The 55,408-nt window shown below is 73.4% G+C and carries 58 protein-coding genes (1 of these 58 cut by a window edge); 35 read left to right on the forward strand and 23 right to left on the reverse strand.

The annotated features are described in order from the left end of the window. Both ACSMHG_RS08490 and ACSMHG_RS08495 read left to right on the forward strand, forming a co-directional pair. Positions 1-415 (forward strand): enoyl-CoA hydratase/isomerase family protein (locus tag ACSMHG_RS08490; RefSeq protein WP_435743669.1); only part of this gene is annotated, 415 nt, incomplete at its 5' end. Positions 416-423: 8 nt separating this feature from the next. Beyond that, complete coding sequence (locus tag ACSMHG_RS08495; protein WP_435743895.1) at positions 424-2,298, forward strand: ABC transporter ATP-binding protein; 1,875 nt, start codon at positions 424-426, stop codon at positions 2,296-2,298. A 31-nt stretch (positions 2,299-2,329) separates the two neighbouring features. Here the strand turns inward: ACSMHG_RS08495 and ACSMHG_RS08500 are convergent, their stop codons facing one another. Further along, positions 2,330-3,124 (reverse strand): SURF1 family cytochrome oxidase biogenesis protein, encoded by a 795-nt coding sequence (locus ACSMHG_RS08500; RefSeq protein ID WP_435743671.1) that lies wholly within the window; start codon positions 3,122-3,124, stop codon positions 2,330-2,332. A 118-nt stretch (positions 3,125-3,242) separates the two neighbouring features. Here ACSMHG_RS08500 and moaA point away from each other — a divergent pair, with 118 nt between their 5' ends. Then, a complete protein-coding gene (gene moaA, locus ACSMHG_RS08505; protein ID WP_435743673.1) occupies positions 3,243-4,241 on the forward strand; it encodes a GTP 3',8-cyclase MoaA in 999 nt (332 codons plus the stop codon). Here moaA and ACSMHG_RS08510 read toward each other — a convergent pair. Further along, positions 4,238-4,462, reverse strand: coding sequence for an acetone carboxylase (locus ACSMHG_RS08510; protein ID WP_435743675.1), 225 nt, complete (start codon positions 4,460-4,462; stop codon positions 4,238-4,240). The genes moaA and ACSMHG_RS08510 overlap by 4 nt on opposite strands. A gap of 7 nt (positions 4,463-4,469) precedes the next feature. Then, positions 4,470-4,814 carry a DUF3099 domain-containing protein gene (locus ACSMHG_RS08515; protein WP_435743677.1) on the reverse strand — a complete coding sequence of 115 codons (345 nt, stop codon included), beginning with the start codon at positions 4,812-4,814 and terminating at the stop codon, positions 4,470-4,472. A gap of 58 nt (positions 4,815-4,872) precedes the next feature. Here ACSMHG_RS08515 and ACSMHG_RS08520 point away from each other — a divergent pair, with 58 nt between their 5' ends. The 5 genes from ACSMHG_RS08520 to ACSMHG_RS08540 all read left to right on the forward strand — a co-directional run bounded on the left by ACSMHG_RS08520 (position 4,873) and on the right by ACSMHG_RS08540 (position 8,362). Continuing rightward, positions 4,873-5,085: a dodecin gene (locus tag ACSMHG_RS08520; RefSeq protein ID WP_435743679.1), complete on the forward strand. Its 213-nt coding sequence runs from the start codon at positions 4,873-4,875 to the stop codon at positions 5,083-5,085. Positions 5,086-5,158: 73 nt separating this feature from the next. Continuing rightward, positions 5,159-5,896: a 3-oxoacyl-ACP reductase FabG gene (gene fabG, locus ACSMHG_RS08525; protein ID WP_435743681.1), complete on the forward strand. Its 738-nt coding sequence runs from the start codon at positions 5,159-5,161 to the stop codon at positions 5,894-5,896. A gap of 2 nt (positions 5,897-5,898) precedes the next feature. Further along, positions 5,899-6,684 carry an enoyl-ACP reductase FabI gene (gene fabI / locus ACSMHG_RS08530; protein WP_435743683.1) on the forward strand — a complete coding sequence of 262 codons (786 nt, stop codon included), beginning with the start codon at positions 5,899-5,901 and terminating at the stop codon, positions 6,682-6,684. A gap of 30 nt (positions 6,685-6,714) precedes the next feature. After that, positions 6,715-7,239, forward strand: a complete 525-nt coding sequence (locus ACSMHG_RS08535) for a SixA phosphatase family protein (protein WP_435743685.1) — start codon at positions 6,715-6,717, stop codon at positions 7,237-7,239. Positions 7,240-7,402: 163 nt separating this feature from the next. Further along, on the forward strand, positions 7,403-8,362 hold the full coding sequence (locus tag ACSMHG_RS08540; RefSeq protein WP_435743687.1) for a hypothetical protein: 960 nt from the start codon (positions 7,403-7,405) through the stop codon (positions 8,360-8,362). Between the two features lie 116 nt (positions 8,363-8,478). Here ACSMHG_RS08540 and serB read toward each other — a convergent pair whose 3' ends face one another. Together serB and ACSMHG_RS08550 are read right to left on the reverse strand one after the other, a co-directional pair. Further along, positions 8,479-9,693, reverse strand: a complete 1,215-nt coding sequence (gene serB, locus ACSMHG_RS08545; RefSeq protein ID WP_435743689.1) for a phosphoserine phosphatase SerB — start codon at positions 9,691-9,693, stop codon at positions 8,479-8,481. 50 nt (positions 9,694-9,743) lie between these two features. Next, positions 9,744-10,484: an Rv1486c family protein gene (locus ACSMHG_RS08550; protein WP_435743691.1), complete on the reverse strand. Its 741-nt coding sequence runs from the start codon at positions 10,482-10,484 to the stop codon at positions 9,744-9,746. Positions 10,485-10,544: 60 nt separating this feature from the next. Between ACSMHG_RS08550 and ACSMHG_RS08555 the strand changes: the two genes are divergently transcribed. From ACSMHG_RS08555 to ACSMHG_RS08570, 4 genes are read left to right on the forward strand one after another with little or no spacing between them, the layout of a single operon-like run. Beyond that, positions 10,545-11,339, forward strand: coding sequence for an ABC transporter ATP-binding protein (locus ACSMHG_RS08555; protein WP_435743693.1), 795 nt, complete (start codon positions 10,545-10,547; stop codon positions 11,337-11,339). Between the two features lie 25 nt (positions 11,340-11,364). Then, a complete protein-coding gene (locus tag ACSMHG_RS08560) occupies positions 11,365-11,826 on the forward strand; it encodes an NfeD family protein (protein WP_435743695.1) in 462 nt (153 codons plus the stop codon). Between the two features lie 8 nt (positions 11,827-11,834). Then, positions 11,835-12,980 carry an SPFH domain-containing protein gene (locus ACSMHG_RS08565; RefSeq protein ID WP_435743697.1) on the forward strand — a complete coding sequence of 382 codons (1,146 nt, stop codon included), beginning with the start codon at positions 11,835-11,837 and terminating at the stop codon, positions 12,978-12,980. Beyond that, a complete protein-coding gene (locus ACSMHG_RS08570; protein WP_435743699.1) occupies positions 12,981-13,748 on the forward strand; it encodes a sulfite exporter TauE/SafE family protein in 768 nt (255 codons plus the stop codon). It begins immediately after the preceding gene. Between the two features lie 15 nt (positions 13,749-13,763). Here ACSMHG_RS08570 and ACSMHG_RS08575 read toward each other — a convergent pair whose 3' ends face one another. The 3 genes from ACSMHG_RS08575 to ACSMHG_RS08585 are packed head-to-tail and all read right to left on the reverse strand — an operon-like array spanning position 13,764 to position 15,917. Next, positions 13,764-14,138, reverse strand: coding sequence for a hypothetical protein (locus ACSMHG_RS08575; RefSeq protein WP_435743701.1), 375 nt, complete (start codon positions 14,136-14,138; stop codon positions 13,764-13,766). A 43-nt stretch (positions 14,139-14,181) separates the two neighbouring features. Continuing rightward, the gene (locus ACSMHG_RS08580) at positions 14,182-15,141 is read right to left on the reverse strand and encodes an alpha/beta hydrolase (RefSeq protein ID WP_435743703.1); all 960 of its coding nucleotides are present in this window, start codon (positions 15,139-15,141) and stop codon (positions 14,182-14,184) included. After that, positions 15,138-15,917, reverse strand: coding sequence for a glycerophosphodiester phosphodiesterase (locus ACSMHG_RS08585; protein WP_435743705.1), 780 nt, complete (start codon positions 15,915-15,917; stop codon positions 15,138-15,140). The genes ACSMHG_RS08580 and ACSMHG_RS08585 overlap by 4 nt, the downstream gene beginning before the upstream one ends. A 57-nt stretch (positions 15,918-15,974) precedes the next feature. Here ACSMHG_RS08585 and ACSMHG_RS08590 point away from each other — a divergent pair, with 57 nt between their 5' ends. Continuing rightward, the gene (locus tag ACSMHG_RS08590; protein ID WP_435743707.1) at positions 15,975-16,634 is read left to right on the forward strand and encodes a nitroreductase family protein; all 660 of its coding nucleotides are present in this window, start codon (positions 15,975-15,977) and stop codon (positions 16,632-16,634) included. A 4-nt stretch (positions 16,635-16,638) separates the two neighbouring features. Here ACSMHG_RS08590 and ACSMHG_RS08595 read toward each other — a convergent pair whose 3' ends face one another. Genes ACSMHG_RS08595 through eat form a run of 5 tightly spaced genes read right to left on the reverse strand, consistent with a single transcriptional unit; the run spans position 16,639 to position 22,362 of the window. Continuing rightward, positions 16,639-17,379: a gamma-glutamyl-gamma-aminobutyrate hydrolase family protein gene (locus tag ACSMHG_RS08595; RefSeq protein ID WP_435743709.1), complete on the reverse strand. Its 741-nt coding sequence runs from the start codon at positions 17,377-17,379 to the stop codon at positions 16,639-16,641. A gap of 22 nt (positions 17,380-17,401) precedes the next feature. Beyond that, the gene (locus tag ACSMHG_RS08600; protein WP_435743711.1) at positions 17,402-18,181 is read right to left on the reverse strand and encodes a 3-oxoacyl-ACP reductase; all 780 of its coding nucleotides are present in this window, start codon (positions 18,179-18,181) and stop codon (positions 17,402-17,404) included. 9 nt (positions 18,182-18,190) lie between these two features. Further along, positions 18,191-19,561 (reverse strand): aldehyde dehydrogenase family protein, encoded by a 1,371-nt coding sequence (locus tag ACSMHG_RS08605; RefSeq protein ID WP_435743713.1) that lies wholly within the window; start codon positions 19,559-19,561, stop codon positions 18,191-18,193. Next, entirely contained in the window at positions 19,562-20,953 is a 1,392-nt protein-coding gene (locus ACSMHG_RS08610; RefSeq protein ID WP_435743715.1) for a glutamine synthetase family protein, read from the reverse strand. After that, complete coding sequence (gene eat / locus ACSMHG_RS08615; RefSeq protein ID WP_435743717.1) at positions 20,950-22,362, reverse strand: ethanolamine permease; 1,413 nt, start codon at positions 22,360-22,362, stop codon at positions 20,950-20,952. Before eat ends, ACSMHG_RS08610 begins: the two co-directional genes overlap by 4 nt. A gap of 145 nt (positions 22,363-22,507) precedes the next feature. Here eat and ACSMHG_RS08620 point away from each other — a divergent pair, with 145 nt between their 5' ends. The 4 genes from ACSMHG_RS08620 (at position 22,508) to ACSMHG_RS08635 (ending at position 26,999) form a co-directional block, all read left to right on the forward strand. After that, positions 22,508-23,578: a PP2C family protein-serine/threonine phosphatase gene (locus ACSMHG_RS08620; protein ID WP_435743719.1), complete on the forward strand. Its 1,071-nt coding sequence runs from the start codon at positions 22,508-22,510 to the stop codon at positions 23,576-23,578. Positions 23,579-23,665: 87 nt separating this feature from the next. Next, positions 23,666-25,186: an alkaline phosphatase D family protein gene (locus ACSMHG_RS08625; protein WP_435743721.1), complete on the forward strand. Its 1,521-nt coding sequence runs from the start codon at positions 23,666-23,668 to the stop codon at positions 25,184-25,186. A gap of 104 nt (positions 25,187-25,290) precedes the next feature. Further along, entirely contained in the window at positions 25,291-26,376 is a 1,086-nt protein-coding gene (locus tag ACSMHG_RS08630) for an LLM class flavin-dependent oxidoreductase (protein ID WP_435743723.1), read from the forward strand. Next, complete coding sequence (locus ACSMHG_RS08635) at positions 26,373-26,999, forward strand: FMN reductase (protein ID WP_435743725.1); 627 nt, start codon at positions 26,373-26,375, stop codon at positions 26,997-26,999. Before ACSMHG_RS08630 ends, ACSMHG_RS08635 begins: the two co-directional genes overlap by 4 nt. A gap of 22 nt (positions 27,000-27,021) precedes the next feature. On the opposite strand, the gene ACSMHG_RS08640 is transcribed toward ACSMHG_RS08635, so the two are convergent. Next, positions 27,022-27,549, reverse strand: a complete 528-nt coding sequence (locus ACSMHG_RS08640) for a YbhB/YbcL family Raf kinase inhibitor-like protein (protein ID WP_435743727.1) — start codon at positions 27,547-27,549, stop codon at positions 27,022-27,024. A 106-nt stretch (positions 27,550-27,655) separates the two neighbouring features. Between ACSMHG_RS08640 and cobA the strand changes: the two genes are divergently transcribed. Continuing rightward, positions 27,656-28,900, forward strand: a complete 1,245-nt coding sequence (gene cobA / locus ACSMHG_RS08645) for a uroporphyrinogen-III C-methyltransferase (RefSeq protein WP_435743729.1) — start codon at positions 27,656-27,658, stop codon at positions 28,898-28,900. Beyond that, positions 28,900-29,703 (forward strand): TrmH family RNA methyltransferase, encoded by an 804-nt coding sequence (locus tag ACSMHG_RS08650; protein WP_435743731.1) that lies wholly within the window; start codon positions 28,900-28,902, stop codon positions 29,701-29,703. The genes cobA and ACSMHG_RS08650 overlap by 1 nt, the downstream gene beginning before the upstream one ends. A gap of 114 nt (positions 29,704-29,817) precedes the next feature. Here the strand turns inward: ACSMHG_RS08650 and ACSMHG_RS08655 are convergent, their stop codons facing one another. Further along, entirely contained in the window at positions 29,818-30,384 is a 567-nt protein-coding gene (locus ACSMHG_RS08655) for a hemerythrin domain-containing protein (RefSeq protein ID WP_435743733.1), read from the reverse strand. A 263-nt stretch (positions 30,385-30,647) separates the two neighbouring features. Here ACSMHG_RS08655 and ACSMHG_RS08660 point away from each other — a divergent pair, with 263 nt between their 5' ends. From ACSMHG_RS08660 to ACSMHG_RS08685, 6 genes are read left to right on the forward strand one after another with little or no spacing between them, the layout of a single operon-like run. Continuing rightward, positions 30,648-31,706 (forward strand): NAD-dependent epimerase/dehydratase family protein, encoded by a 1,059-nt coding sequence (locus ACSMHG_RS08660; RefSeq protein ID WP_435743735.1) that lies wholly within the window; start codon positions 30,648-30,650, stop codon positions 31,704-31,706. A gap of 11 nt (positions 31,707-31,717) precedes the next feature. Next, entirely contained in the window at positions 31,718-32,560 is an 843-nt protein-coding gene (locus tag ACSMHG_RS08665) for a UbiA family prenyltransferase (protein ID WP_435743737.1), read from the forward strand. Further along, on the forward strand, positions 32,557-33,720 hold the full coding sequence (locus ACSMHG_RS08670) for an NAD(P)/FAD-dependent oxidoreductase (protein WP_435743739.1): 1,164 nt from the start codon (positions 32,557-32,559) through the stop codon (positions 33,718-33,720). The genes ACSMHG_RS08665 and ACSMHG_RS08670 overlap by 4 nt, the downstream gene beginning before the upstream one ends. Beyond that, positions 33,717-34,835, forward strand: coding sequence for a type III polyketide synthase (locus ACSMHG_RS08675; protein ID WP_435743741.1), 1,119 nt, complete (start codon positions 33,717-33,719; stop codon positions 34,833-34,835). The genes ACSMHG_RS08670 and ACSMHG_RS08675 overlap by 4 nt, the downstream gene beginning before the upstream one ends. Beyond that, positions 34,832-35,365, forward strand: coding sequence for an isoprenylcysteine carboxyl methyltransferase family protein (locus ACSMHG_RS08680; protein ID WP_435743743.1), 534 nt, complete (start codon positions 34,832-34,834; stop codon positions 35,363-35,365). The genes ACSMHG_RS08675 and ACSMHG_RS08680 overlap by 4 nt, the downstream gene beginning before the upstream one ends. Positions 35,366-35,375: 10 nt before the next feature. Beyond that, positions 35,376-36,431: an NAD(P)/FAD-dependent oxidoreductase gene (locus ACSMHG_RS08685; protein WP_435743745.1), complete on the forward strand. Its 1,056-nt coding sequence runs from the start codon at positions 35,376-35,378 to the stop codon at positions 36,429-36,431. On the opposite strand, the gene def is transcribed toward ACSMHG_RS08685, so the two are convergent. Beyond that, a complete protein-coding gene (gene def, locus ACSMHG_RS08690) occupies positions 36,398-37,012 on the reverse strand; it encodes a peptide deformylase (RefSeq protein ID WP_435743747.1) in 615 nt (204 codons plus the stop codon). The two genes, ACSMHG_RS08685 and def, sit on opposite strands and share 34 nt — an antisense overlap. A 78-nt stretch (positions 37,013-37,090) precedes the next feature. Between def and ACSMHG_RS08695 the strand changes: the two genes are divergently transcribed. Both ACSMHG_RS08695 and ACSMHG_RS08700 read left to right on the forward strand, forming a co-directional pair. Then, positions 37,091-38,455, forward strand: coding sequence for an acyl-CoA dehydrogenase family protein (locus ACSMHG_RS08695; protein ID WP_435743749.1), 1,365 nt, complete (start codon positions 37,091-37,093; stop codon positions 38,453-38,455). After that, a complete protein-coding gene (locus ACSMHG_RS08700; RefSeq protein WP_435743751.1) occupies positions 38,455-39,669 on the forward strand; it encodes an acyl-CoA dehydrogenase family protein in 1,215 nt (404 codons plus the stop codon). The genes ACSMHG_RS08695 and ACSMHG_RS08700 overlap by 1 nt, the downstream gene beginning before the upstream one ends. 82 nt (positions 39,670-39,751) lie before the next feature. On the opposite strand, the gene ACSMHG_RS08705 is transcribed toward ACSMHG_RS08700, so the two are convergent. Then, positions 39,752-40,657: a hypothetical protein gene (locus ACSMHG_RS08705; protein ID WP_435743753.1), complete on the reverse strand. Its 906-nt coding sequence runs from the start codon at positions 40,655-40,657 to the stop codon at positions 39,752-39,754. A 156-nt stretch (positions 40,658-40,813) separates the two neighbouring features. Beyond that, entirely contained in the window at positions 40,814-41,101 is a 288-nt protein-coding gene (locus tag ACSMHG_RS08710; RefSeq protein WP_435743755.1) for a YiaA/YiaB family inner membrane protein, read from the reverse strand. A 95-nt stretch (positions 41,102-41,196) separates the two neighbouring features. On the opposite strand from ACSMHG_RS08710, the gene ACSMHG_RS08715 reads away from it, so the two are divergent. Together ACSMHG_RS08715 and ACSMHG_RS08720 are read left to right on the forward strand one after the other, a co-directional pair. Beyond that, positions 41,197-41,319, forward strand: a complete 123-nt coding sequence (locus ACSMHG_RS08715; protein WP_435743757.1) for a hypothetical protein — start codon at positions 41,197-41,199, stop codon at positions 41,317-41,319. Next, complete coding sequence (locus ACSMHG_RS08720; protein ID WP_435743759.1) at positions 41,316-42,629, forward strand: DUF2252 domain-containing protein; 1,314 nt, start codon at positions 41,316-41,318, stop codon at positions 42,627-42,629. Before ACSMHG_RS08715 ends, ACSMHG_RS08720 begins: the two co-directional genes overlap by 4 nt. On the opposite strand, the gene ACSMHG_RS08725 is transcribed toward ACSMHG_RS08720, so the two are convergent. Further along, complete coding sequence (locus tag ACSMHG_RS08725) at positions 42,626-43,237, reverse strand: TetR/AcrR family transcriptional regulator (RefSeq protein ID WP_435743761.1); 612 nt, start codon at positions 43,235-43,237, stop codon at positions 42,626-42,628. The genes ACSMHG_RS08720 and ACSMHG_RS08725 overlap by 4 nt on opposite strands. 64 nt (positions 43,238-43,301) lie before the next feature. Between ACSMHG_RS08725 and ACSMHG_RS08730 the strand changes: the two genes are divergently transcribed. Continuing rightward, positions 43,302-44,525 carry an MFS transporter gene (locus tag ACSMHG_RS08730; RefSeq protein ID WP_435743763.1) on the forward strand — a complete coding sequence of 408 codons (1,224 nt, stop codon included), beginning with the start codon at positions 43,302-43,304 and terminating at the stop codon, positions 44,523-44,525. Here ACSMHG_RS08730 and galK read toward each other — a convergent pair. Then, positions 44,467-45,636 (reverse strand): galactokinase, encoded by a 1,170-nt coding sequence (galK, locus tag ACSMHG_RS08735; protein ID WP_435743765.1) that lies wholly within the window; start codon positions 45,634-45,636, stop codon positions 44,467-44,469. The genes ACSMHG_RS08730 and galK overlap by 59 nt on opposite strands. Positions 45,637-45,677: 41 nt before the next feature. On the opposite strand from galK, the gene ACSMHG_RS08740 reads away from it, so the two are divergent. Continuing rightward, positions 45,678-47,114, forward strand: a complete 1,437-nt coding sequence (locus ACSMHG_RS08740; RefSeq protein ID WP_435743767.1) for a GuaB1 family IMP dehydrogenase-related protein — start codon at positions 45,678-45,680, stop codon at positions 47,112-47,114. A 6-nt stretch (positions 47,115-47,120) separates the two neighbouring features. Here the strand turns inward: ACSMHG_RS08740 and ACSMHG_RS08745 are convergent, their stop codons facing one another. From ACSMHG_RS08745 to ACSMHG_RS08755, 3 genes are all read right to left on the reverse strand, one after another. After that, positions 47,121-48,935 carry a BCCT family transporter gene (locus ACSMHG_RS08745; RefSeq protein ID WP_435743769.1) on the reverse strand — a complete coding sequence of 605 codons (1,815 nt, stop codon included), beginning with the start codon at positions 48,933-48,935 and terminating at the stop codon, positions 47,121-47,123. An 80-nt stretch (positions 48,936-49,015) separates the two neighbouring features. Beyond that, positions 49,016-49,603, reverse strand: a complete 588-nt coding sequence (locus ACSMHG_RS08750; protein WP_435743771.1) for a LysR family substrate-binding domain-containing protein — start codon at positions 49,601-49,603, stop codon at positions 49,016-49,018. Positions 49,604-49,629: 26 nt separating this feature from the next. Beyond that, positions 49,630-50,178, reverse strand: coding sequence for a type 1 glutamine amidotransferase domain-containing protein (locus ACSMHG_RS08755; protein WP_435743773.1), 549 nt, complete (start codon positions 50,176-50,178; stop codon positions 49,630-49,632). Positions 50,179-50,374: 196 nt separating this feature from the next. Between ACSMHG_RS08755 and ACSMHG_RS08760 the strand changes: the two genes are divergently transcribed. The 4 genes from ACSMHG_RS08760 to ACSMHG_RS08775 all read left to right on the forward strand — a co-directional run. Continuing rightward, a complete protein-coding gene (locus ACSMHG_RS08760) occupies positions 50,375-50,782 on the forward strand; it encodes an ATP-binding protein (protein WP_435743775.1) in 408 nt (135 codons plus the stop codon). Positions 50,783-51,007: 225 nt separating this feature from the next. Further along, entirely contained in the window at positions 51,008-51,874 is an 867-nt protein-coding gene (locus ACSMHG_RS08765) for a pyruvate, water dikinase regulatory protein (protein ID WP_435743777.1), read from the forward strand. Next, positions 51,871-54,324, forward strand: coding sequence for a phosphoenolpyruvate synthase (ppsA, locus tag ACSMHG_RS08770; protein WP_435743779.1), 2,454 nt, complete (start codon positions 51,871-51,873; stop codon positions 54,322-54,324). Before ACSMHG_RS08765 ends, ppsA begins: the two co-directional genes overlap by 4 nt. A 79-nt stretch (positions 54,325-54,403) precedes the next feature. Further along, positions 54,404-55,408: the 5' portion of a hypothetical protein gene (locus ACSMHG_RS08775; protein ID WP_435743781.1), read on the forward strand. It continues 30 nt past the right edge of the window; the window shows 1,005 of its 1,035 coding nt (coding positions 1-1,005); the start codon lies at positions 54,404-54,406; its stop codon lies beyond the right edge, outside the window.

The raw sequence follows: 55,408 nt of genomic DNA on the forward strand, positions 1-55,408 counted from the left end.
CGCCGGCTTCCAGCTCGCGCTCGCCTGCGACCTGCGCGTCGTCTCGACCGACGCCCAGCTGTGCATGAAGGAGTCGGCCCTGGGCCTGGTCCCGGACCTCACGGGAACAAAGCCCCTCGTGGAGTGCGTTGGCTACGCCAGGGCACTGGAGATCTGCGCGACCGCGCGGATGGTCGGCGCCGACGAGGCCGTGCGGATCGGCCTGGCGCTCGCCGCCGTGCCGACCGACCAGCTCGACCAGACCGTCGCCGACCTCGCCGAGGCCCTCACCGCACCGCTCCACGGCGCGGTGTCGGAGATCAAGGCGCTGCTGCAGGGCGCCCACGAGCGGGACCTCGAGGACCAGCGCCGGCTCGAGCGCGAGGCGCAGGGGCGTCGGTTCCGCGAGATGGTCTCCCTGATGGGAGGTCGGTGAGGAGCAACATGTCGGGGATGTACGGCGCGGGCACCGCCTGGCGCACCCTCCGGACGGACCGGAGCGTCGTCAACAGCCGCCTCGGTCGCGACACGGTCCGCCGGGTCCTCGGCTTCGCGCGGCCCCACCGGGGGCTCATCTCCGTCTTCCTGCTGCTCACCGTCGTCGACGCCGCCCTGGTGGTGGTCAGCCCGCTGCTGGTCCAGCGGATCGTCGACGACGGCATCCTCGAGGGTGACGGTCGACTGGTCACCCTCCTCGCGCTCGCGATGGCCGGTGTTGCGGTCGTGACCGCCGCGCTGGCGGTGCTCAACGGGTGGCTCTCCTCCCGGATCGGTGAGGGGCTGATCTTCGACCTGCGCACGCAGGTCTTCGGCCACGTCCAGCGCCAGTCCCTGGCCTTCTTCACGCGCACCCAGACCGGCGCCCTCGTCTCCCGGCTCAACAACGACGTCGTCGGCGCCCAGCGGGCGTTCACGACCACGCTCTCGAGCACCGTCTCGAACTCCATCGCCGCCTTGGTCGTCGGCATCGCGATGTTCGCCCTCAGCTGGCGGGTCACGCTCCTGTGCCTCGCGCTCTTCCCGATCCTCTTCGGCGTCTCCCGCTTCGTGAGCACCCGGCTGGCCGGTCTGACGCGGGACCAGATGGACGGCAACGCCGACCTCGGCAACGTGATGACCGAGCGGTTCAACGTCGGCGGTGCCATGCTGCTGCGCCTCTTCGGCCGTCGGGCGGAGGAGGACGCGCTCTTCGCCTCGAAGGCCGCGCGGGTGCGCGACCTGGGCGTCCGGATCTCGCTCATCACCCGCCTGTTCGGGGCGTCGATGATGCTGGTGCCCGCGCTGGCGACCGCCCTCGTCTACGGCGTCGGCGGCCACCTCGTCATCGACGACGCCCTCACCATCGGCACCCTGCTCGCGCTGGCCACGCTGCTGTTGCGGCTGCTGGGTCCGCTCCAGGGGCTCTCGAACGTCCGCGTCGACGTGATGACCGCGCTGGTCAGCTTCGAGCGGGTCTTCGAGGTCCTCGACCTGCCCTCGCTGGTGGTGGAGAAGGACGGCGCGGCGGCGCTGCCGCCGACGGCGTCGCGCCTGGAGTTCGACAGGGTCTCGTTCAGCTACCCGCGGGCCGACGACGTGTCCCTCGCCTCCCTCGAGACCGTCACGCGCCTGGAGTCCCGCGATCACGAGCAGGTCCTGCACGACATCTCCTTCACGGCGGACGCCGGCCAGATGGTGGCGCTCGTCGGGCCCTCCGGCGCCGGCAAGACGACGGTGACGCACCTGGTGGCGCGCCTCTACGACGTGGAGTCCGGTGCCGTGCGGGTGGGCGGTCACGACGTCCGCGACGTGACGCTGGAGTCGCTCGAGGACGTCGTCGGCTACGTCACCCAGGACGCCCACATGTTCCACGACACGATCCGGGCGAACCTGCTCTACGCGCGTCCGGGTGCACGCGACGAGGACGTCTGGGCGGCACTCGAGGCGGCGCAGGTCGCCGGTCTCGTGCGGTCCCTCCCCGACGGGCTCGACACGGTGGTGGGCGACCGGGGGTACCGCCTCTCCGGAGGGGAGCGCCAGCGGCTGGCCATCGCCCGGCTGCTGCTCAAGGCGCCCTCGATCGTCGTCCTGGACGAGGCCACGGCTCACCTGGACTCGGGGTCGGAGGCGGCGGTCCAGCGGGCGCTCGACGCCGCGCTGGCGGGCCGGACCTCCGTGGTCATCGCGCACCGGCTGTCCACGGTGCGCAACGCCGACCGGATCCTGGTGCTCGACCGCGGCCGGATCGTGCAGTCGGGCACCCATGCCGAGCTGCTCGCGCAGGGTGGTCTCTACGCCGACCTGCACCGCACGCAGTTCGTCGACGACGTACCCGCCTGAGCCGGCGTCAGGTCGCTCGCCCCGGCGTGGGTCAGCGGCGTGCCGACGGGGCCCGCGGGCGGGACGGCCGCGGCTCGCGCTGCCCCCGCCGGGGCCCGCGCCGGCCGCGCTGGTGCTCGTCCCAGGCGAGGTAGACGAAGCCCACGACGGCGAGGACGCCGAAGAACCACCACTGGAGCCCGTAGAAGAAGTGCGGTCCGTCGTTCTGCTCGGGCAGCTCGACCGGTTCCAGCGCCTCGGCCGGGGGCGGGTCCTCCGACCGCAGCTCGACGAAGCCGCCGTAGACCTCCCTGCCCTGCTCCTCACCGATCACCGTGCTCGACACCGCCCGCGTCGAGCCGTCGCTGATCGTGGTGCTGTCGCCGGTGCCGTCGCGGCGGACGTAGCCGGTGACGGTGACCTCGCCGGCCGGCGGCGCGGGGGCGTCGACCTCGTCGAGGCCACGGTTGTCGGTGGCCATCCAGCCCCGGTCGACCAGCAGCGTCGTCCCGTCGGCCGTCACCAGCGGCACGACGACGTCGACCCCCGACCGGCCGTCGCGGGTGCGGTACCGCACGATCACGGTGTCGTCCTCGTCGTACCGGCCCGTCGCCGTGATCACGCGCCACTCGTCGCTCTCGGCGGGCTGGCGGCCGGGGGAGAGCACCTCCGCGACCGGCGCTGGGGAGAGCTCCTCGTTGCGCTCCACCACACGGTTGCTCTCGCGGCGGTTCTCCAGCCGGTCGAACTGCCAGTTCCCGAGCCACCAGGTCCCCCACGCCACCGCGGCCACGGCCAGGGCGAAGAGCGCCCAGCGGCGGCTCAGCAGGAACCGGAATGAGCTCACTGCACGAGGCTATCCGGAGCCGTCCGGTGACCCACGGGGAGCGGCCGTGATCTGCGACTCCCGAACCGTGCCACCGACCCAGCCCCGGCCCGTGGCCCCGGGTCCTACAGTGGGTGGGGTGACGACGACACCCCTGGCCGACCGGTACGGACGCGTCGCCACGGACCTCCGCGTCTCGCTGACCGACCGCTGCAACCTCCGCTGCAACTACTGCATGCCGGCCGAGGGGCTCGACTGGCTCCCCGACGACTCGGTCCTCACCGACGACGAGGTCGTGCGGCTGATCACCATCGGCGTCGAGCGGCTCGGCATCCGCGAGGTCCGGTTCACCGGCGGCGAGCCGCTCGTCCGGAGGGGCCTGACCGGGATCGTCCGCCGCACGCGCGCCCTCGGGGACGGTCTCGAGCTGTCGATCACGACCAACGCACTGGGGCTTGCCCGCACCGCCGCCGCCCTCGCCGAGGCGGGGCTCGACCGCGTGAACGTCAGCCTCGACACCGTCCGCCGGGACACCTTCGAGACGATCACCCGCCGCGACCGGCTCCACGACGTGGTGGCGGGCCTCGAGGCCGCCCAGGCGGCGGGGCTCGGCCCGGTGAAGGTGAACGCCGTGCTGCTGCGCGGCACCAACGACGACCAGGCGGGCGAGCTGCTGGCGTGGTGCCTCGAGCGCGGCTACGAGCTGCGGTTCATCGAGCAGATGCCGCTCGACGCCCAGCACGGCTGGTCCCGCACCGGGATGGTCACGGCGGAGGAAATCTTCGACCGCCTGGCCCGCGACTTCACGCTCACGCCGGCCTCCGAGCCCCGGGGGAGCGCCCCTGCCGAGCTCTTCCTCGTCGACGGCGGTCCGGGGACCGTCGGGGTGATCGCCTCGGTCACCCGCCCCTTCTGCGGCGACTGCGACCGCGTCCGGCTCACCGCCGACGGCCAGGTCCGCAACTGCCTGTTCGCCCGGGAGGAGTCAGACCTCCGGGCGGCCCTGCGTGCCGGCGCCGGTGACGAGGAGGTCGCCGGCCGGTGGGTCGCGGCGATGGCCGGCAAGCGCGCGGGCCACGGCATCGACGACCCGGCTTTCCTGCAGCCGGACCGGCCGATGTCCGCGATCGGCGGCTAGACCTCCCCGGCCTGGTCCGACGTCCCGTCCGTCGGCTCGTGGGGCACGACGTCCTTGAGGAAGCCGCGCGCGCCGAGGAAGTCGGCGAGGGAGGTCCGGTGGTCGTCGCAGGCCAGCCAGACCTTGCGCCGGTCGGGCGTGTGCAGCTTCGGGTTGTTCCACTGCAGCTGCCAGGCCGCCGGCGCGGTGCAGCCCTTCGCCGAGCAGGTGTCGGGGTCCATCAGCCGATCATCGCGCGTGCGGACCGACCTCGGGCTCGCGGGGCGCTCCGGACCCCAGCTGCGGGGCGCCGTACGCCGCCTCCTGGAGCGCGAAGCCCTCGGCCCGCGTGGCCTGGACGTTGGCCAGCACCACCGCGATGTAGGGCAGGACGAGCGCGCCGGCGATGAGGAAGGGCCACAGCCAGTCGAGGCCGGCGAGGGCGGCCGCCACGGCGCCGACGAAGCAGGCCGAGCGCAGGCTCATCGACAGCAGGTAGCGGCGCTGCCGCGCCGCGATGTCGGCGTTTCGGCTGGTCGCGGCGGTGGTGATCCGCACCGCCTCACCGCGGTCCTTGCGCTGCTCCTTGGGCACGCGTTCCAGCGTACGTCGCTAGAGTGCGCAACCCACGCGTCGACCGGAGGACACCACCATGACAAACCGCACGTACCGCGTCACCGAGATCGTCGGCACCTCGCCCGAGGGCATCGACGCGGCCATCCGCAACGGGGTCGAGCGCGCCGCGCGCACCCTGCGCCACCTGGACTGGTTCGAGGTCACCCAGGTCCGGGGCCAGGTCAAGGACGGGTCGGTCGAGCACTTCCAGGTCGGCCTCAAGGTGGGTTTCCGGCTCGAGGACGACTGACCGGCGGCCCGCGCCGCACCGCTGTGACCTGGGCATTCGGCGTACCCGCCGGTAGTCACTAGCGTCCTGGGACGTGAGTGAGGAGAGCAACACCGACCACGCCCCGACGGGCCGCTCCGTGCTGGTCACCGGCGGCAACCGCGGCATCGGCCGGGCGATCGCCGAGGCGTTCCTCGCCCAGGGCGACCGGGTGGCGGTGACCACTCGCAGCGGGGGCGCGCCCGACGGCGCGCTGGACGTGCGATGTGACGTCACCGACGCCGCAGCCGTCGACGCCGCCTTCGCCGAGGTGGAGGCGGCGCACGGGCCGGTCGAGGTGCTCGTCGCCAACGCCGGCATCACGCAGGACACCCTGCTCCTCCGGATGAGCGAGGACGACTGGTCCTCGGTCATCGACACCAACCTCACCGGCTCCTACCGCCTCGCCAAGCGCGCCGCCAAGGGCATGCTCCGGCTGCGCCGCGGACGGATCATCCTGATCTCCTCGGTGGTGGGCATGCTGGGCTCCGCCGGCCAGGCGAACTACGCCGCCTCCAAGGCCGGGCTCGTCGGCATGGCGCGCTCGCTCGCCCGCGAGCTCGGCTCCCGGTCCATCACCACGAACGTGGTCGCCCCCGGTTTCGTCGAGACCGACATGACGGGCGTCCTCACCGACGACCAGCGCGCCACCATCAAGGCGCAGGTGCCGCTGGGGCGGTACGCCGTGCCCGCCGAGGTCGCCTCCGCGGTGACCTGGCTGGCCTCCGACGACGCGGGCTACGTGACCGGGGCCGTCATCCCGGTCGACGGCGGCCTGGGAATGGGACACTGAACATGACCACCAGCAACGGGGGCATCCTCGAGGGCAAGCGCATCCTGGTCGCCGGCGTGACCATGGACTCCTCCATCGGCTTCGCGGTCGCGCGCGTCGCCCAGGAGCAGGGCGCCACGGTCCTCATCTCCAACTTCGGGCGGGCGCTGTCGATCACCCGGCGCATCGCGAAGCGGCTGCCGGTCGAGCCGCCGGTGCTCGAGCTGGACGTGACCGACCCCGAGCACCTCGAGCGGCTGCCCGAGCTGGTCCGCGAGCACGTCGACGGGCTGGACGGCGTGGTGCACTCCATCGCCTACGGCAACCCCGAGACGCTGCTCGGCGGCCGGTTCCTCGACGGGCCCTGGGAGGACGTGGCGCAGGCGGTGCAGGTGTCGGCGTACTCGTTGAAGTCGCTGGCGGTCGCCTGCCGACCGCTCATGGGCCGCGGCTCCTCGGTCGTCGGCCTCACCTTCGACGCGACGGTGGCGTGGCCGGCGTACGACTGGATGGGCGTGGCGAAGGCCGGTCTCGAGTCCTGCTCGCGCTACCTCGCCAGGGACCTGGGCCCCGACGGGATCCGCTGCAACCTGGTGGCAGCAGGCCCGCTGCGCACCCTGGCGGCCAAGGCGATCCCGGGCTTCGGGGACCTCGAGTCGATGTGGGCCTCGCGTGCGCCGCTCGGGTGGGACAACACCGACCAGGAGCCGACGGCGAAGGCGGTCTGCGCCCTGCTGTCCGACTTCTTCCCGGCGACGAGCGGCGAGATCGTCCACGTGGACGGCGGGTTCCACGCCATGGGCGCCTGAGCGTCGGGTCCCTCTGTCAGAATCGACCGGGTGAGCAGCACCGATCCCGCCGCGCGCACCCTGGTGCTCGTGCGGCACGCCAAGGCGGAGGACACCGCCGCGTCCGACGCCGAACGCCGGCTGACCGACCGCGGGGCGGGTGACGCCGCGGACGCCGGGCGGTGGCTCGCCGCGCGCGGCGTGACGCCCGACCACGCCCTGGTCTCGGCGGCCGCACGCACGACGGCGACGTGGCAGGCGATGGCCGCGGCGGCCGGGTGGCGGCTGGAGGCGGATGTCGACCGCGGGCTCTACTCCGCGGGGCCCGAGACCGTCATCGACCTGCTGCGCGCAGTCCCCACCGACGCGCGGACCGCGGTGGTCGTCGGGCACAACCCGACCATCGCCTCCCTCGCCCAGCTGCTCGACGACGGCGAGGGCGACCCCGAGGCCGGCAACCAGCTCGCCCTCGGCTACCCGCCGGCCTCGGTCACCGTCCTGCAGCTCGGCGTGGCCTGGGCCGACCTCGCCCCCGCCGCCGCCTCCGTCGTCGCCTTCCGCCCCGGCCGGGCGTAGCAAAGGGCGATAGGCGTCAGGATCCCAAGTGAACCTGGGATGCTGACGGTTCCCGGTGCGTGCAACACCCGCGAAGCGTGCACAAGCACCGTGGAGCAACGGCTTCCTCCACAGGACTCCACCGCCCGGGCGAGCGGCTTCCCGCTGCGGGGAGGAGGCCGGCATGCAGAGACCCCGCCACCTCCGCGAGCCGGAGGACCCCCGCAACGGCCCCGTGATCTTTCGCCAGCAGCTGCTCGCGGACGGCGTCAACGACCAAGCGATCGCACGGATGGTGCGCTCCGGCAGGCTGCGACGCGTTCGTGACGGCGCATTCGTGACTCCTGACGTGTGGGACCGGCTGGACGACGTCGGCCGGTATGGACTCCGGTGCCGCGCCGTCCTCGGCCAGGCGAAGGCGCCCGTGGTGCTGTCGCACGTGTCCGCCCTCCCCGAGTGGGACGCGCCGACGTGGGGCTTCTCCCTGGACGACGTGCACGTGACGCGCACGGACGGGATCAGGGGCCGCCGAGCGCCCGGCGTGCAGCACCACGTGGGAGCCCTGAGTCCCGCCGACTTCACGCGGGTGAACGGCGTACCGGCAGTGACCGCGGCCCGTGCCGCCCTCGAAACGGTCTCACTCGGGTGCTCGGAGGCCAGCCTCGCTGTGATGAACGACGTGCTCCACCGCGGGCTCACGACCCCAGAGGAGCTGCGTGACCAGTACGTCGCGATGCAGACCTGGCCCGGCATGGCCCCGGCCGAGGTGCTGCTCCGGCTGGCCGACCCGCGCATCGAGTCGGTGGGGGAGACGCGGACCTTCTGGGCGATCTACCAGCAACGGCTGCCGAAGCCGGTCAGCCAGCTGGAGATCACGGACAGCACGGGGCGGACCGTGGCGCGGCTCGACTTCGCCTGGCCGGAGCTCGGGGTGTGGCTGGAGTTCGACGGGCGCGCGAAGTACGAGAAGTTCCGCCGACCCGGCGAGAGCGTCGCGGACGCGGTCGTACGTGAGAAGAACCGCGAGGACCTCGTCCGTCGCATCACCGGGTGGCGGTGCATCCGGGTCATCTGGGCCGACCTGAGCGACCCCTACCGACTGGCCGGCCTGATCCACGCCGCGCTCTTCCCGAACGCGGCCTGACCCTCAGCCTCAGGTTGACGGCGCCCCGGCCGCTTCACGGCCGATGCTGACGCTTGTCGGCCATCGCAACAGCAGGGAAGCGTCAGCATCCCAAGTAAACCTGGGATGTTGACACTTCACCGCTCGACCGGAGGGGCGGGCGTGACGATGCCGGCCTCGGCGTCGGCGGCCTCGACTTCCTCGCGGGAGATGCCCAGCAGGTACATGATCGCGTCGAGGTACGGCACGTTCACCGACGTGTCGGCGGCGTCGCGGACGAGCGGCTTGGCGTTGTAGGCGATCCCGAGCCCGGCGGCGTTGAGCATGTCCAGGTCGTTGGCGCCGTCGCCGATGGCGATGACGGCGTCGAGGGGGACGCCGATGTCGCCGGCGAACTCGCGCAGGGCCCGAGCCTTGCCGGCCCGGTCGACCACCTCCCCGACGACGCGGCCGGTCAAGACGCCGTCGACGACCTCGAGCTCGTTCGCGCGGGCGTAGTGGATCCCGAGGTCGGCGGCGAGCCGGTCGGTCACCTGCGAGAACCCGCCGGAGACGATGGCGAAGCGGTACCCGAGCCGGCGCAGCGTCCGGACCATCGTGCGTGCCCCGGGGGCCAGCTCGAGGTTGTCGTAGACGTCGTCGAGCGCGGTGGCGGGCAGCCCCTCGAGCAGCGCGACCCGCGCCCGCAGCGACTCCTCGAAGTCGACCTCGCCGCGCATCGCGGACTCGGTCACCGCGGCCACCTCGGCCTCGCAGCCGGCGTGGGCGGCGAGCATCTCGATGACCTCGCCCTGGACGAGGGTGGAGTCGACGTCCATCACGATCAGCCGCATGCCACGACGGAGCAGGTTCGCGGGCTGGACGGCGACGTCGATCCCCAGCCGCGCCGCCTCCGAGGCGAGCATCGGGCGGAGCTCGGCGACCTCCATGCCGGAGACGTGCATCTCGATCGCGGTGACGGGGTAGCGCGCCATCCGCTCGATGCGGTCGATGTTCGCGCCGCTCTCCGCGATCCGGCCGGCCACGGCCGCCATGTCGGTCGCCCGGAGCGGGGCGCCGATGATCGTGACGTGCGAGCGACCGCCGGGCCGACGCCGGTTGTCACCGGTCCCGCGCTCCACCTCCACGCTCATGCCGAGCCCGGCGGCGGTCTCCTCCACGGCGTCGCGCAGCCGCTCCCAGTCGCGGGGCACGGTCACGAGCACGCCGAGGACGAGCCGGCGACGGAGCACGATCTGCTCGACGTCGACGACCTCCACGCCGGTGCGCGCGAGGGTGGAGAAGATCTCCGAGGTCACGCCCGGCCGGTCCTTGCCGGTCAGCGTGATGAGCAGGGTGTCCGGGGCGTCCATCGGGCGCGAGGCTATCGGTCCACGGCCGGACGAGCCGCGTCGGTCCGTCCTCAGGCCGGGGGCCAGGCCTCGGGGGAGCAGGCGGCGACCAGCGCGCGACGGCCGGCCCGGTCCAGGGGGAGCAGCGCCTCGCGCCGGGCCCGCACCTCGTACGACGACACCGCGCCGCCGTCGTCCTCGAGCGCCAGCGCGGTGATCGCGGTCACCTGCAGTGCCCGTCCCGCGAGGTCGACGCAGCGGGGCGGCACGCCTTCGGGGGCCACCAGTGCGGGCCGGTGCCGCAGGTTCAGCAACCGGTCGGCGACCTCGGGGTTCCAGCGCGCGACGTCCAGGTCGGCCAGGGCGCCAGCCGACTCCAGCAGCGCCGCGCGCAGGGCGCGGTCGGCCTCGCCGACGTCGGGCAGCTGGCGCCGCTCGGCGCGGTGGAGGACCCACGCGACGGCCGCCCCGGTCCGGACGGGCACCAGCCCCGTCGCCGCCCCGGCGACCACCACCGCGGAGCCGGCCTCGAGGGCAGCGGTGTTGAACGGGGCCGGTCCGCCGAGCCCCACGGGGTCGCCCTCGGCGGGGAACGCCGCGCCGACCGACGTCGCGCCCTCCGCCCGGAGGCGTGCCAGGCCGCCGAGGAGCGTGTCGGTGCCCTGGAAGGGGTCGGCGACCGTGTGGGTGGCGTCGTCGCCGATGACCGCGTCGAGCATCAGGTCGGTCACGACCGACCCCCGGAGCCAGGCCGTGGCCCACCAGGCCAGCCGGGCCGCCGGCGGCAGGGTCTCGTCGGCGCGCTCGTCCACGGCCGAGCACTGTACGCAGCCGTCCTCCGGCCACCGGCGGGTGCTCGCTAGGGTGATGCCATGGCCGCAGTCCTGGAGTTCGCCGAGGTCACGGTCCGGCGCGGCCAGGCGACCCTGCTGGACCGGGTGAGCTGGACGGTCGAGGAGGACGAGCGGTGGGTCGTGCTGGGCCCCAACGGCGCGGGCAAGACGACGCTGCTGCAGGTCGCGGCCGCGCAGCTGCACCCGACCTCGGGCGTCGCCGGCATCCTCGAGGAGGTGCTCGGGACGGTCGACGTCTTCGACCTGCGCCCCCGCATCGGCCTCACCAGCGCCGCGCTCGCCGACCGCGTCCCGCGCCACGAGAAGGTCCAGGACGTGGTCGTCTCCGCGTCGTACGGCGTCGTCGGGCGGTGGCGCGAGGAGTACGACGGCCTCGACCACGACCGCGCCCGGGACCTCCTCGCCGAGGTGAGGGCCGACCACCTGGTCGACCGCACCTTCGGCACCCTGAGCGAGGGCGAGCGCAAGCGGGTCCAGATCGCCCGCGCGCTGATGACCGACCCCGAGCTGCTCCTCCTCGACGAGCCGGCGGCCGGGCTCGACCTCGGTGGCCGCGAGGACCTGGTCTCGACCCTCAGCGTGCTCGCGATGGACCCCGACTCCCCGGCGACGGTGCTCGTCTCCCACCACGTCGAGGAGATCCCACCGGGCTTCACCCACGCGCTGCTGCTCCGCGAGGGCGGCGTCGTCGCGCAGGGCCTCCTCGACCACGTCCTCACCGAGGCGAACCTCTCCGCGACGTTCGGGATGCCGTTGGCGCTGCGCCACGAGGACGACCGGTGGGCGGCACGGCGCCGGACCCGGGCGCGATAAGACCCTTACCGATAGGGTCGGTGGCATGGACTGGCTCGGGGACAACGCATGGGCGGCGTGGCTGAGCGTCGCCGCGGCCCTCGGCGTGGCGGAGCTCTTCAGCCTCGACCTGGTCCTGCTCATGCTCGCCGTCGGAGCGATGGCCGGCATGGTCGCCGGCCTGCTGGCAGCGCCGGTCGTCGTCCAGGTCCTCGTCGCCGCCGCCGCGTCGATCGCCATGCTGACGCTCGTGCGCCCCTCGATGGTCAAGCGGCTCCACGGCGGCCCCGAGCTCCGTCTGGGCCACCAGGAGCTCGTCGGCCGCCAGGCCGAGGTGCTCCAGGAGCTCAGCGGGCTCACCACCGGCCGGATCATGCTGGCCGGCGAGGAGTGGTCGGCCAAGCCGTACGACGAGACCCTCACCATCGCGCCGGGGGAGACCGTCGAGGTCCTCCAGATCCGCGGCGCGACCGCCTACGTCCACCCCGTCCCCCGCCTCGAGAGCTGAGAGGTCCCATGCCCGTCGTCGTCCTGGTGCTGCTGGCCCTGCTGCTGGTCTTCGTCATCACCGTGCTCGTCAAGACCGTCCGGATCGTGCCGCAGGCACGTGCCGGCATCGTCGAGCGCTTCGGAAAGTACAAGCAGACCCTCCCCGCGGGCCTCAACATCGTCGTGCCCTTCATCGACAAGGTCCGCTACCTCATCGACCTGCGCGAGCAGGTCGTGAGCTTCCCGCCGTCGTCGGTCATCACCGAGGACAACCTGACCGTCGAGATCGACACCGTCATCTACTTCCAGGTCATCGACCCGGTCGCCGCGACGTACGAGATCGCGAACTACATCCAGGCGGTCGAGCAGATCACGATGACCACCCTGCGCAACATCGTCGGTGGCATGGACCTCGAGCAGACGCTGACCAGCCGGGAGACGATCAACTCCGGCCTGCGGGGCGTGCTCGACGAGGCGACCGGCAAGTGGGGCATCCGCGTCGGCCGGGTCGAGATCAAGAGCATCGACCCGCCGCCGTCCATCAAGGACACCATGGAGAAGCAGATGCGCGCCGACCGGGACAAGCGCGCCGCGATCCTGACCGCCGAGGGCCAGCGCCAGTCGGCGATCCTGACCGCCGAGGGCCAGAAGCAGTCGGCGATCCTCCAGGCCGAGGGTGCGCGCGAGTCCGCGATCCTGCGGGCGCAGGCCGACCGCGAGTCCGCGATCCTGCGCGCCCAGGGCGAGGGGCAGGCGATCCAGACGGTCTTCCAGGCCATCCACGACGGCCGGCCCGACCAGTCGCTGCTGGCCTACCAGTACCTCCAGATGATGCCGAAGATCGCCGAGGGGGACGCCAACAAGGTCTGGATCGTCCCGAGCGAGATCGGCAAGGCCCTCGAGGGGCTCGGCTCGACGATGAACAACCTGCAGGGGATCCCGCAGGAGGTCGACGGACCCCGCACCCGCGTCGACATGGGTCCCAGCGACCCGCAGGTCCCCTCGGCGGTCGGCGAGGGGAGCGAGGCGACCGCCGCGGTGCAGGCGGCGATCCGGGAGGCCGAGGACGCCGCCCAGCCGCGTCGCGCCGCCGCAGCGGCTGCCGGTGAGGGTGACGGAGGGTCGGAGTCCCCGGCCCCGCCGGCACCGCCCACGGCTCCGCCGACCTCCTAGGTGCTGCTGGAGTCGGTCGCGATCCTCCTCGCGGGGGTCGCGGCCGGTGCGATCAACACGATCGTGGGCTCGGGCACGCTGATCACCTTCCCGACGCTGCTCGCCTTCGGCGTGCCGCCGGTGACCGCGAACGTCTCCAACAACATCGGGCTGGTCCCCGGCTCGGTCTCCGGTGCCGTGGGCTACCGCCGGGAGCTCGCCGGCCAGCGCCGGCGGGTCCTGAGGCTCGTCAGCGGCTCGCTGGTCGGCGGGCTGGCCGGCGCGCTGCTGCTGCTGTGGCTGCCGGCGGACGCGTTCGAGACCGTGGTGCCGGTCCTCATCGGGTTGGGCGTCGTCCTCGTCGTGCTGCAACCGCGGATCTCCCGCGCTGTCGCAGCGCGACGGGCCCGCCACGCGGTCGACGACCGTCCGCACGCCGACGCGTGGTGGACGTGGCCGGCCACCGCCCTCACCGGCGTGTACGGCGGCTACTTCGGCGCCGCCCAGGGCGTGATCCTCATGGGCGTGCTCGGGATCGCCGTCGAGGAGGAGCTGCAGCGCCTGAACGCCGTGAAGAACGTGCTCGCCGCGGTCGTCAACGCCGTCGCCGGCGCGGTCTTCATCGTCCTCGCCGACGTCGACTGGCGCCTGGTCGCCCTCATCGGCGCCGGTGCCGTCGTCGGTGGCCAGCTGGGCGCGACCGTGGGCCGGCGACTGCTCCCGGCCGTGCTCCGTGCGGTGATCGTCACCGTGGGGCTCGTCGCGATCGTCGCGTTCCTGGTCAGCTGACCACCGGGCCCGCCCTCAAACGGTGGTGGTCGACCGCTTGGTCCGCAGGCCCAGGAGGCCGGCGACCACGGCGCCGGAGGCGACGGCCGTCATGCCCTGGCCGGCCTTGACGGGCACGGAGCCGTCCTTGGTCGCGACGTAGCCGGTGGCGGCGTCGGCGATGTCGACCAGCACGCCGAGCAGCACGAGGTTCCGGCGGGCCTTCCCGCTGGCCAGCAGGGTGGCCGCGCCGAGGGCGATCTCGCGGGTGCCGAAGAGCCGGGTGAGGTAGGGCAGCTGCGGGCTCGCGGCGGGGTCCAGCATCATCTGGCGCGCGGTCGCGGCCGGGTCGTAGAGGGAGGCGGCGCCGATGGCGATGCGGCCGAGGGAGAGTCCGGTCACGGGGTTCATGCTCGGACCCTAGCGAAGGCCGCGGACGGGCGGCGTCGGCGTGTCAGCCCACCCAGGCGTCGTGCCACCGCCCGATCGCGTCGTACGCCGCGGCGCGCGGCGCGGGCCGGGAGAGGACCACGTCGTGCCGCGCGCCCGGGACGGCCACGTAGGTCACGTGTGGGCCGACCGCGCCGGCCCACCGGCGGATGTGGGCGACCTCGAGCACGATGTCGTGGCAGTGCACGTCCTCGCACATCGTCGTGGGCCGAGCGGTCGCCCCCGAGGAGAGCACCAGCACCGGGCACGGCACGCTGAGGCCGGCGTGGAGGGCGGCGTGCCCCCGCCGTACCGCTCGGAGCCACCCGGCGTGGACGGCGAACGACTCCACCGGCTTCCAGGCCAGGTCGAAGTCCCACTCGCCCTCGTGGTCGCGGTGCAGGCTGCGGGCGTAGAGGCCCGAGACCTTCCGGGGGATGGCCCGCATCGGGGCCCGCCTCCCGACCTCCTGCACGACGAGGCTGCCGACCGTCCGGGCCAGGAGGTTGCCCTGCAGGTCGAACCAGGGCGAGTTCAGCACCATGCCCACCAGCTCGGCAGGCCGGCGCTCGTCGGCCCACAACGGCGTGGTGAGCCCGCCCGTGGAGTGCGCCGACACCACGACTCGCTCGTGGCCGTCGCGACCGGTGATCCGCTCCCAGGCGGCGTCGAGGTCGGGGAAGTACTCCGCGAGGTCCGCGACGTAGTTGGGCGTCTGGTGCGGACGCAGCGAGCGCCCGTACTTGCGCAGGTCGAGGGCGTAGAAGTCGTACCCACGGTCGCACCACCACTCCGCGTAGGCCGTGTGGAAGAAGTAGTCGGCGAAGCCGTGCACGTGGAGCACCGCTCCACGCGCGGTGGCGGAGCACCGGCGCCGGACCAGGGTGGCGACGACCGGCCCCTCGGCGTCGTCGGGCAGGAGGATCTCCTCGGCCAGGTACGGCTCGCCGAGGACGTCCACGACCGCGTCCGCCGGCCGGCTCACGCGCGCGACCTCCTCGTGCGCCGGGCGGCACGCCGCTGGGCGCGTCGCTGGTCACGTCGCTCGCGGATGCCGAGGGCGTGCTCGGGGTGATTGGTGGTGACCAGCCAGGCGCGACCGGGGCGCATCCAGTAGCGCAGCGACCCGGGCGTGTCGACGGTCCACACCAGCAGCGGCATCCGCCGGCGGCGGGCGAACCCGGCCAGGCCGGCCCGGGCGAGCCAGTGGTGGGCCACCACGACGTTGGCGCGCGACTGCCGGTAGCGCAGGTGCGGCCAGACCTCGGAGGCCCGGACCCGGACCTGCCGCCACACCGGGAAGCCGGTGACCTTCCGGCCCAGCGAGAGCCCCACCTTGAGGTCGTAGCCGTGGGCGTCGGCCCAGCCGCGGACGTCCTTGACCGCCTGGTCGTCGAGGGTGGTGACCACCAGGTCCTCGGTGCCGAACGCCTCGACCGCCCGGGCCGTGGCCTCCGCGCACCCGTCGACGAACTTCAGGTCCAGGTGGGCGCCGACCCGGCCACCGAGCAGGCCGAGCACGTCGTGGTACCCCAGCAGCCCGGGCACGACGGCGCGGAGCTCCGCCTCGGTCATGGTGGCGAGCGGCACCTCGTGCCCGTCCACCTCCACCACGTCGTCGTGGAAGACGACCAACCCACCGTCGCCGCACCGCTGCACGTCGAACTCGACGAAGTCGACGTCGAGGTCGATGGCGCGTTCGACCTGGTCACGGGTCAGGCAGCGGTGGGCGCTGAGGAGCACGGGCTCGCGGCGGGGCACAGACCCCATTCTGGCGGGCCGCGCCGCGGGCATGGACCTCCGTGCCACCGTGTCGGCATGGAGCTCTTCGAGGCGATGCGCACGACGGCGGCGGTCCGCGAGTTCACCGACGACCCGGTGGACGACGACGTGCTGCACCGGATCCTGGAGCACGCCCGGTTCGCGCCGAGCGGCGGCAACCGGCAGGGGACGCGGGTGGTCGCCGTCCGCGAGCGCGCGACCCGGGACCGGCTCGTCGAGCTGACCGCCCCGGCGGTCCGGCGGTACGCCGCGCAGCAGGCTGCAGGCGAGGGGCCGTGGAACCCCCTCGCCCCACCGTCCCCGAGCGCGGAGGAGATCGCCGCGACGCGGGTGCCGGCGGCGTTCACCGAGCCGCTCCTGCGGGCGCCGGTCGTGCTGGTCTTCGTCGTGGACCTCGCCGTCGTCGCGGCGACGGACCAGCACCTCGACCGGGTCGGCATCGTCGGCGGCGCCTCGGTCTACCCGTTGGTCTGGAACGTGCTGCTGGCGGCCCGGGCCGAGGGCCTCGGCGGCACCATCACGACGATGGCGGTCGCGGAGGAGCCGGCGGTCCGGGAGCTCCTCGGTGTGCCGGAGACCTATGCCGTGGCGGCGGTCGTGCCGCTGGGCCGACCGGTGCGGCAGCTGACCCGGCTCCGCCGGCTCCCGGTCGAGCAGCTCGTCAGCCGGGAGCGGTTCGACGGCGAGCCGCTCTGAGCGGTCACCGGACCACGGCTCCCTCGCCTCGGCGCGCGTCGCCGGCGTACGACGCCGCCGCGCGCACCAGCCCGGCGAGCAGCCCCACGTCGGCGGCGGTCTCCGGGTGCCACTGGACGGCCACGCAGAACCGGTCGCCAGGGACCTCCATCGCCTCCAGGGTGCCGTCGTCGGCCCGGGCGGCCGCGACCCACCCGGGGTGGGTGGCCACCGACTGGTGGTGGTGGCAGGCCACGTCGAGCGTCTCGCCCACGAGGCCGGCGACCAGCGTGCCGGGCACGGTGGCGACCTGGACGGTGCCGAACTCGTCGCCACCGGGGGAGTGCCGCTCGTGCCCGACGAGGTCCGGGGTGTGCTGGTCCAGCGACCCGCCGGCGTGGACGGCCATCAGCTGCATCCCGCGGCACACCCCGAGCACGGGCAGGCCGACGGCCGCGGCGGCGTCGAGGAGGGCCAGCTCCCAGGCGTCGCGGTCGGGTCGCCAGCCGGCCGTGCGGGGGTGCGGAGCGGCGTCGTAGCGCGCCGGGTCGACGTCGGCCCCGCCGCTGACGACCAGGCCGTCCAGGCGGCGGACGACCGCGTCCGCCGCCCCCACCTGGTCCACGGGAGGCAGCAGCACCGGCAGCCCGCCGGTGGCGGCGACCGCCTCGGCGTACTGCGTGGGCAGCAGGTCGGCCCGCTGGTCCCACACCCCCCAGGCCGCCTGCTCGCGGTAGGTCGTGAGCCCGATGACCGGGGCCGACATCAGTGCCTCCCAGCCCCGGACGTCACAGCGGGGTGACGTAGGCGCCGGAGATGCCGCCGTCGACGAGGAAGGTGTTGGCCGTCATGAAGGACGAGTCGTCGGAGGCCAGGAACAGCACGGCCGAGGCCATCTCCTCCGGCTCGCCGAACCGCCCCATCGGCACGTGCACCAGACGCCGCGCGGCGCGCTCGGGGTCGCTGGCGAAGAGCTCCTGGAGCAACGGCGTGTTGACCGGACCCGGGCACAGCGCGTTGACCCGCACTCCCTGCCGCGCGAACTGGACGCCCAGCTCGCGGGTCATCGACAGCACCCCGCCCTTGGAGGCGGAGTAGGAGATCTGCGAGGTGGCCGCGCCCATCACCGCGACGAAGGACGCGGTGTTGATGATCGAGCCCCGGCCCTGCTCGAGCATGTACGGGAGCGCCGCCTTGCAGCACAGGTAGACGCTGGTGAGGTTGACCTCCTGCACCCTGCGCCACGCGTCGAGGTCGGTGTCGAGGATCGAGTCGTCCTCCGGCGGGCTGATGCCGGCGTTGTTGAAGGCGATGTCGACCGACCCGTAGGTCTCCTTGGCGGTCCGGAAGAGCGCGTCGACCTGCTCCTTGTCGGTGACGTCGACGTGCACGTACGTCGCCACGTCCGCCCCGCCGAGCTGGCCGACGAGCGTGTGACCGCGCTCGTCGTCGATGTCGCCGACGACCACCTTCGCGCCCTCGGCGACGAATCGCTCCACCGTCGCGAGCCCGATCCCCGAGCAGCCTCCGGTGACGACGGCCACCCGGCCCTGGATGCGTCCTGCCATGGTTCCCTCCTACAGGCCCTGGTGGGCGATGAAGACGTTCTTCTCCTCGGTGAACGCCATGGGCGCGTCCGGCCCGAGCTCGCGGCCCAGCCCCGACTGCTTGTAGCCGCCGAACGGCGTCCAGTACCGCACGGCGGCGTTCGAGTTGACGCTGAGGTTGCCGGCCTCGACGGCGCGCGCGACCCGCAGCCCGCGGCCGAGGTCCTGGGTGAAGATCGATCCCGAGAGGCCGTAGTCGGTGTCGTTGGCCAGCTGGACCGCCTCGGCCTCGTCCTCGAACGGCATCACGGCGACCACGGGCCCGAAGACCTCCTCGCGCCAGATCCGCTGGCCGGGGTCGTCGACGGCGACCACGGAGGGGGGCACCCAGAAGCCGTCACCGCCGGGGGCCGAGCCGCTGATGGTCACCTCCACCTCGTCGAGGTAGCCGCGGACGGTGTCCCGCTGCCGCGCGGAGATCAGCGGGCCCATCTCGGCGTCCTCGTCGGACTCCGGCGGCGCCACCCGGACCGCCTGCACCGCGGGCTCGAGGAGCGAGAGGAACTGGTCGTAGGCGGAGCGCTCCACGAGGATGCGCGAGCGCGCGCAGCAGTCCTGGCCCGCGTTGTCGAAGACGGCGTACGGCGCGCTGGCGGCCGCCGCGGCGAGGTCGGCGTCGGCGAAGACGATGTTGCTGGACTTGCCGCCGAGCTCGAGGGTCACCCGCTTGACCTGCTCCGCGCAGCCGGCCATCACCCTCTTGCCGACGGCGGTGGAGCCGGTGAAGCACACCTTCCGGACGAGCGGGTGGGTCACGAAGCGCTCGCCGACCACGTCGCCGCGCCCGGGGACGACCGTCAGGACGCCTTCCGGGAGACCCGCCTCGAGCGCCAGCTCGGCCAGCCGCAGGGCGGTCAGCGGCGTGAGCTCCGCGGGCTTGAGCACCACCGTGTTGCCGGCGGCCAGCGCCGGGGCGAAGCCCCACGCGGCGATGGGCATCGGGAAGTTCCACGGCACGATCACGCCGACGACGCCGAGCGGCTCGTGGAAGGTCAGGTCGGTCCCGCCGGGCACCGGGATCTGCCGGCCGAAGAGCCGCTCGGGGGCACCGGCGTAGTAGTTCAGGCAGTCGCGGACGTTCCCGGCCTCCCAGCGCGCGTTGCCCCAGGTGTGCCCGGCGTTGCGGACCTCGATCTCCGCGAGCTCCTCGACGTGGGCGTCGACCACCGCGGCGAACCGGCGCAGCAGCGCGGCACGTTCCCCCGGCGCGACCGAGCGCCAGGCGGCGAAGGCCTCGTGGGCGCGGGCGATCGCGGCGTCGGCCTCCTCGACCGATGCGAGCGGCACGTCGGTGATGGCCTGGGCCGTGGCCGGGTTGAGGACGGTGAAGGTGTCGCTCACTCAAAGCCTCTCGAAGCCGCGCCGTCGCTCCCAGTCGGTGACGGTGGCCTCGAAGGCCCGGAGCTCGACGTCGGCCATGTTCGTGTAGTGGTCGACCACGGCGTCACCGAAGGACGATCGTGCCACCTCGCTACGCGCGAAGGCCTCGCGGGCCGCCCGCAGCGTGCGGGGGACGGTCCGTTGCCCGGAGCTGTAGGCGTTCCCCGTCGTCTCCGGCACCGGCTCGAGCTCCTGCTCGATGCCGTGCAGGCCGCCCGCGACCATCGCGGCGAGCGCGAGGTAGGGGTTGACGTCCCCGCCCGGCACCCGGTTCTCCAGCCGCGCGGAGGCCCCGCTGCCGACCAACCGCAGCGCGCACGTCCGGTTGTCCTCGCCCCACGCGATGGCGGTCGGCGCGAAGGAGGCGTCGGCGAAGCGCTTGTAGGAGTTGACGTTGGGCGCGTAGAGGAGGGTGAAGTCCTCCATCGTCGCGAGCACGCCGGCGATGAACTGGTCGTACAGCCGGGTACGGGCGCCGCGGTCGGCGTCCCAGAACACCAGCGAGCCGTCGGTGCCGCGCAGCGAGAGGTGGATGTGGCAGGAGTTGCCCTCGCGCTCGTCGTACTTGGCCATGAAGGTCAGCGCCTTGCCGTGCTGGGCGGCGATCTCCTTGGCGGCGTTCTTGTAGACGACGTGGTTGTCGGCGCTGACCATCGCCTCGTTGTAGAGGAAGCCGATCTCGTGCTGGCCGAAGTTGCACTCGCCCTTGGCGCCCTCGACGTCGAGACCCGCGGCGTACATGTGGTTGCGGATGTCACGCAGCAGCGGCTCCACCCGGGTGGTCCCGAGGATCGAGTAGTCGACGTTGTACTGGTTGGCCGGGCGCAGGCCGGTGTAGCCGCGGTCGTGGGCGGCCTCGTAGGTCTCGTCGAAGAGGATGAACTCCAGCTCGGTGCCGGCGTGGGCGGTGAACCCCAGGTCGCGCGCGCGGTCGAGCTGGGTCTGCAGGACCGTGCGGGGCGACTCCACCACGGGCGTGTGGTCGGGCCAGACCAGGTCGCACTGGACCATCGCGGTCGCGGGCAGGTGGGGGAGCAGCCGCAGCGTGTGCCAGACCGGCACGAACTCCATGTCGCCGTAGCCACGCTCCCAGGAGGAGATCGCGTACCCCTCGACGGTGTTCATCTCCACGTCCACCGCGAGCAGGTAGTTGCACCCCTCGGTGCCGGCCTCGAGGGCCACGTCGAGGAAGTACGCCGCGTGCAGGCGCTTGCCCTGCAGCCGGCCCTGCATGTCGGTGAAGGCCATCACCACGGTGTCGACCGAGCCGTCCGCCACCAGGTGCCGCAGCCGGTCCAGGGTGAGCATCCGGTCGTTGACCGGCTGGTCGGTGCCGGCGGTCAGGTCGTTCACGAGAGTCCCTTCTCGGCGTCCTCGATGGCTGCGAACTCCTCCTCCGGAGCCCCGGCGACAATGTGGTGGCGGCTGTAGAGCGCGAAGTAGGCGATGGCCACCGCGAAGACCCCTGCGGTGATGACGAGCACCATCGGCTCGACGAGGAACCCGGCGACGACGGCGACGCACGCGAGGACCAGGGCGATGCCCGTGGTAACGATGCCGCCGGGCGTGCGGTAGGGGCGCTCGAGCTCCGGCTCGCGGATGCGCAGCACGATGTGCGAGAGCATCATCAGGACGTAGGAGATCGTGGCGCCGAAGACCGCGACGAGGATGAGCAGGTCGCCCTCGTTGAGCATCGCCATGACGAAGCCGATGATGCCGGGCACGATCAGGGCGAGGTACGGCGTCTTGCGGCTGCCGGTGCGGGAGAGCACCTTGGGCAGGTAGCCCGCGCGGGAGAGCGCGAAGGTCTGCCGCGAGTAGGCGAAGATGATCGAGAAGAAGCTGGCGATGAGCCCGAGCAGGCCGACGATGTTGACGAAGGTGCTCACCGCGTTCGACCCGCCGTAGGCCGTCTCGAGGGTGTCGACCAGCGGGTTCCCGGACTCGCGGAGCGACTCCGACCCGGCCGCGCCGGGGGCGACCACGAGGATCAGCGCCGCGAAGGCGAGCAGGGTCAGCATCGCCGCGATGATCCCGCGGGGCATCGAGCGCGCCGGGTCCTTCGTCTCCTCTGCGGCCAGCGGCACCCCCTCGACGGCCAGGAAGAACCAGATGGCGTACGGCAGCGCTGCCCAGATGCCGAGCAGCCCGAACGGCAGGAACTCGCTGGCCCCCGCGGCGTCGGTCGGGGCGATGTCGGTGAGGTTGGCGGCGTCGAACTCCAGCGCGGCCGCCACCACGAAGGTGACCAGGGCGACCACCGCCACCGCGGTGATCGCGAACATCAGCTTGAGAGCCTCGCCCACGCCCCACAGGTGCAGGCCGATGAAGACGAGGTAGAACACCGCGAAGACGAGCGGGCCGTCGATGCCGATCAGCGAGTCGACGTACGCGCCGATGAAGTTCGCGATGGCGGCCGGTGCGATGGCGTACTCGATGAGGATCGCCGTGCCGGTGAGGAAGCCTCCCCAGGGGCCCAGGGCGCGACGGGCGAACCCGTAGCCACCGCCGGCGGTGGAGATGGTCGAGGACATCTCGGCCAGCCCCAGCACCATGCACAGGTACATCAGGCCCATGATGATCGTGGCGACGAGGAGCCCGCCCCAGCCGCCGACGTCCAGCCCGAAGTTCCAGCCGGCGAAGTCGCCGGAGATGACGTAGGCGACTCCGAGCCCCGCCAGGAGAACCCAGCCGGCGACGCCGCTGCGCAGCTGTCGCTCCTCGAAGTAGGCGCTGTCCTCGTGCTCGCGTGCGGTGGTCATGGTGCCGTCCTGTCTGCCGTCGGCGGAGCGGTCTCCCGACGCCTGTCGGGTCCCGGGAGAGTAGTGACCAGAGCACTCGCGCCACAAGGACCCTGCTGGTCAGAACGCAGGTCGCGCAGACATCGGGCGCACTACTCTTCTCCGCGTGAGCCGGGCGCGGGACTTCGTCAGCGGCTGGCGCACCGGCTCCTGGCGCAGCCAGGCCGAGACGCTGGCGGTCCTCTGCCTGGGCGTGCTGCTCTCCGGCGTGGTCTCCTGGCACCGCTTCGACCTGCTGCCGACGACGTCGTACTTCGTGTGGCTCCTGCTCGGGATGCTGACGCTCCGCTTCCAGCCGCTCCTGGTGCTGGCAGCGGTGGTCCTCGTCGTCTCGGCCGGCGTGATGGTCCACGACGGGCCGATCACCGGTCCGCGCGGGTCGATCCTCGCCACGATGGTCGTCTCCGTCGCGCTCATCCTCTACCAGTCCAGCCAGCAACGCAGCGGGTTGCCCGGGCCCCTGAGCGAGGCGCTGCTGGCGGAGCTGAAGGCGCGCCTGCAGGCGCAGGGCAAGGTCCCGGCCCTGCCGGCCGGATGGATGGCGCAGAGCGCGCTGCGGGCCTCGCACGGCTCGCGCTACGCCGGCGACTTCCTGGTGGCCGACCTGACCGACGACGGAAGGCGCCTGGAGATGGTGCTGGTCGACGTCTGCGGGAAGGGGTCCGCGGTGGGCCCCCAGGCGCTGCAGTTCGCCGGTGCGCTGGGCGGCCTGATCGGGGCGCTCGGGCCGCACGCGCTGCTGACGGCGGCCAACCGGTTCCTGCTGCGGCAGGAGTCCGAGGAGTCCCTCGCCACCGCGGTGCACGTGGTGGTCGACCTCCACGACGGGGCGTGGACCGTGACCAGCGCCGGCCACCCGCCCGCACTGCGGTACGACGCGACGACTGGGCAGTGGCTGCTGGACGGCGCTCGTGGCATGGCGCTCGGCGTGGTCCCCGAGCCGGAGTTCCGGAGCAGCTCGGGCGTCCTGGAACCGGGTGAGGCGCTGCTGTTCTACACCGACGGCGTGGTCGAGTCGCGCGACGCCGACCTCGACGCGGGCATCGACTGGCTGCGGGAGACCGCTCGCGTGGCGGTCGTCCGCGGCTTCGCGGGGGCGGCGCGCCGGATCATCCGCCAGGTCCCGCGAGGTGACGACGACCGCGCCGTCCTGCTGCTCCATCGTGTGCCCGGCTGACGCCGCGACACCTGTTCAGCCGACCGTCGGCGGTCCGTCATCCGCTGGCCGCGCCGACGACACGGGGCGCCGGTGGGCTCGTGGCCCGTGACCTTCTCGCGACGCGCCGTCCTCGGCGCCGGCGGGGCAGTGGTGGTCTCCGGCGGGACCGGAGTGGCCGCCACCCCAGCCTTCGCCTCCCGCACCCCCGACCACCCCTTCACCCTCGGCGTCGCCTCGGGCGACCCGCGCCCCGACGGCGTCACGCTGTGGACCCGCCTCGCCCCGGAGCCGCTCGTCGTGGGCGGTGGCATGGACGGCCGTGACGTCCAGGTCGGCTGGCAGGTGGCCACCGACGAGGCGATGCGAGACGTCGTCCGCGCCGGGTCGGTGCGGGCGACGGCTGCCGAGGCGTACGCCGTGCACGTCGACGTCCGCGGCCTCGAGCCCGACCGGCACTACTGGTACCGGTTCCGGGTCGGGCCCGGCACCAGCCGCACCGGCCGGACCCGCACGTTCCCCGCGCCCGGAGCCGCGGTGTCGTCGCTCCGCTTCGCGACCCTCTCCTGCCAGAACCTTCCCGCAGGCCGGTTCGCGGTCTACCGCCACCTCGCCCAGCAGGACCTCGATGTCGTGCTCCACCTCGGCGACTACATCTACGAAGGGGCCGGCCCGGCGAACCCGGCGGCCGGGCCGGACCGGCGCCACCTGCCGCACGCGGTGATCCACTCGCTCGACGACTACCGCATCCGGCACGCCCAGTACCGGCTCGACCCCGACCTGCAGGACGCCCACGCGGCGCACCCGTTCATCGTCGTCCCCGACGACCACGAAGTGGTCAACAACCAGTCGACCGCCACCGCGGACCGGCGCAAGGCCGCCGGCTACCAGGCCTACTGGGAGCACATGCCGCTGGCCGCGCAGTCCCGGCCCCGGGGCGCCTCGATCCAGCTGTTCCGCAGCGCGGACTACGGGCTCCTCGCCTCCTTCGACATGCTGGACACCCGCCAGTACCGCAGCCCGCTGGTCCCGGGCGCGACCTTCCGCGACCTCCCTCCCGAGGCGTTCGACCCGTCGCGCACGCTCATGGGTGCCGGGCAGGAGCAGTGGCTCTTCGACCGGCTCGGCGGCTCCTCCACGGTCTGGAGCCTGTTGGCGCAACAGGTCTACCTGGCGGCCATCGACGTCGACCCCCACCCCGAGCGCACGGCGTACAACGCCGACAAGTGGGACGGCTACCCCGTCGCCCGCGAGCGGCTCACCCGGTTCCTCTCCGAGGCGGGTCCGGCGAACCCGGTCGTGCTCGCCGGTGACGTGCACGCGGCGATGGTCAACGACATCACCCTCACGCACGACCCGGCCTCGCCCGTCGTCGCCACCGAGTTCCTCGGCAGCTCGGTCACCTCCGCCAAGGGCAACAACGCGCTGTTCGAGGACGCTCGGGCGGAGAACCCCCACATGCGCTTCTACAACGGCCGGCAACGCGGCTACCTGACCTGCGAGGTGACGGCGGACGCCTTCCGAGGGGACCTGTGGTTCGTCGACGACGTGCGCTTCGCCGACTCACCGGTGCGGCTCCTCGACCGGTGGGCGGTCGCCGCGGGCACGCGAGGCGCCCAGCGCGCCTGACCCACCCGGCGGCCGCCCGGTCGGAATAGCGCCGCCCGTCCCGTCGTTGAGACCATCGTTCGGGTTTCAACCATCGCGCGGGGCGCGAGGAACGAGGGACGGCCATGCAGATCGGCATCTTCACCGTCGGTGACGTGACCACCGACCCGACCACGGGTCGCACACCCACCGAGCACGAGCGGATCAAGGCCACGGTCGCGATCGCGAAGAAGGCCGAGGAGGTGGGCCTCGACGTCTTCGCCACCGGCGAGCACCACAACCCGCCGTTCATCGCCTCCGCGCCGACGACCACGCTGGCCTACATCGGCGCCCAGACCGAGCGGATCATCCTCTCGACCGCGACGACGCTGATCACCACGACCGACCCGGTCCTGATCGCCGAGAACTACGCGAAGCTCCAGCACCTCACCGGCGGCCGTGTCGACCTCACCATGGGCCGCGGCAACACCGGGCCGGTCTACCCGTGGTTCGGCAAGGACATCCGCGAGGGCATCAACCTCGCGGTCGAGAACTACGCGCTGCTGCACCGGCTCTGGCGCGAGGACGTCGTCGACTGGTCCGGCCGGTTCCGGACGCCCCTGCAGGGCTTCACCGCGACACCGCGTCCCCTCGACGGCGTGCCGCCCTTCGTGTGGCACGGGTCCATCCGCAGCCCGCAGATCGCCGAGCAGGCGGCGTACTACGGTGACGGCTTCTTCCACAACCACATCTTCTGGCCGCCCTCGCACACCCAGCAGATGGTCGACCTCTACCGCCGCCGCTTCGAGCACTACGGGCACGGCCCGGCCGACACCGCGATCGTCGGCCTCGGCGGCCAGTTCTTCATGCGCCGCAACAGCCAGGACGCCGTCCGCGAGTTCCGGCCGTACTTCGACAACGCCCCGGTCTACGGCCACGGGCCGTCGCTGGAGGACTTCACCGCCCAGACGCCGCTCGTGGTCGGCTCGCCGCAGCAGGTGCTCGAGCGCACGCTGGCCGCACGCGACTACGCCGGCCACTACCAGCGCCAGCTCTTCCTCGTCGACCACGCCGGCCTGCCGCTGAAGACCGTGCTCGAGCAGCTCGACCTGCTCGGCGAGCTGCTGCCCGAGATGCGCAAGGGCTTCGCCGAGGGCCGGCCCGCTCACGTCCCCGACGCACCCACGCACGCCTCGCTCGTCGCTGCACAGACCGACGAGGTGCTGGCATGACGTCGATCGTCGTCGTCTCCGCCGGCCTGTCGAACCCGTCGTCGACGCGGTTGCTCGCCGACCGCCTGGCCGCGGCCACGGTGGACGCGCTCGAGGAGGCCGAGGTCGCGGTGGTCGAGCTGCGGGACGTCGCACACGAGCTGACCGACCACCTGCTCACCGGCTTCCCCGGCCCGGCGCTCGCGCGGGCGATCGACCTGGTCCGCGCGGCCGACGGCGTGGTGGCCGTGACGCCGGTGTTCAGCGCGTCGTACTCGGGCCTGTTCAAGACCTTCTTCGACTTGCTGGAGCCCGGCACGCTCGACGGCACCCCGGTGCTGCTGGCCGCCACCGCCGGCACCGCCCGCCACTCCTTGGTGATCGACCACGCGCTGCGGCCGCTCTTCTCCTACCTGCGCGCGGTGGTCGTGCCGACGGGGGTCTTCGCCGCGACGGAGGACTTCGGCGGCACCGACGGCGGGGCGCTGGAGGCCCGCATCGCCCGCGCGGCCGGCGAGCTCGCCGCGCTTGTCGGGAAGGTCAGCCGCCCGGACGCCGCGGGCGGCGGTCGTCGCACCGTCGAGGACGAGCTGGCCCAGCCGACGCCGTTCGAGGAGCTGCTGCGCCGGGCCGCCGGGGGCTGAGGCCCTGCGGCGGTGCTCGGGCTCAGTGCTGGTAGGTGCCGTGCAGGATCGCCCGACCCGCCGTCTTGAACGCGAGGTTGAACGAGACGACCGCGGGCGAGGCGTCCGAGTCCACGCCGAGCGTCGGCTCCTTGACCGCGTGCACCACGAAGAAGTACCGGTGCACCTGGTCCCCGGGCGGCGGTGCCGCACCCATGAAGGCCTTCGCCCCGCCGTCGTTGCGGCACATGAACGCGCCGCCCGGGAGCTCCGCGCCCTCGGCGCCGATGCCCGTCGGCAGCTCGGTCACGTCGGCCGGGACGTCGACGAGCACCCAGTGCCAGAACCCGCTCGGCGTCGGCGCGTCCGGGTCGAAGCAGGTGACCGTGAAGCTCTGGGTGCCCTCGGGGACCTCGGACCAGGCCAGGTGCGGCGAGGTGTTGCCGCCGTCGGCCACCTGGTCCTGCGCCAGCGGCTGGCCGTCGGTGACGTCGTCGCTGGTCACGGTGAACGACGGCACGGGGGGCAGCAGGTCGTAGGGGTTGGGGCTCACCGGGCGGTCGAGGCTCATCGGGCTCCTGTCGCGGTTCCTACAGCAGTGGGCGGACGGGTCCGAACCTAGTCCGGACACCGAGCCCGTACCACCGGTCGGCGCGTCGTACACCGATGATGTGCAGGTGAACGACTCACCGACGTACCTCTCCGGGCTGCGCCTCATCGACCGCCGTGTGGTGGTGGTGGGAGGTGGCCACGTCGCGCAGCGCCGCGTGCCGCACCTGATCGCCGCGGGCGCGCGGGTGCACGTCGTCGCGCCGGAGGTCACCCCCGCGATCGAGGGGCTGGTCGGATCGGGGGAGGTGACCTGGCACGAGCGGGGCTTCGAGGAGGGCGACCTCGACGACACGTGGTACTGCATCGCCGCGACGAACTTCCCGACCGTCAACGAGCGGGTGAGCCGGGCCGCGGAGGCGCGGCGGGTCTTCTGCGTGCGCGCCGACGACGCCCTGAAGGCGACGGCCTGGACGCCGGCGACCGGCCGCCACGACGGTGTGACCGTCGCCGTGCTCGGCAACCGCGACCCCGGCCGCTCGGCGCGGGTCCGCGACGAGATCGTCGAGGAGATGCGGGAGGGCCGGATCGCCGCCCGGCACGAGCAGGGCCGCACCCCGGGGGTGGTGCTCGTCGGCGGGGGGCCCGGCGAGCCGGAGCTGATCACCGTCGCAGGACGCAAGGCGCTCATGGACGCCGACGTGGTCGTCGCCGACCGGCTCGCGCCGCGCGAGCTGCTGGGGGACCTGCCCACGGACGTCGAGCTGGTCGACGTGGCCAAGCTGCCGCGGGGCCGGAGCGCGCAGCAGGAGGAGATCAACCGGGTCATCGTGGAGCGGGCACTGGCCGGCAAGCGGGTCGTCCGCTTCAAGGGCGGCGACAACTTCGTCTTCGGACGCGGCTACGAGGAGGTCATCGCCTGCCGTGAGGCCGGCGTGCCCGTGACCGTGATCCCGGGGCTGACCAGCCCCGTCGCCGTACCGGCCGTGGCGGGCATCCCCGTGACCCACCGGGGCGTCGCCCACGACTTCACGGTCATCTCGGGCCACCTGCCGCCCGGCCACCCCGAGTCGCTGACCAGCTGGCCGGCCGTCGCTGGGCTCACCGGCACGCTGGTGCTAATGATGGCCGTGCAGAACGCGCCGGCGATCGCGGCGGCCCTCGTCGAGGGTGGGCGCGCCCCCGAGACCCCGGTCGCCGTGGTGTGCGAGGGCACCATGCCGGGTGAGCGCACGGTCCTCTCGACGCTGGGGACCCTGGCCGACGACCTCGAGACCCAGGCGGTGAAGCCGCCGGCAATCATCGTCATCGGGGAGGTCGTCGCGGTGGCGCACCCGGAGAGCTACCCCCAGCACGAGCCGGCCGGGACCTGATGGCCCACCTCGTCGAGCTCGACGACCCCGCCGACCCCCGGTTGGCCGACTACCGCGACCTGCGCGACGTCGAGCTGCGCAAGCACCTGGAGGTGGAGCACGGCCTCTTCATCGCGGAGGGCGCCAAGGTGGTGCGCCGGGCGGTCGAGGGCGGGTTCCGGCCGCGGTCCTTCCTCATGGCCCCGCGGTGGCTCGACGGGTTCGCCGACGTGCTCGAGGTGACCGAGGCGCCGTGCTACGTGGTGTCGGAGGCGCTGGCCGAGGAGGTGACCGGCTTCCACGTCCACCGTGGCGCGCTGGCGTCGCTGGAGCGGCGGGCACTCCCGTCGATCGACGACGTGCTCGACGGGGCCCGGTCGGTGCTCGTGCTGGAGGACGTCGTCGACCACACCAACGTGGGCGCGATCTTCCGCTCGGGCGCGGCGCTCGGCTTCGACGCCGTGCTGCTCGCGCCGCGGTGCGCCGACCCGTTGTACCGGCGCTCGATCAAGGTGGGCATGGGCGCGGTCTTCCAGGTCCCGTGGACGCGGCTCCCGGACTGGTACGACGCGCTCCCGACGCTCTCGGGCCGCGGGTTCACCACCGTCGCGCTGACCCTGGCCGCCGACTCCTCGCCCATCGAGGCGGCCGTCGCCGGCCTCGACCGGGTCGCGCTGGTGCTCGGCTCCGAGGGGCACGGCCTCTCCACCCGCTGGGAGCAGTCGGCCGACCGGCGGGCGATCATCCCCATGGCCGAGGGGATCGACTCGCTCAACGTCGCGGCCGCGACCGCCGTCGCCTGCTACGTCACCGCCCGCCGCTGAGCACGCCGTACGCCGTCGAAGTGGCACTCGCGCACGGTTGAGGTGGCACTCGCGCACGGTCGACTCGTGCGGGGTTCCCACCTCGACCGTGCGGGGCTCCCACCTCGGCGGGGGTCAGCCGGGGAGGATCGCCTTGATCGCGTCCCGGGTGCGGTCGACGACGGAGGCGACCGGGCCGACGGCCCACTGCGCCGCGGGCGAGCCCGCCGTCGAGGGGTGCGGGTGCGTGGGGGCGACGGCCTCCGCGGCCAGCAGCGCGCGGCCCATGACGGTCCGCTTCGGCTGGTCGCAGGTCTCGAGGATGCGCGGGAGCTCCTCGCGCTCCTCGGCCTCGGCGTGAGCGACGACGGTCTCCTGGAACCGGCGCAGGGAGGTCTCGAACTCCGCGCTCGAGGCGTCCATCTTCTCCAGCTCGGCGAGCATGGCGTTGGCCTCCGCCTCCTCGCGGTTGCGGGCCCCGGCCACGTCGGCATCGGTCTCGGCGGTCACCGGCCGGAGGACCATCTCCTCGGCCGTCTCGTGCACGGCGAGGAAGGCCCGGAGCTCGTCGAAGCGAGCCTGCCTCTCCTGCTCGCCCGCGCGGAGGACCTCCTCGAACATCTCGCGGACCCGCGCGTGCTGGCGTTGCAGGATCCCGACGACGTCGCTGTCGGGCAGGTCGGCGGGCGCGGGCAGGCTCATGACTCTCCTCGGGACGTGGGACACGGTGCGAGAGGGGTACCCGCCGTCGCGGACCGACAGTCGGGTCCCCGGTGTGACGTCAGACCTCCGCCTCGAAGACGAGCGGACGACGCGCACGCCCGGCTCGGCCCGGGCCCGGAGCGCCAGGACGGCGGCGTGGCCGTGCCCGCGGCGGCGCAACGCCGGTCGATCCGGTAGCCCACTCCGGAAGGTGTCGCCCACGCGCGCGTGTAGCCACTCCGGTGACCGGGCACCGAGCGGCCATGCGCATCGTGGTGACCGGGGCGACCGGGAACATCGGCTCCGCCGTCGTACGACGCCTCCGGGCGGACGGCACGCACGACCTCGTCGGGCTCGCCCGTCGCCTGCCCACGGGGGAGGACGGCGTCACCTGGCACTCGGTCGACCTGAGCACCGACGCGTGCCACGACACGCTGGTCGAGGCCTTCACCGGGGCCGACGCCGTCGTCCACCTCGCCTGGGGGTTCCAGCCCTCCCACGACCTCACCTACCTGGCGGAGCTCGGCATCGGCGGCACCCGTCGCGTGCTCCAGGCGATCTCCGAGACCGGCGTGCCGCACCTGGTCCACATGTCCTCGGTGGGTGCGTACTCGCCGAAGCACGACGACCGTCCCGTGGACGAGTCGTGGCCCACCGAAGGCGTGCCGACCTCTCGCTACAGCCGGCACAAGTCGGCTGCCGAGCGGCTCCTGGACCAGCACGAGGCCTCCGGCGCCGGCACCACGGTCACCCGCCTGCGGCCGGGCATCGTCGGCCAGCGCGCCGCCGGCTCGGCCCTCCTGCGGTACGGCGTGCCGGCGCTCGTGCCGGCTCGCGCCCTCGGTCTGCTGCCGGTCCTGCCGATGGACCGTGGCCTGGTCATCCCGATGGTCCACACCGACGACGTCGCGGAGGCGATCGCCACCGTCCTCCGTCAGCGCGCGGCCGGCGCGTTCAACCTGTCCGCGCCGACGCCGGTCACCTCGCAGGTGATCGCCGACGCCCTCGGGGCGAGGCTGGTGCACGTGCCGAGCCAGGTGGTGCGCGGCGTCATGTCGGCGGCCTGGCACGCCCGCCTGCAGCAGGTCGACACGGGCTGGCTCGACATGGGTTTCGCCCTGCCCACGCTGGACACCACCCGGGCTCGGGTGGAGCTGGGTTGGGCGCCGACGAAGGACGGCCCGGCCGTCTTCGAGGAGGTCGTCGCCGGCATGAAGCACGCCTCGGCCGGCCGCACGCCGGTGCTCCGCCCACGGTCGGTGCCGGGGGCGCTCCTCGACGCGGTCCGCCGCGGCCCGGTCGCCGTCCGGCGGCGCCCGTGACGGTTCCCGCGGTGCCCGCGGCGTCGAGTCCCCGGTCCGGCCAGCAGCCGGGACCGCACCCGGCACTGGCACTGCTGACCGCCGCGCACGGCGGTCCGGCGCTGGCGGTCTCGCTGGTGGCCGCGCTGCTCGCCGTCCGCAGCGACCTCGGGCCGACCGGAGTGCTCGTGGTGACCGGTGCGGTCCTCGCCGGCCAGCTCACCATCGGCTGGGGGAACGACCTGCGGGACCTGCCCCGCGACCGGGCCGTCGGGCGCTCCGACAAGCCGTTGGCCACCGGCGCACTGCCGGTCCGCTGGGTCGTCCGGGCCCTGCTGCTGGCCACCGCCGCGTGCCTGGCCCTCTCCGCGCTCCTCGGCTGGCGAAGCGCGCTCGTCAACATCGTGCTCGGCGCGGGCGCCGGACACGCCTACAACCTCGGCCTCAAGGCGACGCCCTGGTCGTGGCTGCCGTACGCGTGTGCCTTCGGCACGCTGCCGTCGGTCATCACGCTGGCGGCCGCCGACCCGTCCTGGGCCCCGTGGTGGCAGACCGCAGCCGGCGCCGCCCTCGGCGTCGGGGCCCACCTGCTCAACACCCTCCCCGATCTCGCGGACGACGAGCGGACCGGCGTGCGCGGCCTCCCGCACCGCATCGGCCCGCGTCCCTCGCGACTGCTCGCGGTCGTCCTGCTGCTGTCGGCGTCGGTCGTGGCGGTGCTCGGTCCTGCCGGGCAGCCTGCGGCGTGGACCTGGGCCGCCGGAGCGGTGGTCGTCGCGCTCGCCGCCGTGGCCGTGGCGGGCAAGGGGCGGGCGCCGTTCCAGGCCGCGATGGCGATCGCCGTCCTCGACGTCGTGCTCCTGGTCGCGGCATGAGCGCCGACTGGGACCTCGTCGTCGTCGGCGCCGGGCCGGCCGGGACCTCCGCCGCCCTCGGCGCCCTGCACCACGACCCCTCGTTGCGGGTGCTCCTCCTGGACCGAGCCGACTTCCCGCGGGACAAGGCGTGCGGCGACGGCATCGCCCCGCACGCCCTCGACATGCTGGCCGGGATCGGTGTCCGAGGGCTCCTCGACGACCGGGTGCCCGTCCGCCGCCTGCGGCTGAGCCACGGCCCGGCCGCGGTGGAGCGGGCGATGGCCCGTCCGGCGTACGTGGTCCCGAGGACGGTCCTCGACGCCCGGCTGGTCGAGGCTGCGCTCGCCGCCGGCGCGACCTTGCGCCGGCATCGGGTCCGGGAGGTGCGCGCGGGCGGCCAGGACGACCCGGTCGCGGTCGACGACGTCCGGGGAGCGGTCGTGGTCGGCGCCGACGGCGCGCACTCCCAGGTACGGCGGGCGCTCGGCCGTCCGCGTGGACCGGCCGCGCTGGCGGTGCGGGGCTACGCGCCGGTCGCCGACGGCCGCCGCGGCGCCCAGGTCATCCGGCTCGGGACCGAGCACCAACCGTCGTACGCCTGGTCCTTCGACTGCGGCGACGGCACCGCCAACGTCGGGTACGGCGAGCTGCTCCGGGCCGACCGGCCCTCGCCGACGAGGGCGGACCTGCTCGCCCGGCTGGACCGGCTGCTGCCCGGGGCCACCGCCGGCGCCCGGGCCTGGCAGGGGCACCACCTGCCGTTGTCCACCGCGCGGTGGCGCCCGTCCGACGGACGCGTGCTGCTGGCCGGCGACGCGGCGGGCCTCGTGAACCCGCTCACCGGCGAGGGGATCTTCTACGCCGTCGCCACCGGCCTGGCCGCGGGCCGAGCCGCCGCCACGGCGGTCCGCGACGGTCGTCCGCAGATCGCCGGCCGCCGGCATCGTCGCGCCACCCGCGAGGTGCTCCTGCCGCACCTGCGGCACACCGCGGCTGCGGCCCGCCTGAGCCGCAGCTCCCGGGTGCTGACCGCCGGGCTGCACGCCGCGGGGCGCGACCAGCGGGTCTTCGACGACCTCGTCGAGCTCGGCCTCGCCCGTGGCCGACTCACGCCCACGCTCGCGCTCGGCCTCGGCCGGGCCCTGCTCCACCCGTCCCTGACCGAGGAGTCCGCATGACCGCCGCCCCACCCACCGGAACCAGCCGCCCCAGCCGGGTCGTCAGCGTGCGCGGCGTGCTGCCCGAGCACCGCCACCCCCAGGAGGAGATCACCGAGTCGTTCGCGACCTCGATGGTCGAGGGGGCCGTCAACCGCGGGGTGGTCGACCGGTTCCACCGCAACGCCTGCGTCGAGACCCGGCACACCGTGCTGCCGCTGGAGGAGTATCCCCGGCTCGAGGACTTCGGCCAGTCCAACGACGTCTTCATCCGCACCGGCGTGGAGCTCGGCGGACGCGCCGTCGTCGATGCCCTCAAGGCGGTCGGCCTCACGCCCGAGGACGTGGACGTCATCGTGTCCTGCACGGTCACCGGGCTGGCGGTCCCCTCGCTGGAGGCACGGGTCGCCCAGGAGATCGGGCTGCGTCCGGACGTCGTGCGGCTGCCGTTGGTCGGGCTGGGCTGTGTCGCCGGGGCGGCCGGCGTGGCCCGCCTGCACGACCTGCTGCGGGGCCGCCCCGACGGGGTGGCGGTCCTGATGTCGGTCGAGCTCTGCTCGCTCACGCTCCAGCGCGACGACGTCTCAGTGGCGAACCTCGTCGCGAGCGGCCTCTTCGGCGACGGCGCGGCGGCGGTCGTGGCCGTGGGCCCGGACCACCCGCTCGCGCAGGCCACCGACGCCACCCAGCCGGAGGTCCTCGCCTCGCGCAGCCGGATGTACCCCGACTCGGAGCGGACGATGGGCTGGGACGTCGGTGCCGGCGGGCTCAAGATCGTCCTGGACTCCTCCGTCCCGGACCTGGTCCGGCAGTACGTCGGCGACGACGTGGCCGGCTTCCTCTCCGACCACGGCCTCACCTCCGACGACGTCGAGTGGTACGTCGCCCACCCGGGCGGCCCGAAGGTGCTGGAGGCGCTGCAGGACGCCCTGCAGGTCGACCGCCACGCGCTCGGCATGACGTGGGACTCCTTGCGCCGGATCGGCAACCTCTCGTCCTCCTCGGTGCTGCACGTCCTGGCCGACACCCTGGCCGACCGGCCGCCCCGTCCCGGGTCGTACGGGCTGATGCTCGCGATGGGTCCCGGGTTCTGCTCCGAGCTGGTGCTGCTGCGCGCCCCGGAGGCGGCCGCGTGACGCTCGAGGTCCTCTTCACGCTGCTGGTCCTCGCCGTCGGCCTCGAGCGCGTCGCCGAGCTGGTCGTCTCCAACCGGAACGCCGCCTGGAGCCTGGCGCAGGGGGGAGTGGAGTCGGGTCGGGGCCACTACCCCTTCATGGTCGTGCTCCACACCGGGCTGCTGGTGGGGGCGCTCGTCGAGGTCTGGGTCCGCCGTCCGGACCCGCCCTCGGCACTGGCGTGGTCGATGCTCGCGCTGGTCGTCGCCTCGCAGGCGCTGCGCTGGTGGTGCATCTCCACCCTGGGCCGGCAGTGGAACACCCGGGTCATCGTGGTTCCCGGCGCACCGCGGGTGACCGGCGGGCCCTACCGGTTCATCCCGCACCCCAACTACGTGGCGGTCGTCGTGGAGGGGGTCGCGCTGCCGCTCGTCGGTGGCGCCTGGATCACCGCGCTCGTCTTCACCGTCCTCAACGCCGGGCTCCTGGCCACCCGGATCCGCGCGGAGGACGCGGCGCTCGCGAGGCTGACCCGGGGCGCCGCAGCGTGAGGGACCTGGCGTGAGGGACCTGGTCGTCGTCGGCGGGGGACCGGCGGGGCTGGCGACCGCCCTCCACGCCGCCCGGGCCGGGCTCGAGGCGACCGTCCTCGAGCAGCGCTCGGGCACGGTCGACAAGGCGTGCGGCGAGGGGCTGATGCCGGGCGCGGTCGCCGCCCTGGCCGGCCTCGGCGTCGACCCGTCAGGTCACGAGCTCCGGGGCATCCGGTACGTCGCGGGCGCCCGCCGGGTCGAGGCCGACTTCCGCTCCGGTGCCGGCCGCGGCGTGCGTCGCACCACGCTGCACGACGGGTTGCGCCGGGCCGTCGAGGACGCCGGCGTACCCGTGGAGCAGCACGCCGTCCGCGGTGTCGAGCAGTTCGCCGACGGGGTGCTCGTCGGCGGCATCCGCGCCCGCTACGTCGTGGCCGCCGACGGCCTGCACTCGCCGCTGCGGCGCTCCCTCGGGCTCGACCGCCCCCGCGGTCGCCGGCTGCGGCGCGGCCTGCGCCGCCACCACGTCGTGGCGCCGTGGACGGACCACGTCGAGGTGCACTGGGCGCGCGACGCGGAGGCGTACGTGACCCCGGTGGCCGACGACCTCGTCGGCGTCGCGGTGCTGACCACCCGCCGCGGGACCTACGACGACCACCTGGCCGCGTTCCCGGAGCTGCTCGAGCGGCTGGCCGGCGCTCCGGCGGGCGGCCAGGACCGTGGCGCGGGCCCGCTCCGGCAGGAGGCGAGCGCCCGCACCGCCGGCCGGGTGCTGCTGGTCGGCGACGCCGCCGGCTACGTCGACGCGCTGACCGGGGAGGGGATCGCCCTGGCGCTCGCGCAGGCCGGCGCGGCGGTGCAGGCGGTCGCTGCCGAGGACGTGGAGGGCTACGAGCTCGAGTGGCGCCGGCTGACCCGGCGCTACCGCTGGCTCACCCAGGCGCTGCTCGGCGTGAGCAGCGTCCGACCCCTGCGCTCCGCGCTGGTGCCGACCGCAGTGGGGCTGCCGTGGCTGTTCGGTGCGACCGTGGACGCGTTGGCGCGCCCGGCTCACTCCTCGCCGACGGGCCAGTCCGCGGGGTAGTCGGCGGCGGCACGGTCGTGCTGCTTCTGCAGCCGCTTGCGCTGCTTGGTGGGGATCCGGTCGCCGAAGACGGTCCCGTTGGTGTGGTCGGTCTCGTGCTGCAGGCACCGGGCCAGCAGACCGTCGCCGGAGAACGTCACGGGCTCCCCGTCGAGGCCGGTGCCGGTCACCGACGCGACGTCCGGTCGGGCGCACTCCACGAAGGCTCCTGGGAACGACAGGCAGCCCTCCTCGGCCTCCTCCAGGTGGCGCTCCCGCCCCTCGGGGAGGGTGAGGACGGGGTTGCAGACCACACCGACCGTGCGCTCGCCCGAGGCGTCGGGACAGTCGAAGACGAAGACCGCGGCGTCGACGCCGATCTGGCAGGCAGCCAGGCCGACGCCGTCCGCGGCGTACATCGTGGCGACCATGTCGGCGACCAGGGCCCGCAGGTCGGCGTCGTAGGAGGAGATCCGCTGCTGGGGGCGGTGCATGACCGGCGTGCCCCACCGGGTCACCGGGCGGACCGTGCCGCCGGTGGGCAGCGGGCCGTGGGGAGCGTGCTCGGGCGGCTCGGGAGGCGGCTCGGGGGAGTCGGACATGGAGGCGATCCTACGGGTGTGACCCGGCCCACCCGGACTGCTGTAGCCCGGTGTGTAACTCACAGTTACATTACTTCCATGTCCCTGTTCCAGACCTTGAGGCCCGGCGGCAAGCACGGGCTGTCCTCCCAGGAATCGCGAGACCCGATCGGCTATGCCGTGGCGGCGCTCAACAAGGTCGCCCAGAGCGACCTGATCGACCGGCTCGGCCTGCGCAAGTCGACCGAGCAGGTCGTCTTCACGGCCACCCGGAACGGCTTCAAGACCGTCACCACGGCGAGCCGGCAGTTCCAGAAGTCGGGGAAGCGCGGTGAGCCGGGCGTCCGCGTCCCGGCCGCGCCCCGGACCGGTGTCTTCGACCTCACCCCCACCGAGGACGAGCAGATGCTCGTCGACGTGGTGAGCGAGCTGGCCGACGAGGTCGTCCGTCCCGCTGCGGCGGGCGCCGACGAGTCCTGCTCGGTGCCCGACGACGTCAAGGCCGCCGTCGGCGAGGTGGGCCTGCCGCTGCTGGGAGTTCCCGAGTCCCTGGGCGGCATCTCGGAGGAGCGCTCCGCCATGGCGGGCACCCTCGTCGCCGAGGCCCTCGCCAAGGGCGACATGGGGCTGGCCGTCGCGACCCTGGCGCCCGGCGCCGTCGCCACGGCGATCGGGCTGTGGGGCACCGACGCGCAGCAGCAGACCTACCTCCCGGCGTTCTCCGGCGACGACAGCCCCGCAGCGGCCCTGGCGCTCAACGAGCCGAGCGTGCTCTTCGACGTCCTCTCGCCCCGCACCACGGCGACCCGCCAGGGCGACTCCTACGTGCTGAACGGCACGAAGTCCCTGGTGCCGCTGGGTGCCGAGGCCGAGCTCTTCGTGGTCGGGGCGTCCCTCGACGGCACCCCGGTGCTCTTCCTCGTCGAGTCCTCGACCCCCGGCCTGACGGTCGAGGGCGACCCGGGCATGGGCGTCCGCGCAGCCGGGCTCACCCGCCTGACGCTGGCCGACGTCACGGTGCCCGCCGATGCCGTGCTCGGTGCCGCCGACGGCAGCACGTACGCGGAGTGCGTGCGCCTGTCCCGCCTCGCCTGGTGTGCCCTCGCGGTCGGCACCGGCCAGGCCGTGCTCGACTACGTGACCCCGTACGTCAAGGAGCGTGAGGCGTTCGGCGAGCCGATCGCCCACCGCCAGTCGGTGGCCTTCATGGTCGCCAACATCGCGATCGAGCTGCAGGCCATGCGCCTGCTCACCTACAAGGCGGCCTCGCGCGCCGCCGCCGGCAAGGACTTCACCCGTGAGGTGGCCCTCGCCCGCAAGCTCTGCGCGGACAAGGGCATGCAGATCGGCCTCGACGGCGTCCAGCTGCTCGGGGGCCACGGCTTCGTCAAGGAGCACCCGGTGGAACGGTGGTACCGCGACCTGCGGGCCGTCGGAGTGATGGAAGGGAGCGTGCTGGTCTGATGCCGATCAACCTCGAGGACCCGAAGAAGTTCCGCCCGCTGGTCGGGCAGGCGCACCAGGTCGCGATGAACATGCTGCGGCCGATCTCGCGCAAGTACGACCGCGCCGAGCACGCGTACCCCAAGGAGCTCGACATGCTCGCCGCGATGATCGACGGGCTCTCGGAGTCCGGCGCGAGCGAGGGCGCGGGCGCCGCGGGCGTGCGCCGCGACGAGAAGGAGACCGAGACCGGCGTCAAGAACGGCGCCAACCTCGCCTCCGTCATGTCGATCGCCGAGATGTGCTGGGGCGACGTGGGCCTGCTGCTGTCGATGCCGCGCCAGGGGCTCGGCAACTCCGCGATCGCCTCGGTCGCTGACGACGAGCAGCTCGAGCGGTTCGCCGGCGTGTGGGCCGGCATGGCGATCACCGAGCCCGGCACCGGCTCGGACTCGGCGAACATCAAGACCACCGCCGTCCTGGACGGGGACGAGTACGTCCTCAACGGCGAGAAGATCTACGTCACCGCCGGTGACCGAGCCGACCACATCGTGGTGTGGGCGACCCTCGACCGGTCGCTCGGCCGGGCGGCGATCAAGTCGTTCGTCGTGCCGAAGGGCACCCCGGGCATGCGGGTGGACCGGCTCGAGCACAAGCTCGGGATCCGGGCTTCCGACACGGCGACGATCATCTTCGAGGACTGCCGGGTGCCGAAGGAGAACCTGCTCGGCTCCCCGGAGATCGACCCCAAGCAGGGCTTCGCCGGCGCGATGGCGACCTTCGACAACACCCGCCCGCTGGTGGCGGCGATGGCCGTGGGTTGCGCCCGGGCCGCTCTCGACCTCACCCGGGACCTCCTCGCGGAGGCCGGCGTGACGGTGGACTACGACCGCCCGGCGCACCTGCAGTCGGCGGCCGCAGCGAAGTTCCTGCAGATGGAGGCCGACTGGGAGGCCGCCCACCTGCTCATGCTCCAGGCCGCGTGGATGGCCGACAACCGCAAGCCGAACTCCCTCGAGGCTTCGATGGCCAAGGCGAAGGCGGGCCGCGTCGGGTCCGACATCACCCTCTCGTGCGTCGAGCTGTGCGGGTCGGTGGGCTACAGCGAGGCGGAGCTGCTGGAGAAGTGGGCGCGCGACTCGAAGATCCTCGACATCTTCGAAGGCACCCAGCAGATCCAGCAGCTGATCATCGCCCGCCGGGTCCTCGGGCTGACCAGCGCCGAGCTGAAGTAGGCCAGGCGGCCCCTCGGGCGGGAGACAGACGGCCCCGCGGACCATTCGGTCCGCGGGGCCGTCTGCGTCGTACGGGGGAGCGTCAGCCCCTGTCGGGGTCGCTCGCCTTGCCCAGCGTGTCGGCCTCGCTGGCGACCGCCTTGGTGGTCGAGGGGTCCACGAGCGGCTCGGTGCCGACCTGCTGGAGGTCGTGGTCGGTCGTGTCGGGGTTGGTCGACACGTCGGCGCCACGGGTGCCCACGGGGGTGATCGTCTCGGTGCCGGCTCCCGCAGCGAGCTCGGCGGCCGACAGCGGCGCCTTGCGGGGCGGGATCTTGCCCGACGGCGTCGACTTCTTGGCCGGCGACTTCTTCGCGGGTGCCTTCTTGGCGGGCGCCTTGGCGGCCGTGGCCTTCTTGGCGGCCGACTTCTTCGCCGGCGACTTCTTGGCCGGAGCCTTCGCGACGGCCTTCGCCACGTCGGCCGGGGTCACGTCCACGTCGGTGCTGTCGGCGGCCGCGTCGATGGGGCTCTCGGGCGCCTTCTTCGCCGGGGTCTTCTGCGCGGGCGTCTTCTTGCCGGTCGCCCTCTTGGTCGCGGCCTTGGCCACCGATCCCTTGCCGGCCGGGGCCCGGGTCGAGGCCTTCTTGACGACCTCGGTCGCGACGTCCTGGACCGGGGGCTTGACCGGGTCGCCGTGCTCCTTCGCGGTCTTCTTCGTCGCCGGGGCCGGGTTGGCCCGCGTGCTGGGCGCGGGGACGGGATCGGACCCACCCTGGGAGCCCGCACCCGACGTGTCCTCGGCGGACCGCTTGCGACCGGGCACCAGGCCGGTCACGGCGCCGAAGACCTCACCGGTGACCTGGCCGGCAACCGCCCGGCCCAGCCCGACCGTGCCCTTCGCCTGGCCGACGGCCTGGCCGACCGCCTTCTGACCGGACCCGATCGGGTCCTTGATCGTGTCGAGGGCGGCGTCTCTGATCTTCCCGAGGGGGCTCTTGCGGGCCACGGCGTCGGTCCTTCCGTCGGTCGAGTGTGCGGCGAGTCAAGCAGGTGCCACCAGGGCACCGTTCTGCTGCCCGTACCCCGGACGGCGCCCGGCCAACACGCGGGCGCCGGTGACCTCGCCCTCACCCCGGCGCCACCCACCGGGCGCCGATCCGGCTCAGGAGACGGCGCGGAACGGGTCGTGCTCGGCGAGGATCTTCTCCACCCGCGCCTGGTCGATCCGCGCGACGACGTGCTGGCTCTCGTGGGCGTCGCGGACCACCTTGGCCAGCGTGAAGGCCGAGGTCGTGAGGTAGAGCGTGGTGATGGCGAAGAACGCGCGGATCCACGGGTCCACGGGCACGTACAGCAGGGCGTAGAGCATGGCGACCAGGGCGACGGCGAAGGAGAGGCCGGCCTGGGCGTAGAAGGCGGTGGTCGTCTTGGTGTGGTTGTTGGTCTCCATGTCCCCGAGCCTCCCGCGACCCGCGCCCGCACGGCACCGCACGGATGCCCGGTCCGGGCTGAGTACGGGTGCTCGGTCCCGGTCACCTGGTCGTCGTGAACCGCTACGCCGACTCGGCCTCCCGTCGCAGGCCCCGGGTGCTGCGCGACGTCCTGTTCCTGGCCGACCTCGAGCCGGCCGCGCACGGCACCGTCACCGGGGTGGGGAAGGGCCGATGAGCAAGGACGCGGACCGGACCGACCTGATCGTCTCCACGCTGGCCGACGCCTTCGCGCCGCTCATGGAGGCCAGCCCCACGGCGTTCCGTGGTAAGTACCGCACGATGGCGTCGGACCCGCACGCCTTCTACCGGGGCAGTGCCTGCGTGTTCTACGCGGACGTCACCTCGGCCGACGACCCCTGGGTCGACGAGCGCTCGGGCCGGATCTGGGTCCACGGCGACCTTCACGTCGAGAACTTCGGGACCTACCTGGACTCCGACGGCCGCCTCGTCTTCGACGTCAACGACTTCGACGAGGCCTACGTCGGCCGGTTCACCTGGGACCTCCAGCGCTTCGCCGGTTCCCTCGCCCTCGTCGGCTGGCAGAAGGCGTTCCCCGAGGCGGACGTACGTGACCTGATCCGGCGTTACCTGGCCGGCTACCTCGACCAGGTGGACGCCTACCGCAGCACCGCCGACGACGAGGGGTTCGCGCTCCACCTCGACAACACCGACGGGCCCGTGCACGCCGCGCTCGTCGACGCGCGACGGCAACGCCGTGCCGACCTCCTCGATGCGCTGACCATCCGGGCCGACGGCGTCCGACGGTTCCGCGACGGCGACACGGTCCGGCGGCTCCCCGTCCGCGAGCAGGCGGCCGTGGTGACGGCCTACGAGCGGTACCTGGACACCATCCCCGAGGAGAAGCGCTCGTCGCGACGGCTGTTCTACGAGCTCCACGACGTGGTCGGCAAGTCCGGGTTCGGCATCGGCTCGGCGGGGCTGCCGGCGTACAACCTGCTGATCGAGGGCGCCAGCCAGGCGCTCGACAACGACGTGGTGCTCTCCATGAAGCAGGCCAACGTGCCCGCGGCCAGCCGCTTCGTCGACGACGCCGCGATCGGGGAGTACTTCCGGCACGAGGGGCACCGGACCGTGGCGAGCCAGCGGGCGTTGCAGGCGCACACTGACCCGCTGCTCGGCTGGACCGACATCGACGGCGTGGGGTTCGTCGTCGCCGAGCTCTCCCCGTACGAGGTGGATCTCGACTGGGCGCCCCTCACCGAGCCGGACCAGGTCAGGGACGTCGTCGGCCTGCTCGGCCGGGCGACGGCCAAGATCCACTGCGCCTCCGACGAGGACAGCGACCAGGACCTCGTGGACTTCCAGGTCGAGGAGGCGATCGCGACCTCGCTCGAGGGCCGGCGCGAGGAGTTCACCGAGTGGGTCGTCGACTTCGGGGTGCAGTACGCCGACCGGGTGCGCGCCGACCACGCGCTGTTCGTCAACGCCTTCCGCGAGGGCCGGGTCGGCGTGTCCTCCACCTAGCCGCGCCCGGCTGGCCCGGAGGGCGTCGCGGTCCGGGATGACTCGACCACGCGCCCCGCGGCTCGGCGGGCGTGGGCGACCGGGTCCCGCGGCGCGCCGCGGAGCAGGCTGCTGAGGGCGCCGTTGTAGAGGACGAGCAGCATGTCGGCGACCGCGTGGGGGTCCTGGCAACCCGCGTCGGCGGCGAGGCTCCGCAGCCGGTCGCTGACCAGCCGGGTGTCCTGCTCGATGAGCGCGAAGACCGGGTCGGCCTCCGCGTCCTCCGGCCGCGGCCGCTCCGACGCGGTGGCGAGGAAGCAGCACCACTGGGTCTTCCCTGCGGCTGCGCGGAAGCTCACGACCGCGTCGAAGATCGAGAGCAACCGGTCGTCGGGGGAGCCGGCGGCGGCGACCGCCTCGTCCCAGTGACGACCCCAGTCGCGGAGCCGCCGGGCGAGCACCTCGCGCAGGAGGTTGTCCTTGGAGCCGAAGTGCTTGTACAGGGTCACGATGGCGACCCCGGCGGCCGACGCCACCTTGTCGACGCCCGTGACCGCGATGCCCTCCTGGAAGAAGAGTCCCTCGGCCGCGTCCAGGATCCGGGTCCGGGTGTCGGAGGGCTTCGCCATCTCGCCAGTGTAACGTTCGTTCTATGCATAACGGGCGTTATATCGCTGGCGGACGAAGCGCGTGGTGACCGTCGAGGCCGGCGCCCGGTCCGAGCGGTCCGGCGTGCTGACGGCGGTCGCCGGCATGCTGCTGATCGCCGCGACCTACGGCATGGCGCGGTTCGGCGTGGGTCTCTTCGCGCCGGCCCTGGCCGCGGAGCGGCCGCAGCTCGTCGAGGTCCTCGGCTGGGCAGCAGGCGCGCAGTTCGCGTCGTACTGCGTGGCGGCCGTGGCAGCCGGACGCTTCGTCGACCGACGACCGCGGTGGGGGCTGGCCCTCGCCGGCACCACCGCGACAGCCGGGTGCCTGGGCGTCGCGTTCGCCACCCACCCGGCGACCTTCGTGGTCGCGGTGGTCGTCGGCGGTGCGGGAGGCGGCTTCGCCTCGCCCGCCGTCGTCCGCCTGGTCGACGCCGTCGTGGGGCCGGGGCTCGCCGCGACCGCGCAGTCGCTGGCCAACGCGGGGACCGCGGTGGGAGTGATCGGGTCCGGGCTGGTGGCGGCCAGCGGCGCCGGTGTGGTCTCGGCCTGGCTGCTCCTGGGCTCGGTCTGCGCCGCCGCGACCGCAGCGGCGTGGTTCCCGGCGCGAGGCGGTGCGCTCGGCTGTGGTGGCGCCCCGGTGGCCACACCGGAGGAAGGGCACCGCGGGGCTGGCGAGGTGTGGCGAGCCCTGGCGCTCCCCGCCGGCGCTGCGTTCGTCGCCGGCGCGGGCTCGTCCTTCACGTGGACCTTCGGGCCGCTGGTCGTCAGCGAGGCAGGGGCCGTCACCACCGATCGTGTGGGCTGGCTCTGGATCGCCCTCGGCGCCGGCGGTCTCCTCGGCACCTTCACCGGGGGCCTCGTGGAGCGCGCCGGTCGACGCGGCGGGTGGTGCACCTGCGCCGCCGTCCTGGCGCTCGCGAGCGCCGGGGTGGCGTGCGCCGTCGTCACCACCTCGGCATGGGTCGCCCATGCCAGCATGGCGCTCTTCGGCGCCGGCTACATGGGCCTCTCCGCCGTGCTGATCCTGTGGGCCCGCGGCACCGCGCCGGGGACGGCCGGCGGCGGCACCGCCGCACTCCTCGTCGCCCTGGCCACCGGGCAGGCGGCGGGATCGGTCGGGTTCGGAGCGGCAGGAGACGCCGCGGGCCCGGTGCTCGAGGCGACCGTGGCGGCGGGCCTGTGCGTGGTGGGCGGGCTGGTGGTCCTGGTCAGCCCACCAGGCCGGCGCCCGCGGACGGCTCGGCTCGCAGGTGCGCGGGGGCGGTGAACCCCCGCAGGGCGAACTCCGTGTCGATCGCACGCATGACCGCCTCCACCCGCTCGTCCGGCACGACCGCCACCGACGAGCCGCCGAAGCCCCCGCCCGTCATCCGGGCACCGACGGCCCCCGACTCGATCGCCACGGCCACCGCCGCGTCGAGCTCCTCGCAGGAGATCTCAAAGTCGTCGCGCATCGAGGCGTGCGAGAGCGCCAGCAGGCGGGCCAGCTCCTCCCGGTCCCCGGCGACCAGGGCGTCTGCGACCGGCTGGACCCGCGCGGTCTCGGTGACGACGTGGCGGGCTCGGCGACGCACACGGTCGTCGCGGATCCGCTCGACCTGTTCCAGGCTCGCCGCACGCAGGGACGGCAGGCGGAGCTCGGCAGCGGCCGCCTCGCAGTCGGCGCGGCGCTCGCCGTACCCGCCGTCGGTGAGCTCGTGCTGCACGCGGGTGTCGGTCACCAGCAGGGTCAGCGCCGGCAGTGGCAACGGGACCGGACGGGACTCGTCGGTGTCGAAGTCGATCAGGAGCGCGGAGCCGTCCTCGGCCAGCATCGCCACGGCCTGGTCCATGCCACCCGTCGGCGCGCCGGCGACCTCGCCCTCCGCGCGGATGCAGGCCTGGACCACCCGCGCCCGGGTGTCGTCGTCGAGCGTCACGCCGGCCACCGCGAGGGCCGCGACCGCGACCGAGCACTCCAGCGCCGCGGAGCTGGAGAGGCCGGCCCCCAGCGGCACCGACCCGTCGACCAGGAGGTCCATCCCGGGCAGGTCGAAGCCCGCCTCGGTGAGGGACCACAGCACCCCTGCGGCGTAGGCCGCCCAGCCCTGCGGACCTCCGGGGCCGGCCGTGGCGATCGTGCCCTCCCACTCGTCGTCCTGCTGCCGGCTGCCCACCCGGACCCGACCGTCCGCCCGGGGGGCGGCAGCCGCGTACGTCGCGTGGGGCAGCGCGACCGGCAGGACGAGCCCGCGGTTGTAGTCGGTGTGCTCCCCGATGAGGTTCACCCGGCCCGGCGCCCGCCCGACGACGGCCGGCGCCCGGCCGTACCGATCCGCGAAGGCGCTGCGCAGCCGGGTCGCGAAGTGCTGGGGATCGCCGGGGTCCAGGTACGTCACGCGGCCACCCTAGGCACGCCCGCCCCGTAGAGTCGTCCCACGTGCACTTCCTCCACGACACCCCGCCGGCGCACGACCTGACCTACGACGACGTCTTCATGGTCCCGCGGCACTCCGCCGTGGCGAGCCGGTACGACGTCGACCTCACCACCGCTGACGGCACCGGCGCCACCGTGCCGCTCGTGGTGTCCAACATGACCGCCATCTCCGGCCGTCGGATGGCCGAGACGGTGGCCCGCCGGGGCGGCCTCGTCGTGCTGCCCCAGGACATCCCGATCCCCGTCGTGACCGACGTGCTGCGCTGGGTCAAGTCGCGGCACCACGTCTTCGACACCCCGATCGAGCTCACCCGCGACCAGACGGTCGCGGAGGCACTGTCGCTGATCCCCAAGCGCGCGCACCGGGCCGCGGTCGTGGTCGACGAAGGCCGGCCGGTCGGCGTCGTGTCCGCCGCGGACTGCGCCGAGGTGGACCGCTTCGCGCAGGTGCAGCAGGTGATGCGCACCGGGTTCGTCACCGTGCCCGCGACCACCGACCCGCGGGCCGTCTTCGAGGCGCTGGACCAGGCGCGCGAGCAGCTCGCGGTCGCGGTGGACGGCGCCGGCTCCCTCGTCGGAGTGCTGACGCGGACGGGAGCGCTGCGGGCGACGGTCTACGCGCCCGCGGTCGACGCCCGCGGCGGCCTCCGGGTCGCCGCGGCGGTGGGCGTCAACGGCGACGTGGCCGACAAGGCCCGCCGGCTCCTCGACGCGGGCGCCGACTGCCTGGTGGTCGACACCGCCCACGGCCACCAGGACCGGATGCTCGAGGCGCTGGCCGCCGTCCGGGCGCTGGCACCGACCGTCCCGGTCGTGGCCGGCAACGTCGTGGACGCCGACGGCACCCGGGCGCTCGTCGAGGCAGGGGCCAGCATCGTCAAGGTCGGCGTCGGCCCGGGAGCCATGTGCACCACCCGGATGATGACGGGCGTCGGGCGACCACAGTTCTCCGCCGTCCTCGAGTGCGCGGCGGCGGCCCGCGGGATGGGCGCGCACGTGTGGGCGGACGGCGGCGTCCGGCACCCCCGCGACGTCGCCCTCGCCCTGGCCGCCGGCGCGTCGAGCGTGATGGTCGGCTCCTGGTTCGCCGGCACCCACGAGTCGCCCGGCGACCTCGTCGAGGACCCGTCCGGCCGCTCCTACAAGGTCTCCTTCGGCATGGCCTCGGCGCGCGCCGTCGCGAACCGCACGGCGACCGAGTCGGCCTTCGACCGGGCCCGCAAGGGGCTCTACGAGGAGGGCATCTCCTGGTCGCGGATGTACCTCGACCCGGCGCGACCCGGGGTCGAGGACCTCATCGACCAGATCTGTGCAGGCGTCCGCTCGGCGTGCACCTACGCCGGCGCGCGCGACCTCGAGGAGCTCCACGACCGAGCGCTGGTCGGCGTCCAGTCGGCCGCCGGCTACCAGGAGGGGCGACCGCTCGCCACCTCCTGGTAGCGCACCTCAGCGCTCGTCGGCCGCCCGCGACACCGGCTGCTCGGTGTCCTGCTCGTCCGGCGCGCGCTCGCTCGTCGGCACCGCCTGCACCGAGAGCGCGAAGTCGTCCCCGTGCTCGGTCACACCGGCGACGACCGCCTGCTCGACCGCGTCGACGGCGTACTGACGGCGCACGACGAGCGGGTCCTGGCGCAGGTCCTTCACCAGGGAGACGGCCAGGCCGATCATCACGATCACGAAGGGCAGCGCGGCGACGATGGTGATCGTCTGCAGGCCGGTGAGCGCCTCGGAGCCGCCGATCAGGAGCATGACCGCCGCGACGGCACCCGTGGCCACACCCCAGAAGATGACCGTCGGGCGCCGCGGCTCGGTCGTGCCACGTTCCGAGAGGGTTCCCATTACGATCGAGGCGGCGTCGGCCCCGGAGACGAAGAAGATGCCCACCAGGGCCATGACGACGATGCCCGTCAGGGTCGCCCACGGGAACTGCTCGAGGGTGGTGAAGAGCTGCGACTCGAGACCGCCGGCGCCGGCGACGTCCACACCGTTGCGCTGGAGGTCGATGGCGGTGCCACCGAAGATCGCGAACCAGACCAGGCTCACGAGGCTGGGGACCAGCAGGACGCCGGTCACGAACTGGCGGATGGTCCGGCCGCGGCTGATCCGGGCGATGAACATGCCGACGAAAGGCGTCCACGAGAGCCACCAGGCCCAGTAGAAGATCGTCCACGACTGCAGCCACTCGGCCGCCTCGGGCCCCCTCGTCCCGGTCCGTGCCGCCATCTCCGGCAGGTCGGCCACGTAGGTGCCGATGGTGGTCGGCAGCAGGTTGAGGATGAAGACCGTCGGGCCCACGACGAAGAGGAAGAGCGCCAGCAGCAGCGCGAGGACCATGTTGATGTTCGACAGGTACTGGATGCCCTTGGCGACACCCGTGACGGCGGACAGCACGAACGCGGCGGTGAGCACCGCGATGATCGCCACGAGCACGGCGTTCCCGACCTCGCCGAGGCCGGCGACGATCTCGAGCCCGCTGCGGATCTGGAGGGCGCCGAGACCGAGGGACGCGGCGGAGCCGAAGAGCGTCGCGAAGATGGCGAGCATGTCGATGACCTTGCCGCCGGCGCCGTGCGCGTGCCGCCCGAGCAGGGGCTCGAAGGCGGCCGAGATCAGCTGGGCGCGCCCCTTGCGGTAGACGCCGTACGCGATGGTCAGCCCGACCACGGCGTAGATCGCCCAGGGGTGGAGCGCCCAGTGGAAGAGCGTCGTGGCCATGGCGGTCTGGGTCGCCTCGGGATTGCCGACCTCACCGGTGCCCGGCGGGGGAGCGGTGAAGAACGTGACCGGCTCGCTGACCCCGTAGAACATCAGGCCGATGCCCATGCCTGCGCTGAACATCATCGCGACCCAGGAGACGGTCCGGAACTCGGGCTCCTCGCCGTCGCGGCCGAGCGGGATGCGACCGAACTTGCCCAGGGCGAGCCAGAGGACGAAGACGACGAAGCCGCTGGCCGTGAGGACGAAGAGCCAGCCGACCGACTCCATCACCCAGTCCAGCGCCGTCCCGGAGGCGCGGTCCAGGGACTCGGTGCTGACGAAGCCCCAGACGAGGAACGCGATGGCGATGGCCGCGGTGACGCCGAAGACGACCCGGTCGACGCCGCGCTGGACCTGCTGATCGTCCGGCACCGCGTCGAGTGCCGGGTGGATGACGTCCACCGGCGGCTGGGCGAGGGCGTCGGTCATCCCACCGTCGGAGCCGGTGGACCCGGCGGCCCCACGGGCGTCGTTGGACTCGGGGGGGCGTTGCTGTGTCGTCACAGTTACCTCACGTACCCGCACGGTGGAGGTCCACACTCCCGCAGCGACGGAAGTCACGGTCCGGCGTGGTGGACCCAGGCTCAGCTGCGGGTGCTGCGCGCGGTGCGGCCGCGGACGATGCCGACGAAGGCCTGGCACTGCTCGTCGTCGCGGTCCACCCGCCACGCGAGGCCGACCGTGGTCGGCTCGAGGTCGCTCACCGGCCGGTACGTGACGTCCTTGCGGTGGTGCAGGCGGGCCACGGACATCGGCATGAGCGCGATCCCCGTGCTGCCCGCCACGACCTCCACGGCCTCCTTCACCGACATCTCCGGCCACGGCAGCTGCGGTACGTCGGGCCGCCAGCCGGACCGGTGGGGGAGCACGAGCTGCTCCTCGGCCAGGTCGGCGAGCTCGACCTCGTCAGCCAGGGTGAGCAGGTGCTCGTTGCTGACCACGACGACCGGCCGCTCGTCGTACAGCGGGATGAGGTGGAGGCCCTCCCGCTCGACCGGCAGCCGCACGAGGCACATGTCGACCTCGCCGTCGCGGACCACCCGTTCCTGCTCGTCCTCGGTGACGGGGACGAGCTGCAGCGGCTCGCGGTGGCGGCGGTCGCGCCAGATGCCCGCCCACTTGTCCGGCGTCGCCCCCGTCACGAAGCCGACGCGGAAGGGGGTGCTGCTCACAGCGGCACCCTAGACCGGTCCCGCGGTCAGGCCGCGGCGACCAGCGCCAGGAGCTCCCGGTTGAACGCCGGGATGTCGTCGGGCTTGCGGCTGGTCACGAGGTTGCCGTCCACCACGACCTCCTCGTCGACCCACGTCCCGCCGGCGTTGCGGAGGTCGGTCCGCAGGCTCGGCCACGAGGTCACCCGGCGCCCCCGGACGACGTCGGCCTCGACGAGGACCCACGGCGCGTGGCAGATGATGGCCGTGGGCTTGCCCGCCTCCACGAACCGCTTCACGAACGACACGGCGGCGTCCGAGGTCCGCAGCAGGTCGCCGTTGGGCGCACCGCCGGGAAGGACGAGGCCGTCGACGTCGGCGACGTCGAGGTCGTCGACCACCTTGTCGACGGTGAAGGTGTCCGCCTTGTCCAGGTGGTGGAAGGCCTGGACCTCACCCGACTCGGTGCTGACCAGGATCGGCGTGCCTCCCGCCTCCTGCACCGCCTTCCAGGGTTCGGTGAGCTCCGCCTGCTCGATGCCCTCGGTGGAGACGAGGAATGCGATGGTCTTGCCGGACAGGTCCTGCTCGGGCACGGGTCTTCCCTCCGTCGGTGCGATCGGTACCCGCCACCGGTGACCGACCGGACGCCTCTCCAACCATCGACCCGGCCCACCGGCTCCGCGCCCACCTGGTGAACACCTGTTTCGGTCCGGCCGGTGTGGGCACGGTGGAGGTGGAGCCGAGCGTGGCAGGTCGCCCGGCACCACGAGCGCACGCGGAGGTAGCGACATGGCAACCCACGTCGGCCAGGAGACCTGCGTGACGATCCACCTGCCGTACGACGAGTCGAGCGTCCGCCGGGCTCGGCACCTGCTCGGCGAGGACCTCCGGGAGGCGGGCATCCGCGCCAGTGTCGTGGAGGACGCCGAGCTCGTGGTCAGCGAGCTGGTGACGAACGGCCTGCTCCACGGTGCGCCCCACCCGGACCGGACCATCCGGGTGTCGTGGTGCCTCGAGCAGGACGCGCTCCGGCTCAGCGTCGTCGACGGCGGTGACGTCGAGACCCTCAAGCCCGTCGCCCTCACCGACCACCGGCTCCAGGGCCGCGGGCTCGCCATCGTCGACCACGTCTGCGACCGCTGGACGGTGGAGCGGGACGACGGCACCCGGGTCACCGCGGAGCTGGCCTACGCCTGAGCAGCGGCGCCCGCCCCGACCGGCTGACCGGCCGCCCTGCGAGAGCGGGTCGCCGAGGCCGTCTCGCCATCCGGGTGTGACGGGCGTCATGACCGCGCCGCACGTCCGGTCCCTCGTCCCGGGACACCGGGCAGCCACCCCGGCTGGGGACCCGAGCCCACGTGGACCCGGCTGCCGCCCGGGCGAACGACGGTCTACGGTTCAGGAAACCTACGAAGGCAGGCGATGAACGGCACCACCGAGCACGACGTCGTACCGGTGTTCTTCCTGTCCGACTCGACGGGGATCAGCGCCGAGACGATGGGCAACGCGCTGCTGATCCAGTTTCCCGACGTGGCCTTCGAACGGACCCTGATCCCGTTCATCCACACCATCGACGACGCCCGCCGGGTCGTGGAGATGCTCGACGAGGTCGCCGACGGGCCGGTGACGCCGCTGGTCTTCACCACCGCCGCCGACGAGGGCGTGCGCGCGGAGCTGCTCACCACCAGGGCGCCGATCATCGACCTCTTCGAGACCCACATGTCCCGCGTCGAGGCCGTGCTCGGCCGCCCGGGGATGCGGCAGGCCGCCCGTCTCCACGGCGTGGGCGACATCAAGCGCTACAACAACCGGATGGCAGCGGTGGAGTTCACCATCGAGCACGACGACGGGCAGAGCGTCCGGGCGCTCGAGAAGGCCGACGTCGTGCTGCTGGCCCCCTCGCGGTGCGGCAAGACGCCGACCAGCATGTACCTCGCCCTCCAGCACGGGCTGTTCGTCGCCAACTACCCGCTGGTCGACGAGGACCTCGAGGGCTCCGACCTGCCCGAGGTCGTGCTCCCCTACCTCGACCGGTGCTTCGGGCTGACCACGACCGTCGAGCGGCTCTCCCGGATCCGCCACGAGCGTCGCCCCGGCTCGCGCTACGCCTCGCCCGAGCAGTGCCGCTGGGAGCTGCGGCGGGCCGAGGACCTCTTCCGCGGCCACCGCCTGCCGGTCATCGACAGCTCGGCGAAGTCCGTCGAGGAGATCTCGGCCCTGATCCTCCAGACGCTCAAGTCCAGCGCCCGCAGCCGGGCGCGCCGACCCCAGGAAGGGACCCGACCATGAGCAAGAAGTCCACCCCGAACGTCCGGTGGTTCTCCGACCTGGGCCTGGCCGACCTCGAGCAGGTGGGCGGCAAGAACGCCTCGCTCGGCGAGATGGTCTCCGAGCTCGCGGACCTCGGCGTCCGGGTGCCGAACGGCTTCGCCACCACGGCCGAGGCCTTCCACCGGTTCATCGGCAGCGACGTCGACGGCCGCGGCGAGCTCGCCGACCGGATCGCCGGACTGCTCGAGGACCTCGACACCGACGACGTGCGCCGCCTGGCCGAGGTGGGCAAGGAGATCCGTGCGGCCGTGGTCGCGCAGCCGTTCCCCGCAGACCTCGAGGCCGACATCCGGACGGCCTACGACGAGCTGGTCGCGGAGTCGACGGGCGAGCAGGGGGAGGAGCCCTCGTTCGCGGTGCGGTCGTCCGCGACCGCCGAGGACCTGCCGGACGCCTCCTTCGCGGGCCAGCAGGAGACCTTCCTGAACGTCCGAGGCATCGACTCGGTGCTGACGGCGATCCGGGAGGTCTTCGCGTCCCTCTACAACGACCGGGCGATCGCCTACCGGGTCCACCACGGGTTCGCCCACGCCGACGTCGCGCTCTCCGCCGGCGTGCAGCGGATGGTCCGCTCCGACCTGGCCTCCTCCGGCGTGATGTTCACGATGGACACCGAGTCGGGGTTCACCGACGCCGTCTTCATCACCTCCGCCTACGGGCTGGGCGAGGGCGTCGTCCAGGGCGCGGTCAATCCGGACGAGTTCTACGTCTACAAGCCGGCGCTGCGCGCCGGCCGACCGGCTGTGCTCAAGCGCGGAGTCGGCGGCAAGGCGACCAAGATGGTGTACACCGACGACGCGACGGTGGGCCGCACGACCGAGTTCGTCGACGTGGACCCCGCGGCGAGCCGGCTGCTCAGCCTCACCGACGACGAGGTCCACGAGCTGGCTCGGCACGCACTCACCATCGAGGAGCACTACGGCCGGCCGATGGACATCGAGTGGGGCAAGGACGGCGTCGACGGACGCCTCTACGTCCTCCAGGCCCGTCCCGAGACGGTGCAGTCGCGGCAGAGCGGTGCGCTCGAGCGGTACAAGATGGACCGCTCCGTGGCGACCGGCGCCGACGTGCTGGTCGAGGGTCGGGCGATCGGCCAGAAGATCGGCGCCGGCGCGGTCCGCGTGCTCACCTCGATCGACGACATGCACGAGTTCAACGCAGGCGAGGTGCTGGTGGCCGACATGACCGACCCCGACTGGGAGCCGATCATGAAGCGCGCCTCGGCGATCGTGACCAACCGCGGCGGTCGCACCTGCCACGCCGCGATCATCGCCCGGGAGCTCGGCATCCCCGCCGTCGTCGGCACCGGCAGCGGCACGCGGGACCTCGCCGACGGGCGGGAGGTGACCGTCTCGTGCGCCGAGGGCGACACCGGCCTGGTCTACGAGGGCATCCTCGACTTCGACGTCGAGCGCACCGAGCTGGACTCCATGCCCGACGTGCCGGTCAAGATCATGATGAACGTCGGCACGCCCGAGCAGGCGTTCGCGTTCTCCCGGCTGCCGCACGCCGGCGTGGGTCTGGCCCGCCTGGAGTTCATCATCAACCGCCAGATCGGGATCCACCCCAAGGCGCTGCTCGAGCTCGCCGACGACCCCGAGGCGCTCCCGGCCGACCTCCGGGCCGAGGTGGAGGAGCTGACCGCGGCGTACCCGAGCCCGCGCGACTTCTTCGTCCAGCGCGTGGCCGAGGGCATCTCGATGATCGCGGCCGCCTTCGCGCCGGAGCCGGTGATCGTCCGGATGAGCGACTTCAAGTCCAACGAGTACGCCAACCTGGTCGGCGGTGAGCGTTACGAGCCGGACGAGGAGAACCCGATGATCGGCTACCGCGGCGCCTCGCGGTACCTCTCGGAGGACTTCGCCGACTGCTTCGCGATGGAGTGCGAGGCGCTGCGCCACGTGCGTGACGAGATGGGGCTGACCAACGTCAAGGTGATGATCCCGTTCGTGCGCACGACCAAGGAGGCCCGGGGCGTCATCGAGCTGCTGGGGCGGCACGGTCTCGAGCGCGGGAAGAACGACCTGCAGGTCGTGATGATGTGCGAGGTGCCCTCCAACGCCGTGATCGCCGAGCAGTTCCTCGAGCACTTCGACGGCTTCTCGATCGGGTCCAACGACATGACGCAGCTGACGCTGGGCCTGGACCGGGACTCGGGCCTGGTGGCCGACTCCTTCGACGAGCGCGACCCGGCCGTGCTGCACATGCTGGAGCTGGCCATCAAGGCCTGCAAGGCACAGGGCAAGTACGTCGGCATCTGCGGGCAGGGCCCCTCCGACCACCCCGACCTCGCGCAGTGGCTGCTCGACCAGGGCATCGAGTCGATGTCGCTCAACCCCGACACCGTCGTCGACACCTGGCTGCACCTGGCCAGGAGCGCGCCGGCCGGCGGCCCGGGAGCTCCGTGACCCGGCCCTGAAGGCCGCCAGGGCGACCCTGCGCGTTCCGGCACCGATCGGGACTCGGGAGCGGCATCATGGTCGGGACATGAGCGAGCCCGCTGCTCCCGCCGCCGACGTGGACGACGTCTGGCGGATCGAGCCTGCCCTCGTGACCGACCGCGGCCTCGTGGCCCGGTTGGTCGAGGCGGTGGCCGCCGCGGACCCCTCGGCGGCGCCCGAGGTGGCCGACGGGTCCTTGCGGGCAGCCCAGTGGCTGCAGCAGTTGCGGCCCGAGTGGACCGGCGTGGCGGTGCTGACCGGCGAGGCGAGCAGCGGTCGGCGCGTCGTCGGCTACGTCGCCGCGGTGGCCGGGCCGGAGACCGGATGGCGGGTCCTCGTGCACCCCACCCTCCGGGGCGGCTCCATGGAGCACGAGCTCGTCCTCGCAGCGCGCGCGGCGTTGATGACGGCCGCCACGGTGGAGGCACCGCGCGTCGTCGACCCCCAGCAGCCCGCGGCACCGCTGGTCACCGGCCCCGAGCCGGAACCGGCCCCGCCCGCCCGCCCGTGGGGCGAACGGCTCGTCACCACCGCAGGTGCCGTGGCGATCGCCATCGCCGGGGTGGCCGCGACCCTCGCCGTCCAGATCGGCACCGGGACGTTCGACGACCTCTCGCCCTTCCTCGGCCCCGACACCGACCGTGCCCCCGCCGCGGCGGCGGAGCGCGGACCGGCCTCCGGCGCTGCTCCTGCGGCGAGGTCGGTGAGCGGCACGGTCCTCACTCCCACACCACCCCCGACGTCCCCCGCGCCGGCCACCGGCGCCCCGGTCGACGACGGCCCTGGCCTCCCGCCCGGCGGCGCACAGCCCGACGGTCCGGGGGAGCCGCCCGTGGCGTCGCCCGGTGTCGGGACGCCGCGGCCCGAGGCGCCCGGCCTCGTCTCGGCGGTCGTGGACCCGCTCGCCGACGGAGGTCTCGGCGTCGTCGACGCGGTCACGCGAGGCGCCACGGCCCCGGTGACCGACGGTGTGCGCGAGGTGGTCGACGCAGGCACGGACGCGGTCGACGGCCTCGTGGCAGGTCTGCTCGACGCGCTGGCCACCAGGTCG

The organism is Nocardioides ureilyticus, from assembly GCF_051280745.1.
Lineage (GTDB): Bacteria > Actinomycetota > Actinomycetes > Propionibacteriales > Nocardioidaceae > Nocardioides.

Coding starts and splice junctions, on each gene's coding strand:
- ACSMHG_RS08575 (WP_435743701.1), bottom strand. CDS start 14,138: ATGAACCCCGTGACCGGACTCTCCCTCGGCCGCATCGCCATCGGCGCC.
- ACSMHG_RS08670 (WP_435743739.1), top strand. CDS start 32,557: ATGAGCGCCGACTGGGACCTCGTCGTCGTCGGCGCCGGGCCGGCCGGG.
- ACSMHG_RS08760 (WP_435743775.1), top strand. CDS start 50,375: ATGGCAACCCACGTCGGCCAGGAGACCTGCGTGACGATCCACCTGCCG.
- ACSMHG_RS08495 (WP_435743895.1), top strand. CDS start 424: ATGTCGGGGATGTACGGCGCGGGCACCGCCTGGCGCACCCTCCGGACG.
- ACSMHG_RS08660 (WP_435743735.1), top strand. CDS start 30,648: ATGCGCATCGTGGTGACCGGGGCGACCGGGAACATCGGCTCCGCCGTC.
- ACSMHG_RS08600 (WP_435743711.1), bottom strand. CDS start 18,181: ATGGCAGGACGCATCCAGGGCCGGGTGGCCGTCGTCACCGGAGGCTGC.
- ACSMHG_RS08635 (WP_435743725.1), top strand. CDS start 26,373: ATGACGTCGATCGTCGTCGTCTCCGCCGGCCTGTCGAACCCGTCGTCG.
- fabI (WP_435743683.1), top strand. CDS start 5,899: ATGACCACCAGCAACGGGGGCATCCTCGAGGGCAAGCGCATCCTGGTC.
- ACSMHG_RS08565 (WP_435743697.1), top strand. CDS start 11,835: ATGCCCGTCGTCGTCCTGGTGCTGCTGGCCCTGCTGCTGGTCTTCGTC.
- ACSMHG_RS08765 (WP_435743777.1), top strand. CDS start 51,008: ATGAACGGCACCACCGAGCACGACGTCGTACCGGTGTTCTTCCTGTCC.
- ACSMHG_RS08630 (WP_435743723.1), top strand. CDS start 25,291: ATGCAGATCGGCATCTTCACCGTCGGTGACGTGACCACCGACCCGACC.
- ACSMHG_RS08595 (WP_435743709.1), bottom strand. CDS start 17,379: ATGTCGGCCCCGGTCATCGGGCTCACGACCTACCGCGAGCAGGCGGCC.
- ACSMHG_RS08520 (WP_435743679.1), top strand. CDS start 4,873: ATGACAAACCGCACGTACCGCGTCACCGAGATCGTCGGCACCTCGCCC.
- ACSMHG_RS08555 (WP_435743693.1), top strand. CDS start 10,545: ATGGCCGCAGTCCTGGAGTTCGCCGAGGTCACGGTCCGGCGCGGCCAG.
- eat (WP_435743717.1), bottom strand. CDS start 22,362: ATGACCACCGCACGCGAGCACGAGGACAGCGCCTACTTCGAGGAGCGA.
- ACSMHG_RS08720 (WP_435743759.1), top strand. CDS start 41,316: ATGAGCAAGGACGCGGACCGGACCGACCTGATCGTCTCCACGCTGGCC.
- ACSMHG_RS08640 (WP_435743727.1), bottom strand. CDS start 27,549: ATGAGCCTCGACCGCCCGGTGAGCCCCAACCCCTACGACCTGCTGCCC.
- ppsA (WP_435743779.1), top strand. CDS start 51,871: ATGAGCAAGAAGTCCACCCCGAACGTCCGGTGGTTCTCCGACCTGGGC.
- ACSMHG_RS08675 (WP_435743741.1), top strand. CDS start 33,717: ATGACCGCCGCCCCACCCACCGGAACCAGCCGCCCCAGCCGGGTCGTC.
- ACSMHG_RS08725 (WP_435743761.1), bottom strand. CDS start 43,237: ATGGCGAAGCCCTCCGACACCCGGACCCGGATCCTGGACGCGGCCGAG.
- ACSMHG_RS08710 (WP_435743755.1), bottom strand. CDS start 41,101: ATGGAGACCAACAACCACACCAAGACGACCACCGCCTTCTACGCCCAG.
- ACSMHG_RS08540 (WP_435743687.1), top strand. CDS start 7,403: ATGCAGAGACCCCGCCACCTCCGCGAGCCGGAGGACCCCCGCAACGGC.
- ACSMHG_RS08655 (WP_435743733.1), bottom strand. CDS start 30,384: ATGAGCCTGCCCGCGCCCGCCGACCTGCCCGACAGCGACGTCGTCGGG.
- ACSMHG_RS08560 (WP_435743695.1), top strand. CDS start 11,365: ATGGACTGGCTCGGGGACAACGCATGGGCGGCGTGGCTGAGCGTCGCC.
- serB (WP_435743689.1), bottom strand. CDS start 9,693: ATGGACGCCCCGGACACCCTGCTCATCACGCTGACCGGCAAGGACCGG.
- ACSMHG_RS08590 (WP_435743707.1), top strand. CDS start 15,975: ATGGAGCTCTTCGAGGCGATGCGCACGACGGCGGCGGTCCGCGAGTTC.
- def (WP_435743747.1), bottom strand. CDS start 37,012: ATGTCCGACTCCCCCGAGCCGCCTCCCGAGCCGCCCGAGCACGCTCCC.
- ACSMHG_RS08695 (WP_435743749.1), top strand. CDS start 37,091: ATGTCCCTGTTCCAGACCTTGAGGCCCGGCGGCAAGCACGGGCTGTCC.
- ACSMHG_RS08650 (WP_435743731.1), top strand. CDS start 28,900: ATGGCCCACCTCGTCGAGCTCGACGACCCCGCCGACCCCCGGTTGGCC.
- ACSMHG_RS08700 (WP_435743751.1), top strand. CDS start 38,455: ATGCCGATCAACCTCGAGGACCCGAAGAAGTTCCGCCCGCTGGTCGGG.
- ACSMHG_RS08510 (WP_435743675.1), bottom strand. CDS start 4,462: ATGGACCCCGACACCTGCTCGGCGAAGGGCTGCACCGCGCCGGCGGCC.